We start from the raw sequence: 57,671 nt of genomic DNA on the forward strand, positions 1-57,671 counted from the left end.
ATGAGTAAAGCGACTATGTTCCGCACCGTGAAATGTAAAAAATGTCGTCCCAAGCTGCTTAATACGGCGCAGACGTTGAAATTCTTTCGTTCCGATTAAATCCCAAATCACGCGATCACGCACGTGCACATATTTATGTACTGGGTCTTTAAACACTTTTGTTTCGCTGAGTTTGTCGTTTAAATATACCATCGACTTCCCCCTTTCTTTACTTCATTCTTACTTTCATTATAAACGAAATAGGAAACAGAAAGAAACGAAAGACTATATAAAGTAAAACTTTTCTCAGCGAAGGGTCCTGCCCATTAGTGGTGGATAAATCAATAATTGTGCTGTATATAAAGAAAATCACCTTCGCCAAAGCGAAAGTGATTTTTCTTTATATTATTTTCCTAAAACGAAATCAGCAATTTCGTCTAAGATCATTTCTTTACCAAGTGGGAAGTACCCTTTGTTTAAATCTTCGTTTTTGATTGTAAACACTTTATTGTTCTTAACAGCGTTCATGTTTTTCCAAATTGTTTCTTCTTGGAATTCTTTTAAGCGTTGTGAACCATCACCTGTTGTAAATACGAATAAGTAATCTGGGTTGTAGTCAATTAATGCTTCTTTTTGTACTTGTACTAACGGCTTATCAGTTGGTGTACCTTTAACAGCTGGAAGTTTTAAGTCCTCAAACAATACGCTACCGTAACCGTAGTTACCGTATACACGGAATGCATTTGGATATGCTGCCATTTTCATGAACTTCGCATCACCAGTTTTTGCAACGATTTTATCATGTAACTTACTTGCTTTTTCGTCGTATTTCTTCAACCATGCCGTTGCTTCTTTTTCTTTACCAAAGATTTTACCTACTTCTTCAAACTTTGGACGCCATTGATCTAATGGAGTATTTAACATAACTGTTGGTGCAATCTTAGATAATTGATCGTAAATCTTTTCTTGACGGTTGTTCACAAGAATTACATCAGGTTTTGCAGCCGCTACGGCTTCAATATTGATTTTATCGCCCCAGGCAGAACCAACTGGCTTTACACCTTTTAATTTATCTGCAATATGTGCATCAATTTTCTCTTGAGATGTATTTGCAGTAATAATTGGCTTCATGCCAAAGATTAACAAGTCTTCTGTTGAACCACTAAGGTCAGCAATTTTCTTTGGGTTTGCAGGGATTTTAATTTCCCCTTTTGCGTGTTTTACAACGCGCTCTTCACTTTTCGCATCTGCCTTCTTTTCTTCTTTCTTATCGGAAGAACAAGCTGCAAATAATACAGACGTAATAACTAGTAAGCATGCTAGTAGCGTTACTTTAAATTTCTTCATATTTCCCTCTCCTTATGTATTGCATAATTTACTCTTGTAAGATAAAAACATCTATAAGAAACCACTATAAACAATAAATTTATATATACTTATTTATCGTTTAAAATGACCCATTCTAATGGGTGTTCAGTTTCCCACAGCTACTGAGAAACTCAACATCCATTAGAATCCCTCCCCCTATCAAGATGTTGAACCAATCGGGCTTTTACGGGTAGTTTATCCCCCACCTGACTTCTTCGCTTCCTGCCGAACTTTGGGGTGGGGGTATTACTGTCCGCGAATAGCGGGATACAGGGGAAAGACTTCATTTACGCTTGTTTACGTAGTTGTTTATTTATTATCGTTAAATCATACGTTAAGCAAATTGGTTTACAGTTTACAGGACATGGAACGATTTGTGCTTCAATTTCAAACACGTCACGAAGTGTTTCACACGTCATAACCTCATCCGGCGTCCCTTGCTTCATTAACTTTCCGCTCTTTAAAGCAATCATATGATCTGAAAAACGAGAAGCATGATTTAAATCATGAATAACCATAACAATTGTTCGGCCTTCTTCTTGATTTAATTTTTTCAATAAGTTTAATACTTCCAGTTGGTGAGCCATATCCAAGTATGTTGTCGGTTCGTCTAGCACAAGTAAATCTGTTCCTTGCGCAAGAGCCATCGCAATCCAAACGCGCTGACGCTGTCCACCTGATAGGGCTTCCGCTGGACGATTCGCAAACTCTGTCATCCCTGTCACTTCAAGTGCCCAGTGAATATAACGATAATCTTCTTCCCTTAACGTCCCAAAGCCCTTTTGATGTGGGAAACGGCCATATGATACAAGTTCAAATACAGTCAGACCGGTTGGCACTTCTGCAGTTTGTGGCAAAATCGCCATTTTCTTTGCGATTTCTTTTGTCGGCTGTTTCTCAATTGCTTTCCCATCAAGATAAACTGTACCTCGTTTTGCTTTTAAAATACGAGAAGCTGTTTTTAACAAAGTGGATTTTCCGCATCCGTTCGGTCCAATAATCGTTGTAATTTTCCCTTCCGGAATTTCAACTGACAATCCATCAATAATTAATCCTTCATTATAGCCAACAGATACTGAATCAACCGCTAAAGTTGCCATACAAAATGCCTCCCTTTATTTTGTTTTAATAAGTAAATAAATGAAATATGGTGCACCGATTACAGAAATAACAAGACCGACTGGTATTTCTGATGTCGTTAATACACTACGTGAAATCCAATCTGCAAACAATAGTAAAAACGTTCCAATTAGTGCGGCTGTCGGTAACATAATTTGATGCTTTCCTCCAACAAGGCGCCTTGCTAAATGCGGTGCCATTAAGCCGATAAAGCCAATCCCACCAGCAACAGCAACGGATGCTCCTGCTAAACAAACAGCAATAAATAATAGTTTACGTCTTTCCTTCTCTACATTTACACCAAGTCCGACCGCTGCTGCATCACCTAAATTCATAACATTTAATACGTGTGCTTTACGAATCGCAATTGGTAAAAAGATCAGCATCCATGGAAGTACACTCAGTACGAATTTCCAGTCTGTACCCCATAAGCTTCCCGCTAGCCAAATCGTTGCGAAGCGGAAATCATTCGATGTCATTTTCATTGAAAAAATTAAACTAACAGCGCTAAATCCCGCTGCTACTGCAATACCTACAAGAATTAAACGGGTAGGTGAAACACCATCTTTCCATGCTAATGCATAAATAATAACCGCTGCCAGTACTGCACCCACCAAAGCGAAAAATGGAAGGATAAATACGGATAGAAGGGAACCAGTTCCCACTTTTCCAAAAAAGAAATATACGAATACAACAACCGTTAATCCTGCTCCGGCGTTAATTCCGATGATTCCTGGATCAGCAAGTGGATTTCGTGATAACCCTTGCATAATCGCACCTGATACAGCTAACGCTGAACCGACTAGTATAGCAATGACCATACGCGGCATCCGAAATTCAAATAAAATGACTGACTGATCTTCTGCCCCAAGCCCAACTAACGATTTCAATACGTCCATTGGTGGGATTTTAAACGTTCCTGTATTTAAACTTATAAGAAAAACTGCAAAAATTAAACAGGTTAAAATCGTTACGATTGAAACATTCTTTTTTGTTAAGACGCTTGTCCTCACATTTTCCCTCTCCCTTCATTACGTGCTAAGTAGAGGAAGAATGGAACGCCAATTAGTGCTGTAATCGCCCCGATTGGTGTTTCAAACGGCGGATTAATAATACGAGATAACATATCCGCACATTCAATTAACAATCCACCTAATATAGCAGAACATGGAATAACCCATCTATAATCTGATCCGACAAGAAAACGCGTCATATGCGGAATCACAAGCCCAACAAATCCAACCGACCCTGCCATAGATACTGCAGAACCTGTTAAAACAAGAACAAGTACAGTTCCGATAAATTTAATCAGTGTTGTATTTTGTCCAAGTCCAATTGCAATTTCTTCACCAAAACTTAGAATTGTAATGTATCGCGACATCATAATTGCAAGAAGAAGACAAACAAGTCCGATTGGTAATAGCATATTAATGCTTTCCCACTTTACGCCAGCAACGCCACCCGCATTCCACATACTCACTTCTTGAGCAAGGTTGAAATACAAAGCAATACCAGATGAAATTGCTCCTAATAAGGCACTGATTGCTGCCCCAGCTAATGCTAGTTTAACAGGTGTTAATCCACTTGGTGAAGCTGCTCCAATTCCGTATACAATACTTGCGCCAAATGCTGCTCCGATAAAAGAAGCAATTACAAACATTAAATACGGGGAATTCGGGAAAAATGCATACATAATCGCAATCCCAAATACGGCCCCATCCGTAATCCCCATTAATGATGGAGATGCAAGTGGATTTCGCGTCATACCTTGCATAATCGCGCCTGATACAGCTAAAAAGGCTCCAGCAACAACACCACCAATTGCCCTAGGCATACGAAGCTCTTGAATTACATTATGATGCGTCACAGACCCATCAAACTGAAACACAGCTTGCCATACCGTTTTCAAACTAATATCTGCTGCTCCAAATGAGATTGACATAGCCATACTTAAGGCCAATAAGATTGTACCAGCTATTAATATAATAGTGGCAACAAGCGGCCGACTCTTAATATCTTTCGCATTTACTTCTTGTTGTTCTATCTTCCTCGCACTTGCTTCCATCCCTCAACCATCCTAATCCAAAGCATATATTTAATAAAATGAGATTTATTCTCAAGAAAAAACAAAAATAAAATTGGGTTTATCTACCCAATTTGATAATGATTCTCAGAATCACACTTTCTATTCTACATATTGGCATAAAAGACTGTCAACCATTATTTTGTAATATAAAACTTATGTGCTTTACACGAAATCGATGCCACAAAATAAAAAGAATTCGTTGTAAAAATCATCTTATGCAACCAACTTACCTTCTACTCTTCATTATATTAAGATAAGGATTTTTCATTAAAAATAAAAAAGAAGAGCAATATATTCGCTCTTCTTTTCCTTATTTATTTAATTTTGTTTCAATTTTTTTAAGTAGTTCATCTTCATTTGGTGCTGCAACCGGACGGTTATTGACAAAAGCGAATGATTTTTTACGACCTGGACCACAATAAGATTGGCATCCAACTTCAATGTCTGCACATGAATCTATCTTTTTCAAACGAGGTATCAACGTCTTAATATTCGTTGCCTGACAATCATCACACACACGAAATTCGTTTCCCATTATTATAACACTTCCTCTATTTTAAACTTTTCACAAGTACATTTAACAACAAACACTAAATGGTATTTTACCGCTCTTTGGGACGGGATGCAAGTTTTCCTATACCGCTATTTACCTGTAATATCTTCTTGTATCCCCATATAAAACACTCATTTTTTCCAATTAATCTTTCCCTTACTTCTCCGATTAATCCGTATACCGCATACAACCGAAGTTTCACTTTATCCATGTCAAGATTCAAAAGAGGCAAAAAGGTTAGATGGAGGATTACTGCCCGTAAAAGCCCGATTGGTGAGGACTAACCATAAGTGGAAGAAAAAAACCTCCACTTATGAAGGTTTCACTTTATCAAAATCTACCATATTTTTAAAAGCTTTGTATAAAAGCAATTTCTTTTGTCCATTATAAAAATAGGAAGTTCATAAAAAGAAAGGGAGCTGAATCTATGAAAGTAAGACAAGATGCTTGGACTGACGAAGACGATTTATTACTTGCTGAAACCGTACTACGTCATGTTCGAGAAGGAAGTACCCAATTAAATGCATTTGAGGAAGTTGGCGATCAGTTAAATCGCACATCAGCTGCTTGCGGTTTTCGCTGGAATGCTGTTGTTCGTTATAGCTATGAGCAAGCATTGCAGCTAGCGAAAAAACACCGAAAAGATAAAATGCGTGCTGCTGGTGGTGAACAAGCAAAAAAACGACTTCTCTATACCCCTCCAGCTTCAGCGGTAATTACAGTTGATAAAGAGCCAATTACGCATGAACTGCATGAGCCTATTCAGCGTACAGAACCAGTTGCATCTAAAAGTGCTATGACTATGCAAGATGTCATTTATTTCTTACAAACGGTAGGATCTTCAAATGTAAAAATATCCGCCCTTGAAAATGAGAATACGAGATTAAAACAAGAAATCACTTCATACATGCTTCGAAATGATGAATTAGAAAAGAAACTGGAAAAGATAGAACAACAATCCCACACGGTACAGGAAGATTACGAAACACTCATGAATATTATGAACCGTGCTCGTAAGTTAGCACTAATGGATGATGAAGAACGTACCCAAACATCATTTCGCATGGATCGAAATGGAAATTTAGAAAAGATTGCAGAATAAAAGGATGCGGTGAACGCATCCTTTTATTTTTATTTTGACTTTATCTCTACCATATGGGCTTCTTCCACTTTAGAATCTCTCTTTATATCTGGAAAAATCTCTTTTTTCGGATTTTCTTTAAACTCTACTACCCCAATTGTTTTTACAGGTGCACTAATTGCTGAATATACTGTATCACTTACAACCGCATACATATCTGTATATTTACGTGCATCGCCGATAATAACATTACCTTCATATTTCATTTTTTTCCCGTTAATTGTTACATCATTCTGCTCGGTTTTCGCAAATACAATCCCTGTATCATCAGAAACAGATGGTAATGTTTCAATTGGCTTCACATTGTCCCCATCTACTTTTCTCAGTATTTTTTCTTTCACAAGCTTGTCTGCTGTCGTTTTATTTATAATTAACACCTTTTGATCATTGAATTTATCAAATTTCGCCTCATATTTATTTTGAGACTCAATTTCTTTTTGATGCTTCTCTATTGTTTGTTGTAGGACTGCATCATCACCATACATAATTACACCGTTTGCTTGCGGAGCAATCATATCCATAATTGAACAACCACTAAATACTACAGCTGAAAGTGCCGCTACAAATCCTAATTTTACTTTTTTCATTTATATTCCTCCTAAACGATAATTGCTCCTTCCATTTTAACCACCAAAGTCGCCCTTACCAATTTAGTTTCCTTACAGGAACATTACAATTCCGTAAGGTTCTTTTCACAACCATCCTCCCTCAGCTCTCTTTTTTGTTATAATAAAGATTGTCATTTTATAGATAAGGGGTTAGTTACATGAGCGATTCCCGTTCGATTTTATCTCAACCAGAGTGGCGCATTGTTGATCAGTCTAGTTTAGGATCAACCTTTCATGCCCTGCAGTCATTCGCAATGGATGACACGCTATGCACGACAGTTGGAAATGGTACATCCGCTGCAACAATGCGCTCTTGGGTTCATCACAATACAATTGTTCTTGGCATTCAAGATTCACGCCTTCCTCATTTAAGTAAAGGGATTTCTTTCTTACAAAGCAACAACTTCAATGTCATCGTCCGAAATTCAGGTGGCCTTGCTGTCGTACTAGATGAAGGTGTTTTAAATGTATCACTTCTATTTCAAGAAACAGAAAAAGGAATTGATATTGATCTTGGATATGATACGATGTGGCATTTAATTAAAGAAACGCTAAAAGATTACGATGTCAATATAGAGGCGAAAGAAATTGTCGGCTCTTATTGTCCTGGAAGCTATGATTTAAGCATCGGTGATCAGAAATTTGCTGGTATTTCACAGCGCCGCATTCGCGGAGGGGTTGCTGTACAAATTTATTTATGTGCAACAGGAAGCGGCTCTGAACGCGCGGCACTTGTTCGTGATTTTTACAACTTAGCAATTCAAGGAGAAGAAACAAGGTTTACGTATCCTGAAATTGTTCCAAGTACAATGGCTTCTTTATCTGAATTACTTGGTGAAACAATTACAGTTCAAGATTTAATGATGCGTCTCTTACAAACATTGCAGCACTTTACGCCGCAATTAACACCATCACAGCTAACAATAGACGAGGTTCCGTTATATGAACTTCACTTGCAGCGTATTATTGATCGGAACAACAAAGCACTCATTCTTGAGAAATAACAAAAGCCCCGCATATGCGGGGCTTTTGACTTTTATAGTGCTTGAGCTGCTGTAATTAGAGCTAACTTGTACACTTCTTCTTCGTTACAACCACGAGATAAGTCGTTTACTGGCATGTTTAAGCCTTGTAAGATTGGTCCTACTGCTTCGAAGTTACCTAAACGTTGTGCAATTTTGTAGCCGATATTACCAGCTTCTAAGCTTGGGAATACGAATACGTTAGCATCACCATTAATAACAGAACCTGGTGCCTTTTTCTCAGCTACAGATGGCACAAATGCAGCGTCGAATTGGAATTCACCGTCTAATGTTAATTCAGGAGCCATTTCTTTTGCAATGCGTGTTGCTTCTACAACTTTTTCTGTTTCTGGAGATTTCGCAGAACCTTTTGTAGAGAAGCTTAACATTGCAACGCGTGGATCAATGCCGAATAGTTCAGCAGTTTTTGCACTTTCAATACCGATTTCAGCTAAATCTTGGCTGTTTGGTGCAATATTGATTGCGCAGTCAGCGAATACATACTTTTCATCTTCACGTACCATAATGAATACGCCAGAAGTTTTTGTAACGCCTGGTTTTGTTTTAATGATTTGAAGTGCTGGACGAACTGTGTCAGCTGTAGAATGAGCTGCACCACTTACTAAACCGTGTGCTTTTCCCATGTATACAAGCATCGTACCGAAGTAGTTTTCGTCTTTTAAGATTTTACGAGCAGCTTCTTCTGTTGCTTTACCTTTACGGCGTTCAACGAAAGATGCCACCATTGCATCCATTTCTTCATATGTAGCTGGGTCGTAAATATCAACGCCTGCTAATGTTAAATTCATACTAGCAGCTTTTGCGCTAATTTCTTCTTTATTACCAACCAAGATTGGTTTTACTAATTCTTCTTTTGCTAAACGCTCTGCAGCGCCTAAAATTCTTTCATCAGTTCCTTCAGGAAGTACGATAGAAATGCCTTTTCCTTGAACTTTTTCTTTTACAGTTGTAAATAAATTGCTCACGAATAAACCCTCCTACAAATGTTTAAAAAAACTCCATCTTTAAGCATACTGCTTTTCACCTCTATTTTAAACTTATAGATTCTAAAAAATAGGCAAAACAAAAATAATTATATTTTCATAAAATTCAGTCCCGAAAATCCCTCCTTATAAAAGGCGAAAACGGCGTATATCGTACACTTTCTAACCACTTAATAGGATTCGGAAAATGTGACAATTTTATGCGAATGAGCTTAGCATACATGATTTTAAAACTATATATGCTATAGTTAACGTGTAAACTATCATTAACTGAGGTGACCTAAATGAGTGAAGCAGCAAAAACGTTAGATGGTTGGTATTGTCTACATGACTTCCGTTCTATTGACTGGGCAGCATGGAAAACATTATCTAGTGATGAACGTGGACAAGCAATGTTTGAATTTTTAAACATCATTGAGAAATGGAATAACGCAGCGGCTGCAAAACAAGGTAGCCATGCAATGTATACAATTGTTGGTCAAAAAGCAGATATCATGTTTATGGTTTTACGTCCAACAATGGAAGAATTAAATGAAATTGAAGCAGAATTAAATAAGACAACATTAGCTGAATATATGGTTCCTGCCTACTCTTACGTATCCGTTGTTGAGTTAAGTAACTATCTTCCAGCTGACGAAGATCCATATCAAAACCCACAAGTTCTTGCACGTTTGTACCCTGAATTACCAAAGGCAAATCATATTTGCTTCTACCCAATGGACAAACGTCGCCAAGGCGATGACAACTGGTACATGCTACCGATGGAAGATCGCAGAAAATTAATGTACAGCCATGGCAAGATTGGTCGTCAATATGCAGGTAAAGTTCGTCAAATCATTACTGGTTCTGTTGGCTTTGATGATTATGAGTGGGGTGTAACGCTATTTGCTGATGACATCCTTCAATTCAAAAAACTTGTATATGAAATGCGTTTTGATGAAGTAAGTGCTCGTTACGGTGAATTTGGAACATTCTTCGTTGGGAACATCTTACCAAGCGAAAAAGTGGCAAAATTTTTATATGTATAATGTATAATGTCAAAAAGGAACGAATTTCGTTCCTTTTTCTTTTTATCCCGCACTAACGTGCAGTAATACCCTCATCCTAAAACTTCGTTTGGTTGTCATATCTAGCCTCTTTTTCTCATACGTATGAACTAGTAATTGTTCTACACTTCACCTTGAAACAAACCTCTTTCACTAGTGCAAACAAAAAAAGAGAGGTGAAACATAATGGGTGTCATCCCGCATACAGAAGAACATGTAAAATTACTAGCAAGACTCATGCGAGCAGAAGCTGAGGGAGAAGGAAAACAGGGCATGTTGATGGTTGGTAATGTCGGTGTAAACCGTGTCAGAGGAGATTGCTTAGATTTTAAAAAGATACGTAATCTACAACAAATGGTATTTCAAAGCCCTGGTGGTTTTGAAGCAACACAAAAAGGGTACTTTTATCAGCGAGCACGCGAGCAAGATATCGCTCTTGCAAGACGTACCATCCAAGGACAACGCTTTTGGCCAGCTAACTTTTCTTTATGGTTCTTTCGCCCAGAAGGTCCTTGTCCACCAACTTGGTACAATCAGCAAAACTCTGGTCGTTTTAAAAAACATTGCTTTTTCCAACCGTCTGGTCAGGACTGCCCAAGTGTATATTAAGGAATGAAAACGAGGAGGGATTTGAAATGGCACAGCAACAAAACCCGTACAATGGAACTGGTTTTTATCAACCATCAGGAGGGTATATACAACAAGGACAACAACCGATGACAGCGCAACAGCAACAAGCGATGCAACAACAAGCAATGCAACAACAAGCGATGCAACAACAAACTGCCCAAGCACAACTTGCAGTATCTCAAGGTATGCTCCCACTAGAGCAATCATATATTGAAAACATCCTTCGCTTAAACAAAGGAAAACCAGCAACTATTGTTATGACATATGAGCGCGGTAGTTCACTTGGCACACAATCCTATACAGGAATTATTGAAGCAGCTGGACGCGATCACATTGTCATCAGCGAACCAAAATCTGGAAAGCGCTACTTATTACTCATGATTTACTTAGATTATGTAGAATTCCCTGGAGAAATTACTTATTTACCTGCGCAACCAGCAACCTATGCCCCAAGATCATAACAAAAGCTGGCATTTGCCAGCTTTTGTTTTTTGTTCTTATAAGAGATGTTCAAAAAGTCCGGTAAAGATAGCCTCCTTTTGAAACAAGCACTTATAGTCCTTTTACAACTGCAGTTCCAAGTAAAATCCAGCCAACAATAAAGGCGACACCGCCAAGTGGGGTAATCGGACCAAAAAATTTAATCCCTGTCGTACTTAACGCATATAGACTTCCGGAGAACATAATAATTCCTGCTACCATAAACCAGCCTGCTGTACTAAGAAGAGATGATTGAATTTTATCCATTAACAATGCAATGACGAACAATCCCCCCGCATGAAACATTTGGTATGTAACACCTGTTTTCCACACATCTAACATTTTCGCAGAGATCTTATTTTCTAAACCATGTGCACCAAAAGCCCCTAATACTACAGCTAATCCTGCTGCAATGCAGCCTAATAAGAAGAAAATTTTCATTTGAATCCCCCTTTTTATCTTTATGATAAGAAATTTTCACGTATAATCCAACCATTTCACCTTTTAGAAATCAAATAAAGAGTTGCCGTTTGCATCCGCTTCTTTTATATATACTGGTTCCCCTGAAACCGGCGTAATCGGTTGAACTGGCATCATTGGATGCGACGTTACGACCTGTGCTTGCGATTGTACTTTCGGCTCCACATACACAGGAGATTCTGTCTGTTCTTCCAGTAATAAATCACATAAGGCTCGAACAACTAAAAGATGTTCTTTTGATTTATGTCCTTCACTACCTTTTGCTTTCGCAATTTCATTTGCCATTTTATTCAAAATTTTTTCGCTAGATATTTGCATTCTTTATCACCTCATGCTTTGTAGTTCGTTCTCAAATTGCCCCAGCTTCTCTATTGGACCAAATACTATTATCATATCACGTTCTTGTAGTTTTTCCTTCCCTGTTGGGTTATGAATAATATTTCCATCACGTAAAATGGCTAAAATCGTAACGTTAAAGCAATTTCTGATATTGCTATCCATCAATGTTTTTTCGATTAAAGAAGCCTCAGCACCACTTGAAATAAATTCCCCTCGACAATCATCGTCATCCAAAAAGCTTGAAACAAACTAATCTCTTCTATCATCATAAAGTGAAACTTTAATCAGTGGGTGGCTTTATTCCTCTACCTAACTTCTTTTGCTTTTAACGGAACTTTGAGGTGGGGGCTTTACTACGGATAAATCCAATGGGTTCCAAGAATTACAACGAAACACATACATATAACTGTAATCCATAATTGCTTACGTGTACTCATACTATTCTTTCAACGCTTTTCTCTACCTACAATCTTTGCCACAGGAAATAAAATACGTATATACTAGAAGCGGAATCTACGAAAGAGGTTGATATAATGAAAACATTTCTTTCTGCCCTGCAATGGGCATTGTTTATTTTGGCTGGTAGCCTAATTGTCCCCATTAGCGTTGCCGCCAGCTATGGACTAGAGGGTGCTGAAGCCATTGCATTTGTCCAAAGAACATTATTTGTCCTTGGTTTTGCCGGCCTATTGCAAGCTGTATTTGGCCACCGCCTTCCAATTCAAGAAGGACCAGCTGGTCTTTGGTGGGGAATTTTCTCACTGTATGCAAGCTTGGGTGTCGTATTATTTGGGTCAAATAGCGAAACACTTCGCGTCTTGCAATATGCATTCCTACTAAGTGGAATTATCTGTATTCTTCTTAGCGTTTTTGGACTGATTGACAAACTCGTTCGCTATTTTACACCAACAGTTATTGGAACGTATTTATTTCTTCTCGTTGCTCAGCTCAGCGGTTCCTTCCTAAAAGGAATGTTTGGACTGGATGGACAACATACAGAAGTGCAAGCAAACGTACTCATTCTTTCATTTATTGTTATTTTACTATCTTTTTTCATTATGAAGCTACCTATTATTGGACAATATTCAGTTCTTTTCAGCATTGTCTTCGGATGGATTTTATTTGCCTTCTTCGGATTATCCAATCCAATCACACCAGTAACAGATATCATTCGTCTTCCATCGTTATTCGTTTTTGGTACACCTCGAATCGAGTGGAATATGGTAATTACCGTTTTCTTCGTCACGTTATTGCTCCTGACAAATATGTTAGCAAGCATTCGTGTTGTACAGAAAGTTGTTTCTAAATATAAAGGAGATGCGGTGGAAAATCGTTTTAAACAAGCTGGGATTATAACAGGTATCAATCAGTTACTTGGTGGTCTTTTCTCTGCCATTGGGCCAGTTGCTATTTCAGGTTCAGCTGGATTTATTGCCACAACAAATATTTATAAACGACTCCCTTTTATGCTAGGATCAAGCTTTATTTTACTGATTAGTATATTTCCAAAAGTTACATCGTTCTTTGCAGCAATTCCTGTGGCTGTTGGGTATGCTGCCATTTATCCTGTATTTGCAAGCATGATTGGCCTTGCTTTCCGAGAATATGAAACGGTGCAAGATAAAGAGCGTTTATTCCGCGTTGCTGGTCTATCTCTCTTTACAGGAATCGGAGTTATGTTTGTACCATCACAAGCATTCTCTACACTTCCACCGTTTTTAGCATCCTTTTTAAGTAATGGCCTTGTACTCGGTTCTGTAATGGCCATTCTACTCGAAGTATTATTTTCTCGTTCAAAAGAAAAACAAGCATCGTAAATTAGAAAACCTCATTATATTGCACTCTACTTTAAGAGTTGTTACGATAGGATAGAATTATCATAGGCCGCACGATTTGTTCGCCCATGATAATTCTTTGTAACAATACGGAGATCACTCTATATAAATCCATTTTGATTTTTCGACATATAGCCGCGGCTATGGATAACAAAAGATGACCTGCACTCGGAATGGGGCAGGGGCAGGAAAAGGATCTGACCGCTTCTATGCATGAATGGATGCTCTCTCCCACCTTAAAAGAAGGGTTTTATGTCGGTTTTTTAATTTGTATTTATATATTATTTCAACATAGAAAGGGCGTTTCTATATGTCTTATAAAATGATTGTTCTAGATTTAGATGATACATTACTTCGCGATGACCATACAATTTCACCACGTACGAAACAAGCCTTAATGCAAGCACAAGAGCAAGGAGTAAAAGTTGTACTGGCTTCAGGCCGTCCAACATTTGCAATGCGTCACATTGCAAATGAACTTCGCCTAGAAGACTTCGGGAGCTTTATCTTATCGTTTAACGGTGCCAAAATTATAAACTGTAAAACAGATGAAGAGTTGTTCAGCAGTTCGTTATCCCCTGAAATCGTTCACAATCTGTATAAAATCAGCCTTGATGAGAATGTTGGGATTCATACGTATGTTGGCGATGACATCATAACAGAAGCAAATAACTCATATACAGAAATTGAAGCTACTATTACAGGCATGCCAATTATTGAGGTTGATAGTTTCACTAATGCAGTGCAAGAGCCTGTTGTAAAAGTATTAATGGTAGAAGATCCAGAACATCTCGTGAAAGTAGAAGAGAAACTACAAAAACAATTAGAAGGTGAGCTAAGCGTGATGCGTTCTAAACCATTTTTCTTAGAGTTCACAGAGGCTGGTGTCACGAAAGGAACAAGCTTGAATCAACTGATCCAAAAACTTGGTATCAAGCGTGAAGAAGTAATTGCAATGGGCGACAGCTACAACGACCAGGCAATGATTGAATTTGCAGGTCTTGGCGTTGCAATGGGCAATGCACCAGCTGATATTAAAGAGATTGCAAACTACGTGACTGATACAAATATGAACGATGGCGTTGCGAAAGTTGTAGAAAAGTTTGTTTTAAATAGCAAAGTACTTGTATAAAAAGTAGTTAAACCTATTCAACTCCAAATACATTCATAAAATCCCTTTTAAGTCAAATACTTCAAAGGGATTTTTATTTAAATTTAAATAACTTTGTGAAGATATTTCGAACTTTACAACATTCACATAGTGCAAAGTTTATTTTTGGATATAATGAAATAAAATAGACTATTTTATTTTGAAAAAGAATACAAATTTACTATATGTACGTGTTCAAAAAGGAGGGTACGGAGTGTAGCTCGAACTACATGAGTACCGGAGTGGCGACGTAACGAAGAAATAGGGCCGCTATCTTTACCGGACTTTTCGAACATTCTCTATATACAAGCTCATATTATAAGGAGGCCATTTCATGTTATCTACACCGATTGGGCGATTAAGAGCGATTGGATTAATCGAGGGAATTTCCTTTCTACTATTGTTATTTATTGCAATGCCGTTAAAATATTTTGCTGGGTTCTCGAAAGCTGTCTCTATTACAGGCATGGCTCACGGCGTACTATTCGTACTATTCGTCTTTGCTGTGATTCAAGTCATGATTGTACATCGCAAGTCTATTTTATGGGGTCTTGGTGCATTTATTGCGTCTGTTATCCCATTTGGTACGTTTGTACTAGATGCAAAACTAAAAAATGAACAAAATTAAAAAAGAAAAGGCTTATCAAAAAGGTATATTATACTACCTTTTGATAAGCCCTTTTGAATTATAATCTATAAGCTGATACGTTAATACCCTTCGACTCATAGTAATCTAAAATACCAGAGTAGATTGCTTCTGCAGCACGTTGTCTCCAATATTCAGAAACAAGTTTTTCATTGTCTGCTTCATTATCAATGAATGCAAGTTCTATAAGAGTCGCAGGCATTGTATTTTCACGAAGTACGTGTAAATCTCCTTCTTTCACGCCGCGATCTTTCGTTTCTAAGGCTTCCACTAAACGCTTTTGAATTTTTTCTGAAAGTAATTTACTTTCTTCTACATGCGGATTGCCAGATCTACTACTACGACCACTCCAATAGTACGATTCTGATCCATTAGCATCACCATTGAAGCCATTCGCATGAATACTTACAAAAATATCACCGTTATTTTGTTGAGCAAATTCCACACGTTTTTTTAATGATTCTGCAGCAGTGTTACCTGGTCTCCAATCTCCATCTCGAGTTAGTAATACTTTAAATGGTGATTTACGATTAAATAGTTCACGAACTCGTAAAGAAGCATCTAATACAACTGCATCTTCGTCCATTCCGTTACCTAAACCTTCATGGCCGTTATCTACACCACCATGACCAGGATCAATAATAATTGCTTTTCCATTTAACGGATCAACATTTTCATTAATTTTGATAAGTGATTCAGGTACCCATCCTTCTTGACCATTCACACGGATTTTAATCCATTTATTTGGATCTTTTTGTAACACATCAACTACCGTTCCTTGTGAAAGTGTCCGCAATACATTATTTGGTTTACCAAAACTTGTCGGATATGGCCAAGGTGCAGAACGAAACTCATTCGTTGTTTGTTTTAATTGACCTTTTGTATTTGATTCATAGTTTGTATACGGAATATCTTTTGGAAGTTTGTGAGAATCAACTACCTCTTCACCATTCTGATTGATAATATTTACTCCATTATATTCTTGTGGACTATATGGATGGATTTCTTCCATAAGGTTCGCAATTTTGGTTGCCCAACCTTTATCCGTTGAATAATTTGCATTTATATCTTGTAAAGTTACCCCTTTATATTGCCAATGCCCAGGCTCTACGTAATACTCCCTTACATAGGCAGCATTATAATTAATACTTGCCTTAAAGTTAGTAAAGTAGCGCGCTAAGCCGAATGGATCGGAGTCTTCCGCACGAAGTCCAAATAAGTTATGTTTACGATAAGCAATTTCCGATTTACCATAGCCAGATTCTAAAATTGCGTGCGATGCTAAGAATAGCGCATTTATACCATATTTATTTTGAGCATCAATGAAAGCTTGTCCATACCCTATAAGCGGACTGGAACCGTTTGTTTTATTACTCACATAGTTATTAATTTCTTGTGCTGTTACTTTCGAAGGCTTACGTAAATCTAGCGTTTCGTACGGTTTATCAATATAGTAATCAACCGCTAGATTCGCTTGACCTCCTCCTTCAAAATACTCAACTCGCAATTTATGCTGGCCTTTTGTTAATGATACCTTTGCTTTACGGATACCACTATCACTAGATTGCCAAGAATTAATAATAGCACGATCATCTACATAAACACGAATACCATCATCCGCTTTAACAGAGAATGTATAATCTCCACCATCAAAGTATTCTGTTTTTGTAAATCGAGCTGAGAAATCATCTGCTTTAATTCCTGAAATTGGCGCACCGTATTTCCAATCAAAATTCAAGTAATTGATCTTCTGTAGTGCATTATTGCCACCAATAATAACTGATTCGCCTTTTAAATCTTTATTATTATAGAATTCACCTAACCAACTAGACGGATAGGTACCTTGACGATATGGCTCTATACTAAATTCTACACGGCTTGAGCCTGTTTTCTCTAAATATTGAACCTCCACTAAGTGGGTATCTTTTTGATTTGTTGTTCCAAATGCCCAAGCTGCTGTTCCATCATTAATATGAATTTTGCGTGCATATTCAGTATATCCGTTTGGTCCCCAATGATCCATTACAAGCCTTCCATCAATAAAGACACGAATACCATCATCTGCACGTCCACGAATCACATAATCGCCAGCTGTAAGACGCTTGACAGTTGCATAACGAGCTGAGAAATTATTTGCTGGAACCTTTGAAGTTGGTGCGCCAGTTCCATTATTTTCAGCTAACTTTTTGTTACTTCCTTGCGGTGCGATTACTTTCGCATCTACTGGGTAACCCGCTAAATCCGTATTAGGATAGTAATAAGCTAACCAATGATCAAAAGGAACAAAGTCAGAGAAAATAGCCGCTTGACCCGAATTTTCATAATAATTTGTTAGAATTTTATGATTCCCTTGTGAAACATTTGTAACGAGAGCACGATTAATCTCCCCTGCTTTATCAGTCCAACGATCAATAACGTTTTTTCCATCAAAAGAAACTTTTACTCGATCATCCGCCAATGTATGTACAAAATAATCACCAGCGTTCAAATCTCTAGATTGATCAAATTTAGCATAGAAGTCATCATCTGGATACGCAGGAGTAGGGCCGCTATATCCCCAATTGTAATGAGCGTTCCCGCCTTTTTGATAAAATGGTCCAGGAACTTTATTATAGTCTACTTGGACATTAGCATTTCCGCTTGCTTCTAAGTACTCTACCTTAACCTTATGATCTCCGGCCTTCATAGGTACTTTCACTTTACGAGTCTCATTATCACTCGGTTTCCAAGAATCAATAACAATCTTGTCATCGACATATACCCGTATACCGTCATCTGCTTTTGCAGTAAACATGTAATCGCCTGTTTCAAAGCGAGCTACCTTTGTAAAACGTGCTGAAAAATTATCTGCTGGAACAGATTTATGTGGTACTCCATATCCCCAGTTAAAATTAAGTGAATTTATTTTTTCAGAGGATTTATCGCCTCCAACAACAACTGCATCACCTTTTAATGATTTATTATTGTAAAATTCACCAATCCAACTCTTTGATTTTATTTCTTCTTTATATGGCTCAATACTAAAATCAACTTGGCTTCCACCTGCTACTTCTAAATATTGAACTTCTACTAAATGTGTATCTTTTTCATTTGCGTTTCCAAATGCCCATCCTGCAGTCCCGTCATCGATACGAATTTTTCGAGCATCTTCTTCTGACCAACCTGGACCCCAACGATCGAGTACTAATTTCCCATCAATGAATACGCGAACTCCATCATCAACTCGTCCACGAATGACATACTCTCCAGCTGGAAGGCGTTTTACAGTCGTATAACGCGCTGAAAAATTATCTGCTGGAACCTTTGAGGCTGGTGAACCATAACCATTATCTTCAGATAACTTCTTTTCATTTCCTAGCGGTGCGATTACTTTTGCATCTACTGGATAGCCTTCTAAATTTTTATTTGGATAATAATAAGCTAACCAATGATCAAAAGGAACAATATCTGAAAATACAGCAGCTTTTCCCGTATTTTCATAGAATTTTGTTTGAATCTTATGATTCCCATCTGTTACACTTTTGACAATTGTACGATCAATTTTCCCTGCTTCATCCTGCCAACGATCAATGACATTTTTTCCATCAAACGATACTTTCACACGATCGTCTGCCAGTGTATGTATAAAATAATCACCAGCTTTTAACGATTGAGATTGATCAAAAATAGCAGTAAAATGGTCTGCTGACACTTCCGGTTTCGGTTTGTCATATCCCCAATTATAATGCACATTTCCACCACGTTGTGTAAACGTACCAGCATCTGCATCTACAACAACTGAAGTAAGGAATATACCCGCTATTGCTATAGGTACGTACCACATTTTCTTCACTCTTACATACTCCTTTTCTATGAATTTTTTTCCGATAGTTTAATATACAAATATCGTAATATCAAATCCCCCCTTCGCCTCTTTTCTTTAATCTTCTGGAACATCCAGTTGAAATATGGTACAAGTCCTCTAACAGCGAAAAGCTGCATAAGAGCTATACGAATATTATAATATCAAATCTCTCTTTTCCTATCTTCTTTAATTTTCTGAAAAATACAGTTGAAATATGGTACAAATCCTCTAACAGTGAAAAGCTGAACGATTATGTATTTTCTCTCTCCAAATAAAAAAAGACTACAAATTAAGTTCATTTCCAACTTGTAGTCTTCCATCTTCTTTTTCAATTAATCACCATTTTTATTTACATCATTCCGAAAAAAATTCTAATTTCCTACAATTAGGACATACACATACCTCTACTGACGAATATCGCCAATTTTCCCTAATAAGACGTTACTGAACGGAGAACTTCTTTGCAGTTACTCCGTTCCCCTCTATAGATTCGGAATTTGCCAATCAATCTCTTTCTCGCCCATGTTAGATAAGAAGTGATTCACTTTTGAGAACGGCTGACTTCCAAAGAAACCACGTCTTGCCGATAATGGACTTGGATGGACGGACTCAATAATATAATGATTTGCGTTTGTAATTAGTTTTTTCTTCGCTTGTGCATGTCGTCCCCACAAGATAAAAATCACTGGCTTCTCACGTTCGTTTAACAGTTCAATCACGCGATCTGTGAAGTGTTCCCATCCCTTGCCTTTATGAGAATTTGCCTCTCCTTGCCGTACAGTTAGTACTGCATTTAACAGTAACACACCTTGCTGCGCCCATTTTACTAAATAACCGTTATTCGGTACTTCACAACCAAGGTCTGCCTGCAGTTCTTTGTACATATTTTGCAAAGATGGTGGCGTTCTTACACCCGGTTGTACGGAAAAGCTTAAACCGTGCGCTTGATTTGGCCCATGATACGGATCTTGTCCTAAAATCACAACCTTTGTATTCTCATAGCCTGTATAATGCAGTGCATTAAAAATATCATGTGCATTCGGATATATGACATGCGTATGATATTCTTCTTTTAAAAACTGTCTTAGTTTTTCATAATACGGTTTCTCAAATTCTGGTGCGAGCAACGGCTCCCAATCATTCTTTAATACGTTTTCCATCTCTTCACTTCCTGTCCATTTAATTTACCATATCTTGCTTTGTAAACACCGCAAATGAAACGATAAGTGCGGCAATCGCCCAAACCGTCAAGTTCATTAATGAAAAACTCATGGATAGGCCTTGCAGTGCTGGTAACTTCCCTGACAAATAGTCTGTTAATGATAAGTTCACACTAAAAATGTATTTTGCCCCTTCCCAAGATGTTGCAAAAGAACTTAAAATACCACCGGCAATTAATGCCGCGAGCATGACTCCCATACCAGCTGGTGTATTTCGAATCAGAACGGAAACCATAAACGAAATTGTTCCAACAACAAGTGCAACAAACCATGCCAGTCCATAAGCCATTAAAATATATTGCCACTGCGGAATAAGATGAACAAAGTTTGTATTCAACGTTTCCTTATCTATTACAAACCCTGTTAATACAGGTAAATTCCAGCCTGCATAGCCAAAAACAATGCCTGATAATCCATATGCAAAAATTCCAACGAGAAGCAGGATGAGCGATATAAACAGTAGCATCGTAACATATTTACTGAGTAGGATTTTCCAGCGCCGAATTGGCCGGGTCAGAAGCATTTTCATTGTTCCATCGCTACGTTCTCCCGATACAATATCGATCGCAACAATCATAACAAGTAGTGGAATAAATAACGTAATTCCTTGTTCAATGAACGCCCGTACAAATGTCGGTGCCCCTGGTGCAGTTGGGTTAATATCATGATCTAAGTAATATTGTTGTTGCTCCACGCGTACTTTCAGCCAATCACGCCACTCTTCTGGTAGCCTAGAATTGTTTAAACGATTTTGCGAATCAACAATTTGCTGCTGAAGTGATACTTTCCAATCACTCGTACCAAGACGTTTTTGCGTCGTTTGTACTTCGCGATACTGTGCATAAACAAATAGCGGAATCAAAATTGCTAATATGAGCATGACTACCAAAATACGTTTCTTCCGGTAAACTTTTTCTGATTCATTTAAAACAAGATTCGCAAATTCACGCATGCTTCTCACTCCTTGTGAGTTCAATAAATAAATCTTCTAGTGTAAACACAATTTCTTTCACGCTATGCACATCTATGCCACTTTCTACAAAGCGTTTATTCCAAGCACTAATAGATGCTATATCCATCCGGCATAATAAGCGGGACTCTTCTATTGTTATTTCACTTACTCGATCTGAAGCCTCTAACATTACCTTTGCTTTTGAAATCGGTGTAACGATCCATTCAACACGGTCGCTTGCTGTTTTTACCAACTCTTCAACCTGAGCCACCGTAATCACTTTTCCTTTATGAATAATCGCGACACGATCACATATCATTTGCACTTCACTCAGCAAATGGCTCGAAATAAAAACGCTCATATTTTCTTCTTTTACAAGCGTATGTATGAACTCCCTCATTTCTCTTATACCAGCAGGATCAAGTCCATTTGTCGGTTCATCCAATATAAGAAGCTTCGGATTTCCAAGAAGGGCCTGAGCAATACCAAGACGCTGCTTCATGCCAAGAGAATACGTTTTCACTTTGTCATGAATGCGTTCATCCAAATGAACCATTCTTGCAATTTCAAAAATACGTTCATCTGATATGCCACCAAGCATACGTGCAAATTGCTTTAAATTTTCAAAGCCTGTTAAATATGTATATAGCTCAGGATTTTCAACAATACTACCAATTTGTCGCATCGCTTCTCGAAAATCTGCTTTAATATCGTAGCCACCGATGGAAATGTTTCCTTCGGTCGCTTTTATTAACCCAACTAACATCCGAATCGTCGTCGTTTTTCCTGCTCCATTTGGGCCTAAGAAACCAAATACTTCTCCTTGTTTCACATCAAATGAAATATTTTCTACAATCGTCCTTTTTCCAATTACCTTTTTCACATTTCTTACCGATAATACTGTTGTCATTTCGCCTCTCCTCCATCTAGCTGTAGCTTACTTACAATATTTTGTAATAAGCGATTTGCCATATATGAGTAGCCTGTTTCGTTCGGATGGAAATGATCTGAGTATAACAATTCCTTACCTTGATTTTGGAATAGATCAAAGGTTGGCGTAATGTATACATTTTTATCATCTAATGCTAACTTCTCTAAAGATGCGTTCCAATCTACAACAATTGATGAAGAACCTTTTAAATCTTCTACATCTTCAAAAGGATTATACAAACCAAGCCAATAAATAGGACTATTGGGATTTAACTTTCGAAGCTCCGCTAAAATTTGCTTCGCTTGATTTTGAAACGTTGCTGTATCAGGACGATACGCTTCTAAGTCCATTTTTCCGAGTGATTCCCAGCCTGGAAATAAATCATTTCCTCCAATTGTTAACACGATGAGATCAGCTTGTTTAATCGAATACTGAGCGCCGCCACTTTCCATTTGTTTTAACAAGTCCGGCATTTTTGCACCGCTGACTGCTAAATTCGTTAGCGCCACCTTTTGCTTATAATCCTTTTGCAAAGTATCCTTCATACGTCCAACATAACCAATTCCTTCTTTATCGCCAACGCCGCGCGTTAAAGAATCACCTAAACTAACGACTTGTAATGTTCCAGACTGCTGCTTCCCCTTTGCTTGTTTTTGCTCTGTAGGAGTAATTAGCTTGGAAGCCTTTGGATTTAACACATCACCCACGCCAGCAATAAAACCGTAAGCAAATAAACAAAAAGATGCAATTGTAATGAGTAGAATTCCCTTTACTAATTTTGATCTCATGTCAAAACCCCTTTTTAATCCTCATAGATTGTTCATAATTATATCAAACGCATTTTTGAAAAGCGATTTTCCCACTTCGTCTATTATGTTGTCTTCCTCTCTATCAATTGTGGCAATAACTCGATATTCTTTACATCCATCTTTTCCTCGTTAATCTTCTCATATAACATTTCAAATGCTTTTGTACCAACTGCTTTACTCGAATGTGCAATCGTTGTAATTCCTAATATGTCGGCCACCTCTTGATCATCACACCCAATAATGGCAACGTCTTCTGGAATACGAACTCCCTGCTTTTGCGCTTCCGTTACAATTCCAGCTGCAATCGGGTTACACGAAACGAGCAAGGCAGTCGGTTTCACCTGCAATTGAAGCCATTCCCTTATCACTTCGCGTCCATCTTCTACCGTAAAACGTTCTGTAAACTCCCACTCCTTCCGAGGCTTCATACATATAGACTGTAAACCTTCATAATAAGCTTGCTTTCTTCTTTGACTATTTACACTGTTATCTCTTCCGATACAATATCCAATGTGGGTATGTCCATTTTTTATTACATATTTCATCCCGAGTGAAAATACTTTGTAATGATCAATGTGTACGCTGGAAATAGTTTGTGACTCCATTTCTTCGCATGTTACGATTGGTCCAAACTTTGTATATTCTTCAATTATTTCACATTCATTCATTCTTGAGCATATAATTACGCCATCGAGTTTCTTCATTTTTAACATATTTAAAATTTCAATTTCTTTTTCTGCACTGTAGTTCGTCTGACAAAGCATCATATTGTAATTTTTCTTTGCCGTTTCTTTAGAAATTCCTTCGATAATTGCACTATAATATTGATCATTTACATGAGGTAATAGTACACCTATTACATTTGTTTTCCCTCTAACTAAATGAATTGCATTCACATTTTGGGTATAATTAAACTCTTTAATAATCGCTAATATTTCTTTCCTTTTTTTATCGCTAACATATGGATGATTGTTTAACACACGTGAAACAGTCGAAACTGATACACCGGCTATTTCAGCGATTTTCTTTATATTTGTCATGTTTCAATCTCCCCCTTAAACCTTTTCATATTCCTTCATACAAAATTCCCGCTTGACCTGGTAAGCTTTCCACATTGTATCCTTTCCTAGCAAACAAATGCAGAAAGGATTTGACACATATGATGAGACTCAAACTAGAATATATATTTTTTATTGGCGGATTACTCATTCTTTCCCTCGGCATCAACATGATGACAACGATTACTTCTTTTGGACTCAGTCCGTATGATTCATTCTTTATTGCGCTATATCAAAATTTTGGCGTAAGCATTGGCTTTTGGATTTTTATGATTAACTTTGCCTTTACACTTATCGTACTCTATTTGAATAAAAAGTATATTACGATAGGAACAATTGTTACAATGATCCTGATTTCTGTTTTTGTGGATGCTATTGGTTCTATCGACATCATTATGGATTTCATTCGTTCTCTTCCAAAATATATAACACTTGTATGCGGAAATCTATTTGTCGGGGCTGGAATTGGAGTGTATGTGTCTACACAACTATGTGCAGCTCCGCAAGAAGCATTCGTTCTCACTGTTTCTGAGAAGAGAAAGTGGACATTTCGGAGGACAGAAATTTCACTCGCCTTCTTATTCTTAACGATTAGTTTCTTATTAGATGGCCCTATTTATTTTGGAACCATTATTCTTTCCTTTACGACCGGATGGATTATTCAAGCATTTATTCATATTGGCACAAAAATACTCCACGTAAAAAAGCCTATTGAAAGCATGTAACTTTCAATAGGCTTTTCTGTTCTTTCATCACTGGAGCCTCTTTATCTCGCTATTCACGGGCCGTAATACCTCCACCTTAAAATTCGGCAGGAAACAAAGAAGTTAAGCGGGGGATGAAGAAAGACCCACTGATTAAAGTTTCACTTTATTGGACAACTGCTCCGCGAATATAGTTAAAGACAATCTTTTCATCGTTCGGCAACACAACTGGCTGAATTTGCTTCGTATCAATTGCGATATTTGGGTCTTTCAAGCCATTTCCTGTTAGTACCGCTACGATTTGACTTCCTCTCGCAATTTCTCCACTTTGCAATTGCTTATAAATACCGGCAAGAGATGCACAAGAAGCAGGTTCAGCAAAGACCCCTTCGTACTTCGCTAACCATTCATATGCTTGAAGAATTTCGCTATCTGTTACTTCATCTATTTTACCTTGAGAATGCTCTGCCGCAGCCACAGCCTTCTCCCAGCTTGCCGGATTCCCAATCCGAATTGCCGTTGCGAGTGTTTCAGGCTCTTCAATTTTATGCCCCCGCACAATAGCAGCTGCTCCCTCTGCTTCAAAACCATGCATTTCTGGCAAACCAGTGCCAAGCCTTTTATGATATTCCTTAAAACCTTTCCAGTACGCTGTAATATTACCGGCATTCCCAACTGGAATTGCTACAATATCCGGAGCTTTTCCGAGTACATCACAAATTTCAAATGCAGCCGTTTTTTGTCCTTCAATGCGGTACGGATTGACAGAATTCACAAGTGTAATGGGCGACGTATCACTTAATTTACGCACCATTTGCAAAGCATGATCAAAGTTTCCATCAATACTTACAATTTCCGCACCATACATGACCGCTTGCGCTAATTTCCCATATGCAATCTTCCCATTAGGAATGATAACAATACATGATAACCCTGCCCTAGCTGCATAAGCTGCTGCAGATGCAGACGTATTACCTGTAGACGCACAAATAACCGTCTTGCTTCCCACCTCTTTCGCCTTCGCTACAGCCATTACCATGCCGCGATCCTTAAAAGATCCGGTTGGATTCGCTCCTTCTATTTTTCCATAAATCGTAACACCCCACCGCGCTGAAAGGTTCTCTAATAAAACAAGTGGTGTATTTCCTTCGTGTAACGTCAGGGGTGGCGTCTTTTCTGTAATAGGTAGGAAGTCCTTATATTCAGCAAGCAGCCCTTTCCACATTATCTAGCATCCCCTTCGATTCGATAGTTTGCTTTTACACAATCTACTTCTTCGTATGATTGCAGTGTATGTAAAATATATTCATAATCTGCAAGGGATGCACGATGTGTTACGATGACAATCTCAGCTGCTCCTTTCTGCTGTAATGGCATTTGGATAATCTTTTCAAAGCTAACACCACGCTCTGAGAATAGTGATGTAATTTTTGCAAATACACCAATCTCATCTTGTACATGTAGACGTAAAAACTTTTTCACGAAAATTTCGTCTTTTTCTTTTAACAATTTCTCATATTGCGGAGAAACCGCACTATTTCCTGTTACACCAAGGCGCACATTTTGCATCACCGCAACTAGGTCAGAAACAACTGCTGTTGCTGTTGGCAAACTTCCGGCACCAGGACCGTAAAACATCGTTTCTCCTACCGCCTCACCATATACATATACAGCATTATATTCATTTTGAACAGCAGCAAGAGGATGTGTATTAGGAAGTAACGTTGGCTCGACTGTTACCTCTAATTTTTCTCCATCTCGCTTTGCGAGTCCAATTAATTTAATTGTGTATCCTAAGCTTTTACTATACTTAATATCTTCCTCTGTGATGGATGTAATCCCCTTCACCTTCACATCCCCAAGCTCCACATTTGTAGAAAAACCTAGAGTTGCCAAAATCGTCATTTTTCTTGCTGCATCTAATCCTTCTACGTCTGATGTTGGATCTGCTTCCGCAAATCCAAGCTCCTGCGCTTCTCTTAACACGTCGTCGTATGCTCTCCCTTCGTCAGACATTTTTGTCAAAATAAAGTTTGTTGTTCCATTCACAATTCCCATCACTTTTGTAATAAGATCCGAAGAAAGTCCTTCTACGATGCTACGTAAAATTGGGATACCTCCAGCTACACTCGCTTCGTAAAATAGATCAGCTTGATTTTCTTTTGCAGCGTTAAGTAATTCTGCTCCGTGCAATGCCATTAAATCTTTATTGGCAGTGACAACGTGCTTACCACTTTGCAAAGCTTTCAAAATATACGCTTTTGCCTCTGGAACACCGCCCATTACTTCAATGACAACATCAATGTCAGGATTATCTATAATTTCACTTGGATTCTTCGTTAATAGAGTAGAGGGTACTTGGACTTCTCTCTCTTTTTCAATATTTTGTACTAATACTTTTGCTATTTTCACTGGGCAACCTACTTGATGCATAAGACGATCTTGATGATCCGTAATAATACGAACCACACCGCTGCCAACTGTCCCAAGGCCTAATAAGCCCACTTGAATTTCATTCATGATACTGTCCACCCCTCTAGATAATTGTATTTAGATGCCATTATATAAGTTAAATTTTAGAAAAACAATATATTTTGAACATTCGGAAAAATAGAGGTTGTTCATTACAAAGAAAACGTTGCCACGTGTTATAGAATGATTATCTTATAAAACATAAGGGGTTTCTTGATACACATAATAATTTAACCAATTTGAAAATAATAAGTTTCCATGACTCCGCCACCTTACAAGTGGTTTTTCAGATGGATTATTATGTTTAAAATAGTTTTTAGGAATCGTAATATCTAACCCTCTTTGCCTATCTCGTTCATATTCTTGCTTTAACGTATCACAGCTATATTCACTATGACCGAGAGCAAAAATATGTTTACCATCTTGATTCATGACGAGATGGACACCCGCTTCTTCTGATGTTGCAAGTATTGTAAGCTCTGGTACTCTTTCAATATCAGATGCTCGCACTTCTGTATGACGAGAATGCGGGGCAAAAAAGAGTTCATCAAATCCCTGCAATAACTTCACATGCTGCTCATGCACCTCATGTTCAAATACACCAAACAGCTTTTCTGTCAGCGAGTATTTTGGAATTCCATAATGATAATACAGTCCAGCCTGTGCCCCCCAACAAATATGAAGGGTAGATGTTACATTTGTTTTGGAGTATTCCATAATGCGCCCGAGCTCTTCCCAATAATCTACATCTTCAAAAGGAATTGTTTCAATTGGAGCCCCCGTAATAATAAGTCCATCAAATCTTTCTCCTTCAATATCACGAAATGTTTTATAAAAACTTGTTAAATGTTCCTGCGCTACGTTACGTGATACATGAGACTCCATATGAAGCAAATGTACATCCAGTTGAAGCGGTGTATTACCGATTAACCGAAGCAACTGTGCCTCTGTTTCTTGTTTCGTTGGCATTAAGTTTAAAATTGCAATTTTTAAAGCACGTATATCTTGCGTTTCTGCTCGCTCTTTTGTCATCACAAAAATATTTTCCTTTTGCAACACTTTACGAGCCGGTAGATCTTTATCAACAATGATCGGCATGTGTTTTGCCTCCAACTAATGCTTCTTGTAAATCTGCAATAATATCAGATGCATCTTCTATACCGACCGATAAACGGACTAAATCAGATGTAACACCAGCTAAACGCCGCTCTTCTTCTGTTAATTGTCTGTGCGTTGTACTTGCTGGATGAATGACACATGTTCTTGCATCTGCTACGTGCGTCACTAAGGTTGCCAATTTAACGTTTGCAATGAAATCTTTGGCAGCCTGTAAACCACCTTTAACGCCAAACGTTAACACCCCACTTGCACCTTTTGGCAAATATTTTTGTGCTCGTGAATAATTCTCATTACTTTTCAGTCCTGGATAATTCACCCATTCAATTCGTTCATGATTAGCAAGCCACTGCGCCACTGCGAGCGCATTTTCACTATGACGCTCCATTCGTAAATGCAATGTTTCTAAACCGATATTGCTCATATACGCATTGAACGGGCTCATACAGTTTCCATAGTCTCTTAATAATTGCACACGAGCTTTTACAATATATGCCGCCTGCCCAAATTTTTGTACATAACTGACACCGTGATAGCTTGGGTCTGGTTCCACAAGCTCTGGGAACTTTCCATTTGTCCAATCAAAATTTCCACCATCAATAACAATTCCGCCTAATGAGCTTGCATGACCATCGATATATTTCGTTGTAGAATGAACAACAATATTCGCCCCATGTTCAAACGCTTGGCACAAATATGGCGTTGCCAATGTATTATCGACGATAAACGGTATTTCCAGCTCTTTTGCTGCCGCTGCAAACTCTTCAAAATTTATAACATTCATCGCTGGATTTCCAAGTGACTCAGCATAAATTAATTTTGTTTTATCATTTGCGAGCGCCACAATTTCATCAGCAGTCTGGTTCGAATTAAAGAATGTCACATCAATTCCAAGCTTACGTAGACTTACTCCAAATAAATTAACTGTTCCCCCATAAACTGTTGAAGAACAGAGCAGGTGGTCACCACTGCCACAAATATTTAAAACTGCAAGCATAATTGCAGCTTGACCAGATGCTGTTGCAACAGCTCCAACACCGCCCTCTAACTCTGTTAGCTTCTGTTCAAATGCTGCCAGTGTCGGATTACCAATACGCGTATAAATATAGCCCTCTGCCTCTAAATTAAAGAGCGCGGCTAAATCATCCGACGTATCATATTTGTACGTCGTGCTTTGATATAGCGGCAGGACGCGAGGTTCACCATTCTTTGGTGTATAGCCACCTTGCACACAAATTGTTCCTTTTCCCCATGATTCTCCCATTTTTTAATCTCCTTTCTTCTCTCTCACTCTAAGAGTCAAGAATTAACGCCTTCCATCAATAGATTGAGTATTCATCCTCAATCTATTGATAATAGTTTCACTTTATGAAAATAAAAAAACTGCTTCTTTCCCGAACAAGAAAGAAGCAGTTTGAAAACACGCTCTGATTTTATCTTTCTTATCTGTCAGGGTACTACCTGCAGGATTTGGCACAATTCCGCTAATCGGCTGTTGCCAAGGTTTCATAGGGCCTGTCCCTCCACCTTTTCTTGATAAGACTATTCAATTACCGTTGATTTTATAGCAATATTTTCCTACTGTCAATTATTTTTTTCTGAATTTTTCCAAAAGATTTTATTAACAGTTTAATTATTTATTCCTAAAATTTAAATTTAAAAAACCAAAGAAAATGGCTCTATCTAAAGAAAAAGAATACCTTTTAAAAACCTTACTTACTATGTAAAATTAAAGAGTTATATCTAATCATAGTAACTATCAACATAATATATTTAACAATGCTACACTTTATACAAATGTTGTCAAAATATATACAAAAACACGATTACAATTACGAATGTTTCAGGGCTTCATAAAATAATAATGCTGATTTTTATAATATATTTTGAATAAGTAATTCTCTTACAAAGATAATATGCATATTGAATTAGTTATCCAATTATTTTCGTATCATAATCTCTAACTTTTTCATAATAGAATATAACATAAAGGAGGCATAAAGAATGGCCATTAGGAGAGGTATGCACTACTTACTCATCATATATGGTATGTTTCTAGGTTCTATAGTTGGTGCTACAGTCTGGTTATTTTTAGTTGTCACCAATGCTGGAATTCACTTCATTTGGGAATATTTACCCAAAGAATTTACATTACCACCTTATTACACAATTTGTGTAACAATAATCGGTGGTGTTCTTATCGGATTATCACAGAAGTACTTCGGTACATACCCACGGTTAATGCCAGAGGTAATGGCTGAATATAAGAAAACAGGTAGGATTGAGTACCATTTTGTGCATCAAGCTACGTTAACAGCTATTATTGTTTTAGTATTTGGCGCAAGCTTAGGACCAGAAGCAGCACTTGTTGGGATTATAGGTGGACTTTGTACGTGGATTGGTGATCGCTTTAATTTTGCTTTAAAAGGAATGCAGGGACTAACAGAAATTGGGATTGGCGCTACTTTAAGTGTTATTTTTAATGCACCGCTATTCGGTTATTTAGCCCCAAGCGAAAATGAGAATGATCGACTTGCTGAAGTTTCTAAAGGGAAAAAGGCTATTGTATATCTCGCTACTACTTTTACTGGTTTTTCTGTTTATTTATTACTTAGTAAATTTGATAATCGAGGATCTTTTATTGTTAATTTTGGAGAAGGATCTTTTGCACTCCATGAATGGATTGCCTTTCTCCCTCTTGCTTGTATAGGTGCTGGTGTAGGCTATTTTTATTTCAAGATAGAATATATACTGGAAAAAGTAGTACATCCTTTTCAAGAATATAAACTAGCATTAGGGATTATAGGTGGCATTCTTTTAGGGATTGCAGGAACTTTCCTCCCGTATACAATGTTTTCAGGAGAACACCAATTAAAAGAATTAGTGAATGAGTGGACAGAATTATCATTTGGGTTGCTGTTTCTTTCAGGGGTTTTAAAATTATGTGTAACGGCAGTTTGTTTAAATACAGGTTGGCGTGGTGGACACATTTTTCCGATTATATTTGCTGGTGCAAGTATTGGATATGCTATGGCCACTGTCATACCAGTAGATCCAATTGCTTCTGTAGCCATCGTGACGACAGCCATTTCAAGCTATGCATTACGAAAACCAATCGCTATTACAGTATTATTGCTTATGTTCTTCCCAATCAATTTATTATTACCAATGCTTGGAGCCGCAATGATTGGTAATTTATTTCCACTTCCTAACCATAGTGAGAATAAACAGGCGGCTAGTGCAAATATCAAATAGTAAAATAAACAAATAAAAAGCAGTACCATCGCTATAAAAGTGTTGGTACTGCATATAATACTGCTTTCTTTGAGTGACAATTATGCTTTTAATTAAAATTTGCTTGCTACTTTAACAGCTTCTTCAAGACCTGCTGCAATAATTTCTTCTGTTTTATCTGGGAATTGATTGTGACCTTCAATAACTACTGTCTCCATATCTTTTACACCAAAGAAGCCCATCATGCTTGCTACGTATTTAACAGCCATTTCCATTCCAGCTGCTGGTCCTTCAGAGTATACACCACCGCGTGCGTTTAATAATGCAATTTTCTTATCTCCAATAAGACCTACTGGACCTTCTGGTGTATATTTAAATGTTTTACCAGCACGGTTTAAGTAATCGATGTATGTGTGAAGTACAGCCGGAATTGTTAAGTTCCATAATGGGAAACCAAATACTACTTTATCCGCTGCAAGGAATTGATCTAAATATTTATCAGCAATAGCTACTACTTTTGCCTCTTCTGCTGTTAAGTCAAACCCTTTACCTGCTTTAAATGTACCATTAATCATGTCTACACCTACATATGGCAAATCTTCTTTGAATAGATCAAGTTCTACAACTGTATCATTTGGATGTGATTCTTTGTAACTTGCTAAAAATGCTTCATATAATTTCACACTAACTGCTTGGTCTGCTGGACGGTTGTTTGCTTTTACAAATAAAACTGTTGTCATTTTCTTTTCCTCCTAATTACTCACTCTTACGTTGCTTGTATATTTACTCACTAAAAAGGGGCAATCCCTTGTAATGTTGTTACTCACAAATATATTCTACCTTTTCAATTCATCAATTTCTTCCTCACATAGACGTATCTTTTCATAAAAAAAGTCCACCTCCTAAAGGTGAACTAAGTCCTACGACTTTTGTCTTATACAACTCCATTTTTCACTGCATATAAAGCTGCTTGTGTCCGATCTGATAAATTTAATTTACTTAAAATACTACTTACATGAGCTTTTACCGTTTTTTCAGTAATGACTAAAACAGAGGCAATTTCCTTATTACTCATCCCTTTAGCCAGTAACTGTAATACTTCGTTTTCTCTTGCAGTTAGTACATCCACATGAATATTTGATGTCGGCTCTCGTTCTTCTTGCGGCAGGGTTTGAGAAAGAAGCGCGTTTGCTATATCAGGATGAAGCTGAATATTTCCTTTGTATGCACTACGAATCGCTTCTACAAGCTGATCAGGCTCAACGTCTTTTAAAATATATCCGCTCGCTCCAGCTTTTAATGCTGGCAACACATGAGCTTGATCCGAAAAGCTAGTTAATACAAGTACTTTCACATGTGGATACTCCTTTTTAATACACGCTGTCGCTTCAATGCCATCCATCTCTGGCATATACAAGTCCATCAATACAACATCCGGCTGTGCCTCTCCTACTTTTTCTAACGCTTCTTTTCCGTTATTTGCTTCTCCAACTAATTCCAAGTCTTCTTGTGTGCTTAAGAAAAATGCTAATCCTTTTAAAACAACTGTATGATCATCAACTAATAATACTTTTATTTTCACAAGTTCCCCTCATTTTCACATCGCATTATAATGGTACGATAACTTTTATACTTGTCCGCTTTTTTTCACTTACAATCTTAATACATCCGCCAATTAACTCTGCTCGTTCGCGCATTGTTGTCATACCAAGCGATTTCTTCTCTTTTATATCCTTTTCTATAAAACCAAGGCCGTAATCAACCACCTCTAAGGACACATCTTTCTCTGTTACTTTAAAATAAATCGTCGCTTCTATTACGCCTGCATGCTTAGTAATATTATTTAAGGCCTCTTGTCCGATGCGCCATAATGTTTCTTCTACCACACGCGGTAAATCGCGCACACCTGTGACCTGTTCGCGAATCTTTAACCCTAAGTTTTCACCATACTGCTTTAAAGCTGGAAGCAAACCTTTTTCTAATCCTGCTGGACGTAGCTGCCAAATGAGTGTCCTCATTTCTTTTAAGGCACCTTGCGCTAGCTCCCTCATCTCATGAAGAGATTGATCGACCCTTTCATTTTGTCCCTTCAAAACAGCTTCTGCCCCCTTCGTCATGAAGGTTAATGAAAATAGCTTTTGTGAAACGGAATCATGAAGGTCCCTTGCTAAGCGGTTTCGTTCTTCCATTCGAGCAAGCTCGCGGCGCTGTTCATTTAAGCGTAAATTCTCGATCACTAATGATATATGATTAGTCAGCGCTTGCATCATATCTACAGTATGCGAATCAAATTCCTCCTGCTTTGAACTGCTCACACATAACACACCAAACACATGATTTCGAATATAGATAGGAACAGCGATGATGGAATCATTGTTTTGAACTGTTTTCCCAACTGGTCCTTTCCTCACAACGGTGTGATTCTGCTGAAATGCTTCCCATGCTATATCTTCTAATCCCGCATCTTCCTTTTCTTCCTGCAAAACACCATTTTTATAGAAGGCGCGTAGCGATAGCTTCTCTTCTTCCTGTATAAAAAATGCTAGCTGTGGCCACTTAAACACTTTACCAACCTGTTTTATAACTTCTGACGGTAATGTATTGAGCTTGTGAATTGTTCCAATTTGTTGAATTACACGCTCTAATTTCACATAATAATGAGCACGCCTCTTTTCGCCTTCATATAATTTCGTCCGTTTTAAAGCCGTTCCAATTTGTAAAGCAACTGATTGTAATAGCATCAGTTCTTCCTCAGAAAAATGTGTTTTTCCTGGACTTGCTACATTTAGTACGCCGAATTCTTCCCCACCAGCTTTTAATGGAACAGTTGCATGATGAAGAATTCCTTCTGTGTCGCCCCAATTATTTTCAATTGCATTGTTAATTCGTTTACATTCAATAATATTAACAGCCCGTTCTAATTTCCCTTCAACAAAACGGCGCAAACACCAACATTCCCCTTCACACATTGGTTTTTTATTTTGAAAGGTAAGCGCTGCTGGCAAACGATAATCAATCAATTTCGTATACCTGCCGTCTCCATCAGCAAGGAAAATCCACCCTGTTGTTAAGCCTGTTACGTGCAATAACTTTTCTAATACAGCCTGTAACACGTGATAAGTATCATTTGATGTATTTAATGTTTCTGCAATCTCTTTTAATATCACTAATTCGTTTGTACGATTTTCTTGAAACATACTTTGTCTCCTACATACAATATTTTCATTTCTCATTGTACCAAATTCAATATCATTTAAAACAAACAAGTTATTTTTTCACTTTGTACTTATTCATAACATTGATATAATAGTTAAAAATGTAGTTTTCATTATATTACCTGAGGGGGCTTTCACAATGACATTAAATAAAGCACTTACAATCGCTGGATCTGATACAAGTGGCGGTGCTGGTATACAAGCAGATTTAAAAACATTCCAAGAGCTTGGCGTATACGGAATGACGTCTCTTACAACAATCGTAACGATGGACCCACATAATGGCTGGGCACATAACGTATTCCCAATTCCAGCTTCTACACTAAAACCACAATTAGAAACAACAATTGAAGGTGTTGGTGTTGATGCTTTAAAAACAGGTATGCTTGGATCTGTTGAAATCATTGAGCTTGTTGCTGAAACGATCGAAAAGCATAATCTACAAAATGTAGTAGTAGACCCAGTTATGGTATGTAAAGGAGCAGACGAAGCACTGCATCCTGAAACAAACGATTGCTTACGCGACGTACTTGTTCCAAAAGCATTAGTTGTAACACCAAACTTATTTGAAGCATATCAACTGAGCGGTGTGAAAATTAACTCTCTTGAGGATATGAAACAAGCGGCTGAAAAAATCCACGCTTTAGGTGCAAAATATGTATTAATTAAAGGTGGTAGCAAACTAGGTACAGAAACAGCAATCGATGTATTATACGATGGAAAAACATTTGATATTTTAGAATCAGAAAAAATCGATACAACAAATACACACGGTGCAGGCTGTACATACTCTGCAGCAATTGCAGCAGAGCTTGCAAAAGGAAAACCTGTAAAAGAAGCTGTAAAAATTGCAAAAGATTTTATCACAGCAGCAATTCGTCATTCTTTCAAATTAAACGAATATATTGGACCAACACATCACGGTGCCTATCGTAAATTTGCTGCCAGAAAAGAGCTTGTATAAGAAATAAAAAATAAAGCTATCGCCATTGATAGCTTTATTTTTATTCCATTCTAGCAAGTAGTAAGGCTTCCCTTGAAACCATAATTACTAATTTCACACCAGCTAACCAATCAAAACGAATGTTGTTCCACGTGAAACAACAAAAAATAAAAAAAGAGCGACGAATCGCTCTTTTTCTTCAACAACACCTTGATATTTTGCCACCTTTCGCATTAAAACGTGCCTCTTGTGCTTCCGAAAAAAACTGTTTTTGACATAAAATTGATTCATCCGGATGATGTTTTTTCATATGAGTAACATACGTTTCATAGCTTGGAACACCAACAAGTAAACTAATAAACTGCTTTCGTGTCCTCCACATATTCCCCAATGTTTTAAGCATAATTTCTCGACTCACCTTCATCTTTCGGAATGTATGGTGCTTCTTTTAATGGTACTGCTTTATTTTGCAATACTTGAATCCATATACGGATAGCAGAAATAAGAACCGCTATTACAACTAACATGAACACACCACAAAGTGCGGCATCGATATAATCATTAAAAATAATTCGTTTCATTTGTGCTACGTTTTTCGCTGGAGCGAGCACTTTCCCCTCGTCTAAAGCATTCTTAAATACTTTTGCATGCGATAAAAAGCCAATCTTCGGGTTTTCATGGAATAGTTTTTGATAGCCAGCTGTCATCGTCACAATGAGTAACCCTACAGTTGGAATAAGTGTCACCCAAACATACGCCTTTTTCCCCATTTTGAACAAAATAGTTGTTCCAAGTAGTAATGCAATACCAGCTAACATTTGGTTGGCAATTCCAAAGAGTGGCCATAACGTATTAATCCCCCCGAGCGGATCAACTACCCCTTGGTATAAGAAATACCCCCAACCTAACACACACAGTGTTGTTGCAATAATATTTGCCGGTGTAGAGTTTGTTTTCGCAAACGGTTTATAAATATGTCCTAAAATATCTTGGATCATAAATCGCCCTACACGTGTACCCGCGTCAATCGTCGTTAAGATGAACAGCGCTTCAAATAAAATTGCGAAGTGGTACCAGAAGGCCATCATTGCTGTTCCACCAAGTACTTGTGAAAAAATGTAGGCCATTCCAATTGCTAATGTTGGTGCTCCTCCTGTACGAGACAATATCGTTTGTTCTCCCACATTTACAGCAAGCTCTTTCAATTCATTCGGTGTAATTGCAAATCCCCAAGAAGAAATAACTTGGGCCGCTTGTGCTACATCTGTGCCAATAAGAGCCGGCGGACTGTTAATTGCAAAATATGTTCCTGGTGTTAATACACATGCTGCAATCATCGCCATCGCCGCAACAAAGGACTCCATTAACATTGCACCGTAACCGATGGGTTGTGCGTGTCCTTCACTTTCAATCATCTTCGGTGTCGTGCCAGAAGAGACTAGGGCATGGAATCCAGATACAGCACCACATGCGATTGTAATAAATAAGAATGGAAATAGGTTCCCGGAAAATACCGGTCCTGTTCCATCGATAAACTTAGACACAGCTGGCATTTGTAAATCTGGTGCTACAATAAGAATACCAACTGCTAATCCAACAATTGTCCCAACTTTTAAAAATGTACTTAAATAATCACGAGGAGCAAGCAACATCCACACTGGAAGTGCAGAAGCGATGAAGCCATATACAATCAGCATAATTGCAATTGTTTCTCCCTTAAAAGTAAACATACTTGCCAGTGCTGGGTTTTCCGCTACATACTGCCCTCCGACAAGAGATAAAAGAAGTAAAATAATGCCGATGACCGACCCTTCTCCAACACGGCCCGGACGAATATAACGCATGTAAACACCCATTAAAATTGCAATTGGAATGGTCGCCGCAATGGTAAACATCCCCCACGGACTACCAACAAGAGCCTTCACGACTACTAACGCTAATACTGCTAATAAAATAATCATAATACCTAGAATACCAATCATTGCAATAAATCCTGTCACAGGACCAATCTCTTCTTTAATCATTTCTCCTAACGATTTTCCATTACGTCTCATCGAAGCAAATAAAATCACGAAATCTTGGACAGCCCCGGCTACTACAACGCCAACAATGATCCAAAGTGTTCCTGGTAAATAGCCCATCTGCGCGGCTAAAATTGGTCCGACTAACGGACCTGCTCCCGCGATGGCCGCAAAGTGATGACCGAATAACACCCATTTATTTGTTGGAACATAATCTTTTCCATCATTTAAGGTCTCTGCGGGTGTTTTCCGATTATTATCAAGCTCAAATACTTTTCTCACAATAAATCTACTATAAAATCGATACGCAATAGCATATACAGAAACAGCGGCTACTAATAACCATACAGCATTAATAGTTTCACCTTGAGATAGGGCGATCACACCAAATCCAACCGCTCCTAATGCTGCAATTAATCCCCAAAGTAAAATCGACTTGAAAGCCTTCACATATAATTCCCCCTATACTATTTCTTAGAAGGAATTGTACTAAATTTTCTGAATATTTAATTTGAATCCTCCTTATCATGAAGGATTCTTATGTTAACATGTTGAAATTCATTCATAACTTGTCACAGTTCGACTTTATTTCGAAGTCTTTTTACATAATTTCGACTAACAGGAATTGGTTGGCTATCAGACTTTTCCAAATAAAGATTATATGTTCCGTTATAATAAGGCTTTAATTCTTGCACATACATAACGTTAATTAAATAACTTTTATGCACACGTAAAAAATCATATGCTGTTAATTTATTTTCCAGTTCTTGGAGTGTATATGTTGAAATATATTGATTATTCGTTGTGTAGATCGAAACTGTTTTATTTTCTTTATTTTTACTTACATATACAATATCTTCCGGAAAAATATATGTAATACCTTCATGACTTTCAATGGGAAGTTTACGCAACCGATTTTTCTCTTCACTTCTTTTTACTTGTTCCATCCTATCCAATAAAAACTGTAAATCTTCTTCCTGAAACGGTCGTAACAAGTAATAGAACGCTTGAAATCGAAAAGCTGTAATTGCCCCTTCTATGTCTGTGCCCATAAAGATAAATTTTGTATATAAACTTAACTGTTGTAATAAGCTGGAGAATTCAAATCCTGTACCATCCGTTAACTGCGTATCTAAAAAAATAAAATCGGGAGTATGCTTTTTTGTTATTTGTAAGGATTCCATTCCTGTTTGTGCTTCAAAACATTCTACATTCCGCATATTTTCTGTAAATGTTTCCATTAACTGATGTCTATTTTCTGATGATCCCGTTATAAGTAATATTTTCATCTGCCCAACCACCTAATTCTTTTGTCCATATGCCTTGTTGTATACATTCGCCTCTTTAAGAAACAATCCTTTTTTATATCCATATTTTCTATCCAATATACCATCCTTTTCCCAAAAGCAAAAAAAAGGGGATGCCTATAAGGCTCCCCCCTTTCGTTATACCAACTCCTGTTGCTTCGTTTCTTGTCCAAGTACCAGTACCGCAAGCGCTCCAATTAAAATAGAGACGCAAAAGATTGTAAAGATCAATGAAAGCGAAGCCTGCGAGGCAACAAGATAACCAACTAACAACGGACCGAGAATACCACCAATACGGCCAAACGCGGCAGCCATACCTGCCCCAGTACCACGAATTGCTGTCGGATATTGCTCAGGTGTATACGCATATAATGCACCCCACGCCCCTAAATTAAAGAAGGACAACAGCATCCCTGCTACCATCAGTGCCATAAATGACTCTGCTACTCCGAATAAATAAGCACTACATGCTGTACCAAGTAAATACGTAACTAGCACAAATTTACGGCCAAGACGCTCGATAAACCATGCAGCCGTAAAATAGCCTGGAAGCTGTGCCAACGTCATAATTAATACATACTGGAAGCTTTTTATTAAACTAAATCCTTTTAACACCATCACACTTGGCAACCAAAGGAACATGCCATAGTAGGAAAAGACAACGCAAAACCATAAAATCCATAACATAATCGTTGCTCTTCTATATTCTCCAGACCAAACCGACTTTATATTTGTAAAAACAGATTGTCTTTTCTCTACTTTTTCAAATTGCGGGGAATCCGGTAGGTTCCATCTTAAATACAGTGCATAAATGGCTGGAACGGCACTTAACACCATCGCTGCTTGCCAACCATACGTTGGAATTACAAAATAGGAAATAAGAGCCGCTATTAACCAGCCCCCAGCCCAAAAACTTTCTAATAGTACAACAATTTTCCCACGTTCATGTGCCTCAACACTTTCAGATACAAGTGTAGAAGCAACCGGTAATTCTCCGCCAAGCCCCATACCAATTAGAAAGCGCAGTATGATAAATACGGTCAATGTTGTTGATAAAGCAGTTAAACCACTACCGATAGAAAATAATAATAATGTCATAATAAAAACGGATTTCCGGCCTATCTTATCTGCTAATATTCCAAATAAAAGTGCTCCAACTGCCATACCAATGGAGTTTATACTTCCGATCCATCCCATCTCCTGGCTACTCAGTCCCCATTCTTTTTGCAATGCGACAATGACAAATGACAGCATACCAACATCCATTGCATCAAATAGCCAACCAAGTCCCGCTATACCAAGAAGCTTACGCTTTGAAATTTCTTTTACGTTCCCCACTAGAAGTCCTCCTCATACAGGTGTCTTTACACATCATTTTACACATGTGTATTGCATAAGTAAAATATTTTTCATTCCTTACATTTATCCCGCTATTCGCGGGCAGTAATACCTCTACCTCAAAGTTCGACAGGAAGCAAAGAAGTTAGGCGGGGGATAAACTGACCGTAAAATCCCGATTAGTCAGGGCTAATAGTCAGTGGGGATTAAGCATAAAAATTCCCTTTCAGCATTCCCATAAAGTGAAACTTCTATCAGTTCTCATCAGAACAAAAAAAAACGCCTCATACATAGGCGTTTCACACATTACTTTCATTCTCTTCTTCTATATAAATCCATTTTCATTTTTCGACATATAGCCGCAGCTATGGATAACAAAAGGTGACCTGCACTCGTTTTCTCTCTTTGTTTTCACTTAGCATGGGGCAGGAAAAGGATCTGACCGCTTCTATGCATGGCCGGATGCTCTCTCCCACCTAAAAAGAAGGCTTTTATGTCGTTTTTTTAATTTGTATTTATATATAGGACAGCTTATTCTAGTTATCATTCGACTTTTTCGAACGCATGACTTCTTTTAAAAACTCAACTAGCACAAGCTGACGACGCCAACGCGTTGGATTGCTACATAAACGGTAAAACCACTCTAAATGAATCGCTTGAATCCATTTCGGTGCACGCTTTACTTCTCCTGCCCAAACGTCAAGACTACCACCTACACCAACTGCTACTTTTGTTTGTAAGCGATGCTTATTATTTTGGATGAAAGTTTCTTGTCGTGGAAATCCAAGCGCAACAAGTAATAGATCAGGCTTTGCTTCTTGAATGCGAGCAATAATGTCCTCTTCTTGTTCTTGCTTAAAATATCCATCTTGCATACCGACAATTGATACGGCTGAATATGTGTTCGTTAAATGCTCAGCAGCCCCCTTCACAACGTGCGGTTTTGCTCCAAGTAAAAAGATAGACACGTGTTTATTCTCTTTTGATAACGTTGCAAATAGATCACTCATTAAATCAAAACCTGCTACACGTTCTTTTAATGGTGTTCCTAACATACCACTTGCCTTTACAACGCCAATTCCGTCCGGCGTAATAATATCCGCTTCTAGAAGTGTTTGATGGAAACTTGGATCCTTTTTCGCACACATTACAATTTCAGGGTTCGCTGTTACGACTTGAAATGTGTGGGCTTGTTCTGTTTCGAGCCGCTGCATGATATATTGAATCGTCTCTTCCATTGTCATCGTAGAGAAAGGGACACCTAAAATATCAATTGTTTGCACTGCCATAATTACAATCCTCTCTATTTCAAATATCTTTTCTATTTCGATAAAAGTTTTTTATACGCTTTATGAGTATCTTCATATAAATTTTGTAATGAGAATTGAGAAGATGCATGTCCATATAGACGCTCACCCATTGTTGCTAATTCACCATTTTCCCATTTTTCATACGCTTCCTCTAATGCACGTGCTAATGCATTTGCATCACCAGTTGGTATAATCCATCCATATGTGTTATCAACAATCAACTGTTCCATATCACCAACGTTTGTTGCAATCGATGTTAAGCGTTGATTTGCAGCTTCTAATAACACAAGCGGGAAACTTTCACTATACGATGTCAATAAACTAATATTTGCCGATGCATATAATTCTTTTACATCTGAACGATAACCTAAAAACAGCACTTTATCCTCTAAACCTTTCTGCCTTACCGCTTCTTTTAGTTCCACTTCACTTGGTCCGTCACCGACCAATAACACTTTCATGTTAGAAATTGTTATTTTTTGCAATGCTTCAAAGAGGATTTCATGCCCTTTCACCGGATGAAGACGCGCTACTTGAATCGTAGTAAATACACCTTCTTGTATGCCAAATTCAGTTAATTTGTTATAAGGTTTTGCTGGCATACTGTCATACTCAATTCCGTTATAAATTGTACAAATTTTATCTTCTGGTACACCGAGTGCTACCGTATTTTTCTTAAAACGTTCCGTGATTGCAAAAAATAAATCAACTTTCTTAAAAGAACGTAAATTTAACTTTGTAAAAATCCAACCTTTTAAACCACGCTTCATAAAGTCGAGGGTTGGATCACTATGAACCGTTGTTACCCATTTTGCACCTATCTTCCTTTTTAAAAGAGAAAGATAAAAATTCGCTCGTGCTCCATGTGTATGTACAATATCAAAACTTCTTTCATTAATAAATGTACGTATTTTTGAAAGAATAGATATATCATAACGCGATGATTGCGAAAAAACATGCACCTTGATTCCAAGCTCTCTTGCTTCTTTAGCAATAGAACCTTCTTCAAATACAGCTAGTTCAACTTCGTCTTTCGGAAACTGCGACAAAAGTGAAATAATATGCGTTTTTCCGCCGCCCTCTTCAGCTCCAGCATTCATATGCAACACTTTCATCTCTTTTTCCCTCCATCTTCATGTTCTCTTATACTTTACTATAACAAAAAATAAAAGCTAACGTGACGCTAGCTTTTATCCCACTATTCGTGAGGACAAATGATCAGTGGAGATGAAAAATCCCTCCACTGATCAAAGTTTCACTTTATTTCTCTATCATTCAATTTCTAAATCAACGATTAAATATGCCAAAATTACAGCAAAATAAATACTTACCCCAGGCGCTGTTAATACGTGACCTGCCATATAAGAAATTCCTAGCGCCAACCCTAACGCCGCTGCTAGCAATGCGTATTTTACTGTAAATACCTTTTTAAATCTTGTTACTAACACGAACAGAATTTTAACACCAAAATATAAAAACGGGATTAAAAGTAGACTGAAACCGATAATTCCAAATGCATAGAACCAATCATGGAAATCTCTTTCAATCAGTTTAGGACCCTCTGTAGGGTTATCTTCTGTAAGCTTATCGGTTTTAAAATTCCCAGCATACCCCATACCCAATAACTTTTGAGACATTGGTGCTTTTTCATAGTATTCTTTATGCACTTGTTGGAACAGTTCACGTCCGCTGAAAAGGATTGCTTGCGTCTCCTCTTTTTTCTCTTTTTCTACTTCCTTTTCTGTAGTAGAATTTTTACTGTGCTTCTTTTCTTCCGCCTTTTTTTCTGCTTGCTGTTTCTCAAGAACTTGGAAATGCAATCCCATATTTTTTATAAATGGAGAAGACGGTGTATACACAAGTGCTCCAGCAAAAACAGCCGCTGCAAGAATGCCGTTCAGCAAGTATGGTTTCTTTTGCTGACTTTTACGCTGTAAAAACGCTTGCGTAAAGCACATAAAAATTGCGATAACAAATGTAGCAAAAATAGCTCCAATCCCTACTTTTGTACCAATTGCAAAAAGTGAAAAGATGGTTAAAATAGATGGAATCCAAAAATAACTTTTAGCCACGCTAGTCGTTTTTTCAATTGAATATAAAACGACTAGCGGGCATATGATCGCTAAAATGGACCCCAATTCATTTCCCGCATAAAACCAACCGCGTGAACCAAGTTTCAACCAACCATAACTATTAGAATCTGTTCCAGTTGCAATCGAAACAACCATCACGATATTTATGATTAATGTTGAATACACAATATAATTTCGCATTTTTGGATACGTAGTTTCTTTTGCTTTTAATGACTTAAATACAAAGATGTAACAAGTAAGCATAATGAATGGGTATAAAGATTTTGCTATAAACTTAACTTCTTCCCCTATTATAATAGGTTCTTTTACAAGTTTATTATTTACAAAACCTATAGCCAAAACAATCCCGACTACAATTAAATAGATAATATATTTACGGTTTTCTTTTTCTCTTGCTTGAAGCAAAATATAGATCCCACCAAGAGCCATTACAAATAAACGCGTTATAATTCCAATTGTTGTATCGATTTTTAAAACTAAAATACAAAATGATGTAAGTAAATCTAAAATTGGCTGTAGCATAATAAAAACCAGCAGAAAATGCTCAAATTTATTACCTAAACTATTATTCCTTAACATCTCGAACCTCCGTAACTATCATTACCTTCTCTTATCTCAATTTATCCCGCTATTTGCGGGCAGTAATACTCCCGCCTCAAAGTTCAGAAGAAAGCAAAGAAGTTAGGCGGGGGATAAACTGCCTGTAAAAGCCCGATTGGTGAGGGCTAATAATCAGTAGGGGATGAAAAAAAAACCACTGATTGAAGTTTTACCTTATACGAATTATTATACTTATCTCAAATATTGATTATAACATAACTTCTTAATTAACTATTTGATATTTACGCCTTTTATAAGACATATCAATCGTATTTTCAAACGCTTTCTTTTCGTATTTTTTCGTTTTTTTTACATGTAACGGAAAGTAATTGTTATTTTCATAACTTTAGTGTATATTTTTCTCCGGAGCATCTTTAGGAGGAAGGGATTAGAGCCATGTTGTTAATCGAAATATTTACGTTTCTCGGCATTGTCGCCGCTGCCATTTCTGGTACATTAGTTGGTTTAAAGAAAGATTTGGATTTATTTGGTGTCCTTTGTTTAGCTGTAGCTACTGCACTGGGTGGCGGAATTATTCGTGATATTATGATTGGTAACTTACCTCCCGTAGCGTTTGTACAACCAATTTACTTTTTTGTCAGTGTATTAGCAGCCCTGTTTACTTGTATGTTTTTTGAACGTATTAATAAACTTCAAGTTGTGATTATGCTTTCAGATGCGGTTGGTTTAGGCGTTTTTACCGCTATTGGTGCAAATGCAGCTATGACACATCATGTCAATGCCTCGTTTTTAGTTGTTTCGATGGGTGTTATTACAGGTATTGGTGGAGGGATTATGCGTGACATTTGTGCACAAGATATCCCATATGTATTTCGCAAAGAAATTTATGCAATTGCTTCTATTTCAGGCGCAATTAGCTTCCTAATTACGTATGAAATGGGTGCGCACGTATTAGCCTTTTATATTTGTTTACTAGTAACCTTCACTATACGTGTTGTTACCGTTATATATAATGTGCATTTTCCAGTCTTCTTTAAAACTCATGCAAAAGCACATAAAAGCCATTAAGAGAATTCCATTTGAATTCTCTTAATTTATTATTGTGTGATTTGTAGCAATAATATATATAAATACAAATTAAAAAACTGACATAAAACCCTTCTTTCTAGGTGGGAGAGAGCATCCGACCATGCATAGAAGCGGCCAGATCCTTTTTCTGCCCAGACATAGTGAAAACAAAGAGAGAAAACGAGTGCAGGTCACCTTTTGTTATCCATAGCTGCGGCTTATATGTCGAAAAATTAAAATGGATTTATATATATGAAAAGAAGTAATCTCAGTGAATGAGCTACATAGCCAAAGAAAGAACACAAAATAAAACTCACCACTCCTTAGGAATGGTGAGTTTTATTTTACTTTTTAAAGAACAGCTTTTGACAATAGAAAGATATCGTATATACACCAAAACTTTGTAAAATAAAAAGGCTTGGTATAGTTAAATTACCATATACAATATCCTTATTAAAAAATTCCATTCCAATGTATCCTGCTAGAAGTAATAATAACAACATGTAGTTTCCGCTCTTTTGCTTCTGAATAAGAAAATGTAAAAGTGCGATTGCCATAAATAAGGTTACGGCTATATATATAAGTTTTTCGCCTTTTAATATTGTCTTTTGTGACGCCTGTCCTATATCCAATTGAACAGAAGCCAATCGTTCTGTTTCTAACTCTTTTAACTTTTGATTTAAACGATCTTTCATACTTTGCGTCTGAACGGTTTCTTGTTCACTACGTTGCTCTCCGATTAAAACGGACTGAACATATGCCTCATTAGAAAATGCATACTGTGGCATGTCCATTGCTTGAAGGCCATAACTTACACCAAAATGTACAGCGTAAAACAAGATAACAGTTCCCGTCATTTTTAACAATATTTTTTGTTTTTCTGCACTTTGTAATAGCTCTACTAACAGAACATATACAATCAATAAAATAAGTACAAATACTCCCACTGGGTGAATCATATTGCTAAAAGCAAACAATATTGCTGCACATACCCACATATAAGAATGACTTAGCCCTTTATGTAGCAATATATAACATGCAAAATAAAATAAAAATACAGCCAATGGCTCCCCGGTTAAATGCGAGCAAAAAAGGATATTCGGCAAATACAGTGCATAAAATATCGCCGCAATTCGGCCACATTCTTCTTGGAACAAAATCGTTGCAATTCGATAAATGAAAAACGCTGTTCCTGCACAATATAAAATATTAAATAGCTGTAAAACAAATGTTGCATCTCCAAATATACGAATCAATAATGATTCGTATACAATGAAAGGCAATTCGCCGACAAACTCTATACCGCTATTTCCTAATGCAAGTTGTTTTGCCGATTCATACATACCCTTCACATCACCTATAAGTGGGGTTTCAATAAAAAGAACCGTTCCCATCCTCACGAGCACCGTTATGCTTATAAGAAAAATAAGAAATTGTTTATCTGTAAACCGATACTGCAAAATGGATGCAACTAGTAACAGAAGAATAACGAAAATGGATAATATAATCGCTAAACTCGCGGAGCTTCCTCCGAAAAATTGCTTGCTTCCTTCAAAGGCGTTCCAACAAGAATAAGCAAAAAAAGCAAGCATAATTCCAATAATTGTTTTACTAAAAAAAGATGAAAAACCTGTTTGTATGTGATTCATATGTATGCTGCACCTCTATTTCCATTCATAACAAAACGATTCTATCACGAATATGGACATGGCAGGTAGGGAATTTACATGACAAAATCATAGTAAGCACTTTTCACTTGCAATGTAAGCGAAACCTCTTTTACACTACAATCTATACAAAACAAATTAAAAAACCGACATAAAATCCTTCTTTTTAGGTGGGAGAGAGCATCCGGCCATGCATAGAAGCGGTCAGATCCTTTTCCTGCCCCATGCCAAGTGAAAACAAAGAGAGAAAACAAGTGCAGGTCACCTTTTGTTATCCATAGCCACGGCTATATGTCGAAAAATCAAAATGGATTTATATGCATAGACGTACAAAAACATTCTATTTTACTAAAAGAAACCTTTTCTGCCTTTCATTCATTTAACTTACGAATGAGCTTCAAGAAGGACTAGCAGCCCTTTTATCCCCTTCTAACGGGCAATAAAACTCCCACTAACAGAAGACTAAGAGATATGCCACCATGATGTAAACAAGATAAAGAGGAGTAGATTATATGGAAAAGAAATTTATGAGGGAATCAAAAGCAATAAAAACAACACGAGTTTTTCCCAATGACTTAAACAACCATCAAACATTATTTGGAGGAAAATTATTAGCGGAAATTGATAGTATTGCCTCTATTGCAGCCGCACGTCATAGCCGTAAGCATTGCGTAACTGCATCCATTGATTCTGTTGATTTTTTAACTCCAATTCACCAAACTGATTCCGTTTGCTACGAAGCGTCCGTTTGCTATACTGGTAGATCTTCTATGGAAGTATTTGTGAAGGTTATTGCAGAAAATCTACTAGCAGGAGAACGACGAATTGCTGCAACTTGCTTCATCACGTTTGTTGCGATAAAAGATAATAAACCATCCTCCGTCCCACAAGTGATTCCAGAAACAGAAGAAGAGCATTGGTTATATAACACGGGTGCTGAACGAGCGGAAAAACGTAAAATAAACCGCCTAAAAAGTAAGGAAATGGCGGAAGTATTAACATTGAATAAACCTTGGAGCGTATAAAGTGAAACTTTGATCAGTGGGGGATTACGGCCCGCGAATAGCGGGATAAACGTTTTATAATGCTATTGAGTCGCCTTAGCATATATATTTAATTTTACAATATATCCCTTTATTTATTGACTGTTATGGATATTTTGTAATGTCGATTATACGTCTCATTGCTTCCTACGGGATTATACGCACTATACAAATATAGATAGGAAACATACAAATGCTTCAGTCCCATGTAGACTGGGGCATTTGTTTTATCCCGCTATTTGCGGGCAGTAAGACCCCCACCTCAAGATTCAGAGAGAAACAAAGAAGATAGGTGGGGGATAACTGCCCGTAAAAGCCCGATTGGTGAGGGCTGATTATCAGTGGAGGATGAAGAAAACCCCTACTGATAAAAGTTCCACTTTATCGCATTCATGTATCTCCTTAAACAAGCAATAGTTGATTTACAAAGTTTATCTGCAGTAAACTTATATCCATAGTGATCGACTATGAAAATCACTTTATCACCTACGGAGGAATATCCAAATATTTTTAATCGAATATACAAAAAAATTTTATTTTAGTAATTAATATGATCATCACGAAAGGTGAAATTATGCAAAAATCACTTGTCTCAAATATTTTCTATAAAATATTACTCAACACCTTTAATATCATTCTGCCAATTTTAGTAGGTCCTTACGCATATCGAACGCTTGGGGCCAATTCAATGGGAACAGTTAACTTTGCTGAAACAGTTTTTAATTACTTTTTCATTTTTGCTGTATTTGGTGTATATCAATATGGCTTACGTGAAATCAGCTTAGTAAAAAATGACAAGAAAAAAGTCTCACAATTGTTTACAAGTTTATATGTTATTAACTTCACAACCAGTATTCTGGCTTTAATAGCATTTATACTCTGTAGTTATATTGGATATGGCGATAAGGACTTATTTCCTGTACTGCTCATTTTTGGATTCAATTTTATTTCAAATATGTTTTATGTAGAATGGTTCAATGAAGCACATGAAAATTATGATTTTATTACGAAGAAAACCGTTGCTGTCCGTCTTATTTATGTTGTGCTTCTTTTCACTTTTATTCATGGAGCGGATGACTATAAGCAATTTGCTGGTTTATTAGTTCTATCGACATTTTTAAATCATTTTATCAGTTTTATATATGTGAAACGCCGGGTTCCGTTTGATTTTTCAAATTTGACGATTATCCCACATTTAAAACCTTTATTTTTAGTTGTTATCTTTTCAAATGCCAATCTCTTATACACGCAATTAGATCGTCTATTCTTAGGAGAATATGCTGGAAAGGCTGCAGTTGCTTTCTATGTCATGGCTTTTCAAATTATGACCATTATTAATACACTTATGTTAAGCGTTATTCAGGTTACGATTCCAAGACTCTCTTATTTATCAGGAAACGCTACGGAAAAGGAATATGAAACGTTACTAAATAAAATCTCTCAAGTATATTTCATTACCCTCTTCCCCGCTGCTATTGGTCTCATGATTATTGCTCATGAAGCTGTTATTATTTACGGCGGAAACGAGTTTGCTAATGCTGGTAGCACACTCATGGTTTTTGCATTGTATATGATTTCAGTAGGAATCGAATCTATTTTGGCGAATCAAATTATTTATGTAAAAAAGAAAGAAAATATTTTAATACGCTTTTTATTCATTTGTGGTTTCATAAACCTTGTATTAAATATTGCACTTATATTCTTTCATGTACTTACACCAACCACAGCAATTATCACAACAACAATTGCCAACTGTTTGTTAATTACATTTGAGTATATATACGTAAAAAAGAAATTAACAGTCAATTATACATTGTTCGATATGCAGAAGCTAAAGTATCTCTTTTATTCACTTACATTTTTACCATTAGCACTGGCTGTTCGCGTCGTAATCCCTGGGCAGATCCTACAAGTTATCGTTACAATTTTAACATGTGGATTCGCCTATGCCCTTATTCTATGGATAACGAAAGATGCAATTCTCCTCATGCTTTTAGAAAAAATGAAAGCAAAATTTAAGAGATCTTGATATAAGTGAAGGAGCTGTTACAATTGAAATTTTCTTTAATCATGGCCACTTGTGGCAGACGTGATGATATTATAGATTTACTAAAATCGTTAGAAAAACAAACATACCAAAATTTCGAGCTCATTGTAGTTGATCAAAATGACAATCCAATTTCTGATCTCTTCGAAGGCTATAAGGAGAAATTTTCTATCAACTACATTTATACACCTATTAAAGGGTTATCTCGTGCACGAAATAAAGGATTAAAAGTAGCTGATGGTGACATTATAACTTTCCCAGATGACGATTGCATTTATGAAACAGACGTATTAGAAAGGATCCTAGAAACGTTTGAAAAAAATGTAGATATTCATTTTATATCAACAAATACTACCAATGTTGAAAAAACAGGGTCATTAATAAATGCACCGAAAACGGATATTATTTTAAATAATAAATACGGATTCATGGGGCCGTCTTTTGCACTATTCTTTACGAAGCAATTTGTACAAGATGTTGGTACGTTTGATGAAGATTTAGGGGTCGGATCAGGCACAATTTACGGAGCTGGTGAAGAAACTGACTTCGTACTTCGTGGTATGAAAAACGGATATACAGGTGTATTTAAGAAAGATCTTTTCGTATATCATCCAGTTAAAGAAGAAATTATTAATGAACAATCATTAAAAAGGGCCATTTCCTATGCTAGTGGTTTCGGAAGAGTCATTCGCTTACATTATGGATTCCCTTACTTTTTACGTGCGACTGCCGCCGCTTCATTCCGTACGATGCAAAACATTTCTAACGATAAACGAAAATTTCACGCAAATCGCTTAAAAGGAATCATTCGAGGATACTTCAAATAAGGTGCAACCGTTCAATGGCGGAACGGTTGCCATTTTTTATTAAACATATAACCACTATTCGAAATTCATGTTTTTTACTTACTTTTTTGTATGTACGTTTTAAAACAATTAATTCTTCCCTTCCATAAATAAAATGGTCTCCTTTAATCCATTACGATAAGGTGTCCTTGGCACTTTACCAATATAGCGCTCATATTTTTCTCCGCTTAATACAACCGGTTCTTCTGTCAAATATAACATTTCTACAAACTCCCTCATCTGTTTATCAAATAAGCCAAGCAATCTTATCATACCTTTTTTTACAGTCATTACCGATTTTGTATATCCAGTTAATTCTCTTATATGTTGAATCATCTCTTCTCCTGTAATCACACCACAACCTGGTATGTTCCAATTCTGTCCATATGCTTCATCACGTAATGCTAATTCAACAATAGCTTTAGCGCCATCTGGTGTAAAAATATATTCTCTTGCAAGCCGCTTATCTCCAACAAAGTTAGCCATCTTATTTGCAAGAACACTTTGTAACGTATGATGAATAAGCGTACTTTCCGCATTTGGACCATAAAAATCTGGGAAATGAGCAATAAGTACTGGTACCTCGTATTGTTTTGCCATCATCTCAAGTTGTAATCGAATTTTCCCCTTTTTTGTATGAGGATGCTTTTCTACTTTTTCTGTTACTTGCTCTTGTCCTTGCCTTCCATACGCATAAATATTATCCACCATCGCTAATTTAATTCCGTAATACTTTGTTGTTTCTAATATATTTTTTAATAGCTTTTGCTGCTGCATTTCCCAATTTGTATACGGAATATTTACAGCATGAAAAATGACATCGACACCTTTGGCCGCTTCCATTACATTCGATTGCTGAAATACATCGCCGGTCATTATTTGTACTTTTTCTTCTCCATAAAATAACTTTTCCAATTTCTTCTTATTCCTTGCAAAAGCAACCACATCAATCCCCCGATTACATAACTCCTTTGTAATTGCATACCCCATTGCTCCAGATGCTCCCATTACTAAAGCCTTTTTCATTATAATTCCCCCTTTAATTAACCGCTGTTCAATTAAGTGTAAAAAGAAAATCACTTACATAAGAAGCGATTTCACAATAAAATCCACATGCGAAGCGGCTAGCGTTTGCACATCTTCAAACGTTTGATCACATCTACAATAATGCGATACAAATCCATGTAATGATAAAAAGACAGACCATATTGTCATGATATTTATATTTCCATGACAAAGAGATGATATGACAGTGGCAAATTTTTCATAACTTACATTTGGTCCATCTGCTAGCCACTCTTTTAATTCATCATCTTTAATAAGAAACATCATTTCATAATGACTTTGATTTCGCAGACCAAATTCAATAAAGCCAAGTAAAACTGCTTTTAGTTGCTCTTCCTGCTGTAGGTCTTGAGCTGTAACTTCATCTAATTTTTGATCTAATAATTGAAAGTCTTGCTCAATCATTGCATAAAAGAGCTCTGCTTTATTTTTAAAATGATAATAGAGCGAACCGTGACTATATCCTAATTCTGTTGCAATCTTACGCATTGAAGTATGCTGATATCCTTGTTTTATAAACAATTCTCTCGCTGCATTCATAATCATTTCTCTTGTTAACTCTTGTTTAACTGCTCTTCTTGGTGACATTTCTCATACCTCACAATTTAATTAACCACCGTTCAATTACATTATATTCCTTTTCCGAAAATAAGCAACCCCATTCTTGAAAAAATATACAATTTGAAAGGATAGCATTATATCCAAGAATTTAGTATCATGATTCAAGATACTATTTCAGCATGGACGGAGGACACTATGAGTTTATTAACAGTAGAAAACCTAGGTCATACATTTGGTGACCGCACATTATTTAAAGATGTATCACTACGTTTATTAGCAGGAGAACATGTTGGATTAGTCGGCGCAAACGGCGTTGGTAAATCAACATTTATGAATATTATTACAGGACAGCTTATTCATGATGACGGACGTGTAGAGTGGACGCCTGGTACACATTACGGATATTTAGATCAACACACCATTTTAACGGCTGGAAGAACCATTCGCGACGTACTAACAGATGCATTCTTACCTTTATTTGAAAAAGAAAAAGAGTTAAATACGATTGCCGAAAAAATGGGAACTGCCACACCAGAAGAATTAGAAGAACTACTTGAGCAAATGGCGAACGTGCAAGATGCACTTGAAGCAGGTGGCTTCTACTTATTAGATATTAAAATTGAAGAAGCGGCACGCGGTCTTGGGATTGATGCAATTGGTTTAGATCGTGATGTTTCTGCATTAAGCGGTGGACAACGTACGAAAGTATTGCTTGCAAAGCTATTACTGGAACAACCAGAAGTACTATTACTAGATGAGCCAACCAACTATTTGGACGTTGAACATATTCAATGGCTAACAAACTATTTAAAAGAATATCCACATGCGTTTCTTTTAATTTCCCATGATACAGAATTCATGAACAAATGTGTCGATGTTATTTTCCATCTAGAATTTTCAAAAATGACGCGTTACACAGCAACATATGAGAAATTTTTAGAGCTAGCAGAAATGAATAAAAATCAACATTTAAACGCCTACCAAAAACAACAAGAATTTATTAAAAAACAAGAAGATTTCATTTCAAAAAACAAAGCGCGTTATTCAACAACAGGACGTGCGAAAAGCCGCCAGAAGCAGCTTGATCGTATGGAACGTATTGATCGCCCAGAAACAGCGATCAAACCAGAATTCTCGTTCAAAGAATCCCGTGCAAGCAGCCGTTTTGTCTTTGAGGGTGAAGATGTAGAAATTGGTTACACACATCCACTACTACCAAAATTAACAATGGCAATTGAGCGCGGTGAAAAAATCGCAATTGTTGGATGTAATGGTGTTGGTAAATCAACATTACTAAAAACAATTCTTGGAAAAATCAAACCATTAGGCGGGAAAACTAGTCTTGGCGATTTCCTGGAGCCAGCATACTTTGAGCAAGAAGTAAAAGCAGATAATTTAACACCAATCGATGATGTGTGGAATACATTCCCACATTTAGATCAGCATCAAGTTCGTGCGATGTTAGCAAGATGTGGTTTAAAAAATGAACATATCTCTCGCCCATTGAGTCAATTAAGTGGTGGAGAACAAGCGAAAGTCCGCTTATGTAAATTGATGGGTGAAGAAAGCAACTGGTTGCTATTTGATGAGCCGACGAATCACCTTGATGTGACAGCGAAAGAAGAGCTAAAGAAGGCTCTTAAAACATATAAAGGAACGATTCTTCTCGTATGTCACGAACCAGACTTTTATGAAGATTGGATAACAAAAGTTTGGAATGTAGAAGAATGGGCACAAGCTAATAACTAATAAAAAAGGTGGATTCACTATGATCCACCTTTTTCTTATTATGAAATTATACGTTTCACGTAATTTTTATATTATAGTATCCAGCTAACCTCAATTGAAAATCTTTCAAATCAGCATATGCCCTTAAGTTTGCTAACATTCCTTGAATCACTGGTATTCTTGGATTTGGCAACCTCATTTCAGCTTCCAAAACATCTAAAGTAACTAACAACTCATCATTTTCTAATTGATCTGCTAGTGTGCGTTTGAACGTAACAATTTCCTGTAAAAAATGCTCTTTGGCTTGCTCTTTAATAATCTCTGAACTACCAAATAATTGGTTCATTTTCTCTTCCTGCAAAACGGGCATGTCCTCAGAATGTACAAGCCCCTCTACAAGATCATCCATTCTCTTTAAAATAAATGTAGAGACGTGAGCCAAGTCTATTTCTATCGCGTGTAAAATAATTAGTTCTAAATATCCTCGGCATATCAACTCTACCATAACCACAAGGTCTAATATATATGGAATAACTTTTTGACCATAAATAGATAATAAGTTATTTCGATAAAAGGCATGCGACTCTAACTTCATTTTCACCATTAAAGCCTCTACTTCTTTATTAAACGGGATTGCATTTTCCCTCGCATATATAATAAGAAATTCCTTATGTTTTTGGACATCATTAAACTGACAATACAATTGTTTTTTAAACTTTTCACGTGGTAGCAAAGATTCTTCATCAATAGCCATCATCTTTTTATGGATTTTTTCATAATAATATCGGAGTGTCGCTAATAACAATTCATCTTTTGATTTGAAATATAAATAAAACGCTCCCTTTGATATTCCACATGCTGTTACGATTTCTTGTACTGAAGTTGCACTCATACCCTTAGTCGCAAATAACTTCATTGCCATTTCGATAATTAAACGTTCTTTTTCTTTCATTTTTTTCTCTCTCTCCTATTTTTTCAAAAACGCTTATACCCGCATTATAAAATTCTATCATAACATTACAAATTTTCTCGTTTTACCATACCATGCTTTTTCATTGACGATTGACCACTCAGTCAGTTATATTATGTATTAGACTGACCAGTTGGTCAATATTTATTATAAAAAGGAGTGCAAACATGAACAAACTCATTAACTTTTCGTTAAAAAATAAGTTCGCAGTTTGGCTATTAACCATTCTTGTTACCATTGCAGGAATTTATTCTGGCCTTAATATGAAGTTAGAAACAATTCCTGATATTACAACACCTGTTGTAACAGTAACAACGGTTTATCCTGGTGCTACACCAGCGGAAGTAGCAGATAAAGTATCTAAACCGATGGAACAACAACTGCAAAATTTGAGTGGAGTCAACGTTGTAAGTTCTTCCTCTTATCAAAATGCTTCTTCTATTCAAGTAGAATATGATTTTGATAAGAATATGGAAAAAGCGGAAACTGAGATTAAAGAAGCACTCGCAAATATGAAATTACCAGAAGGTGTGCAAGATCCAAAAGTTTCTCAAGTAAACTTTAATGCCTTCCCTGTTATTTCATTGAGCATAGCAAGTAAAGATGAATCTTTAGCTACCTTAACTGAAAAAGTGGAAAAAACGATTGTCCCAGGATTAAAAGGACTTGATGGTGTCGCATCTGTTCAAATTTCAGGACAACAAGTAGACGAAGTACAACTTGTCTTTAAACAAGATAAGATGAAAGAATTAGGTTTAAGCGAAGATACAGTTAAAAATATCATTAAAGGTTCTGATGTTTCTGTACCGCTTGGATTGTATACATTTAAAGATACGGAAAAATCAGTTGTCGTAGATGGCAATATTACAACACTCTCAGCATTAAAAGAAATGAAGATTCCTGCTGTTCCTTCAACAGGTGGCCAAGGTAACCCAGGAGCAGGGGCTCAATCACCACAGATGAATCCAGCTGCAGCTGGCGGTATCCCTACTGTTACGTTAGAAGAAATTGCCGATATTAAAGAAGTAGGAAAAGCAGAGTCCATTTCTCGTACAAATGGAAAAGAAGCTATTGGCATTCAAATCGTTAAAGCATCTGATGCTAATACAGTTGATGTTGTAAATGCTGTAAAAGATAAAGTAAAAGACTTTGAAAAGAAATATAAAAACCTAGAAATCATCTCAACATTTGACCAAGGTGCACCAATCGAAAAATCAGTTGAAACAATGCTCAGCAAAGCAATCTTTGGTGCAATCTTCGCCATTGTAATTATTATGTTGTTCTTACGAAACATCCGAACAACATTGATTTCTGTCGTTTCTATACCACTTTCTTTATTAATTGCTGTTTTATTACTAAAGCAGATGGATATTACACTTAATATGATGACACTTGGAGCGATGACCGTTGCCATTGGGCGCGTTGTCGATGATTCAATCGTTGTTATTGAAAATATTTACCGACGCATGTCCTTATCAGGCGAAAAATTAAAAGGTAGAGACTTAATTCGCGAAGCAACAAAAGAGATGTTTGTTCCAATTATGTCTTCAACAATTGTAACAATTGCAGTCTTTTTACCTCTTGGACTTGTAAAAGGTATGATTGGTGAAATGTTCTTACCGTTTGCTTTAACAATTGTCTTTGCCTTATTAGCTTCGTTACTTGTAGCAGTTACAATTGTACCAATGCTAGCACATTCTTTATTCAAAAAGGAAAGTACAAGAGAAAAACATGTACATCATGAAGAAAAACCAAGTAAATTAGCAAATGGATATAAACGCCTGCTTGCATGGGCGCTAAATCATAAAATTATTACATCTAGCATCGCTGTTCTTTTATTAGTAGGTAGCCTTACACTTGTACCAATTATTGGGGTAAGTTTCTTACCATCTGAAGAAGAGAAAATGATTATTGCAACGTACAACCCTGAACCAGGGCAAACATTAGAAGACGTTGAAAAAATAACAACAGAGGCAGAAAAACACTTCCAAGACAAAAAAGATGTAAAAACAATTCAGTTCTCATTAGGTGGAGAAAACCCAATGAGCCCAGGACAAACAAAT

51 protein-coding genes, 1 pseudogene and 1 riboswitch (2 of these 53 cut by a window edge) are annotated in these 57,671 nt (G+C 37.0%); of the genes and pseudogenes, 17 read left to right on the top strand and 35 right to left on the bottom strand.

Features of this window, described 5'->3' with window-relative positions; translation table 11 throughout:
- From QRE67_RS25385 to QRE67_RS25410, 6 genes are all read right to left on the bottom strand, one after another.
- Window positions 1-192, bottom strand: the start of a protein-coding gene (locus QRE67_RS25385) for an HD domain-containing protein (protein WP_286122914.1). The gene continues 1,113 nt to the left of window position 1, outside the view; the window shows 192 of its 1,305 coding nt (coding positions 1-192); its start codon is at window positions 190-192; its stop codon lies off the left edge, out of view.
- A gap of 192 nt (window positions 193-384) precedes the next feature.
- Window positions 385-1,326, bottom strand: a complete 942-nt coding sequence (locus tag QRE67_RS25390) for an ABC transporter substrate-binding protein (RefSeq protein WP_286122915.1) — start codon at window positions 1,324-1,326, stop codon at window positions 385-387.
- 308 nt (window positions 1,327-1,634) lie between these two features.
- Window positions 1,635-2,447, bottom strand: coding sequence for an ABC transporter ATP-binding protein (locus QRE67_RS25395; protein ID WP_286122916.1), 813 nt, complete (start codon window positions 2,445-2,447; stop codon window positions 1,635-1,637).
- Window positions 2,448-2,462: 15 nt separating this feature from the next.
- Window positions 2,463-3,479: a FecCD family ABC transporter permease gene (locus QRE67_RS25400; protein WP_286122917.1), complete on the bottom strand. Its 1,017-nt coding sequence runs from the start codon at window positions 3,477-3,479 to the stop codon at window positions 2,463-2,465.
- Entirely contained in the window at window positions 3,476-4,531 is a 1,056-nt protein-coding gene (locus QRE67_RS25405) for a FecCD family ABC transporter permease (RefSeq protein WP_286122918.1), read from the bottom strand. Before QRE67_RS25405 ends, QRE67_RS25400 begins: the two co-directional genes overlap by 4 nt.
- Before the next feature lie 331 nt (window positions 4,532-4,862).
- Window positions 4,863-5,087 carry a YuzB family protein gene (locus tag QRE67_RS25410; protein ID WP_286122919.1) on the bottom strand — a complete coding sequence of 75 codons (225 nt, stop codon included), beginning with the start codon at window positions 5,085-5,087 and terminating at the stop codon, window positions 4,863-4,865.
- 445 nt (window positions 5,088-5,532) lie between these two features.
- Here QRE67_RS25410 and QRE67_RS25415 point away from each other — a divergent pair, with 445 nt between their 5' ends.
- Complete coding sequence (locus QRE67_RS25415; RefSeq protein ID WP_286122920.1) at window positions 5,533-6,207, top strand: RsfA family transcriptional regulator; 675 nt, start codon at window positions 5,533-5,535, stop codon at window positions 6,205-6,207.
- A gap of 29 nt (window positions 6,208-6,236) precedes the next feature.
- Here the strand turns inward: QRE67_RS25415 and QRE67_RS25420 are convergent, their stop codons facing one another.
- Window positions 6,237-6,833 carry a lipoprotein BA_5634 family protein gene (locus QRE67_RS25420; RefSeq protein ID WP_286122921.1) on the bottom strand — a complete coding sequence of 199 codons (597 nt, stop codon included), beginning with the start codon at window positions 6,831-6,833 and terminating at the stop codon, window positions 6,237-6,239.
- 179 nt (window positions 6,834-7,012) lie between these two features.
- Here QRE67_RS25420 and lipL point away from each other — a divergent pair, with 179 nt between their 5' ends.
- On the top strand, window positions 7,013-7,858 hold the full coding sequence (gene lipL / locus QRE67_RS25425) for an octanoyl-[GcvH]:protein N-octanoyltransferase (RefSeq protein ID WP_286122922.1): 846 nt from the start codon (window positions 7,013-7,015) through the stop codon (window positions 7,856-7,858).
- A gap of 32 nt (window positions 7,859-7,890) precedes the next feature.
- Here lipL and pta read toward each other — a convergent pair whose 3' ends face one another.
- Window positions 7,891-8,862, bottom strand: a complete 972-nt coding sequence (gene pta / locus QRE67_RS25430; protein ID WP_286122923.1) for a phosphate acetyltransferase — start codon at window positions 8,860-8,862, stop codon at window positions 7,891-7,893.
- A 302-nt stretch (window positions 8,863-9,164) separates the two neighbouring features.
- Here pta and hemQ point away from each other — a divergent pair, with 302 nt between their 5' ends.
- The 3 genes from hemQ to gerQ all read left to right on the top strand — a co-directional run bounded on the left by hemQ (window position 9,165) and on the right by gerQ (window position 11,017).
- On the top strand, window positions 9,165-9,908 hold the full coding sequence (hemQ, locus tag QRE67_RS25435; RefSeq protein WP_286122924.1) for a hydrogen peroxide-dependent heme synthase: 744 nt from the start codon (window positions 9,165-9,167) through the stop codon (window positions 9,906-9,908).
- 204 nt (window positions 9,909-10,112) lie between these two features.
- Window positions 10,113-10,535, top strand: a complete 423-nt coding sequence (locus QRE67_RS25440) for a cell wall hydrolase (RefSeq protein ID WP_286122925.1) — start codon at window positions 10,113-10,115, stop codon at window positions 10,533-10,535.
- 26 nt (window positions 10,536-10,561) lie between these two features.
- On the top strand, window positions 10,562-11,017 hold the full coding sequence (gerQ, locus tag QRE67_RS25445) for a spore coat protein GerQ (RefSeq protein WP_286122926.1): 456 nt from the start codon (window positions 10,562-10,564) through the stop codon (window positions 11,015-11,017).
- Between the two features lie 91 nt (window positions 11,018-11,108).
- Here the strand turns inward: gerQ and QRE67_RS25450 are convergent, their stop codons facing one another.
- The 3 genes and pseudogenes from QRE67_RS25450 to QRE67_RS25460 all read right to left on the bottom strand — a co-directional run.
- A complete protein-coding gene (locus QRE67_RS25450; protein ID WP_286122927.1) occupies window positions 11,109-11,477 on the bottom strand; it encodes a DUF423 domain-containing protein in 369 nt (122 codons plus the stop codon).
- A 63-nt stretch (window positions 11,478-11,540) separates the two neighbouring features.
- Window positions 11,541-11,834, bottom strand: a complete 294-nt coding sequence (locus QRE67_RS25455; protein WP_286122928.1) for a YwdI family protein — start codon at window positions 11,832-11,834, stop codon at window positions 11,541-11,543.
- A gap of 6 nt (window positions 11,835-11,840) precedes the next feature.
- Window positions 11,841-12,035, bottom strand: a pseudogene (locus tag QRE67_RS25460) (cation:proton antiporter regulatory subunit); the annotation flags it as partial.
- A gap of 353 nt (window positions 12,036-12,388) precedes the next feature.
- Between QRE67_RS25460 and QRE67_RS25465 the strand changes: the two are divergent.
- The 3 genes from QRE67_RS25465 to QRE67_RS25475 all read left to right on the top strand — a co-directional run bounded on the left by QRE67_RS25465 (window position 12,389) and on the right by QRE67_RS25475 (window position 15,468).
- A complete protein-coding gene (locus QRE67_RS25465) occupies window positions 12,389-13,672 on the top strand; it encodes a purine/pyrimidine permease (protein ID WP_286122929.1) in 1,284 nt (427 codons plus the stop codon).
- 328 nt (window positions 13,673-14,000) lie between these two features.
- Window positions 14,001-14,822 (top strand): Cof-type HAD-IIB family hydrolase, encoded by an 822-nt coding sequence (locus QRE67_RS25470; RefSeq protein ID WP_286122930.1) that lies wholly within the window; start codon window positions 14,001-14,003, stop codon window positions 14,820-14,822.
- 352 nt (window positions 14,823-15,174) lie between these two features.
- A complete protein-coding gene (locus QRE67_RS25475; protein WP_286122931.1) occupies window positions 15,175-15,468 on the top strand; it encodes a DUF3817 domain-containing protein in 294 nt (97 codons plus the stop codon).
- A gap of 58 nt (window positions 15,469-15,526) precedes the next feature.
- Here QRE67_RS25475 and QRE67_RS25480 read toward each other — a convergent pair whose 3' ends face one another.
- From QRE67_RS25480 to QRE67_RS25505, 6 genes are all read right to left on the bottom strand, one after another.
- Window positions 15,527-19,309, bottom strand: coding sequence for a PA14 domain-containing protein (locus tag QRE67_RS25480; RefSeq protein ID WP_286125378.1), 3,783 nt, complete (start codon window positions 19,307-19,309; stop codon window positions 15,527-15,529).
- 503 nt (window positions 19,310-19,812) lie between these two features.
- Window positions 19,813-20,490 (bottom strand): uracil-DNA glycosylase, encoded by a 678-nt coding sequence (locus QRE67_RS25485; protein WP_286122932.1) that lies wholly within the window; start codon window positions 20,488-20,490, stop codon window positions 19,813-19,815.
- Between the two features lie 19 nt (window positions 20,491-20,509).
- A complete protein-coding gene (locus tag QRE67_RS25490) occupies window positions 20,510-21,502 on the bottom strand; it encodes an ABC transporter permease (RefSeq protein ID WP_286122933.1) in 993 nt (330 codons plus the stop codon).
- A complete protein-coding gene (locus QRE67_RS25495) occupies window positions 21,495-22,412 on the bottom strand; it encodes an ABC transporter ATP-binding protein (protein ID WP_286122934.1) in 918 nt (305 codons plus the stop codon). The genes QRE67_RS25490 and QRE67_RS25495 overlap by 8 nt, the downstream gene beginning before the upstream one ends.
- Window positions 22,409-23,221 carry an SGNH/GDSL hydrolase family protein gene (locus QRE67_RS25500; protein ID WP_286122935.1) on the bottom strand — a complete coding sequence of 271 codons (813 nt, stop codon included), beginning with the start codon at window positions 23,219-23,221 and terminating at the stop codon, window positions 22,409-22,411. Before QRE67_RS25500 ends, QRE67_RS25495 begins: the two co-directional genes overlap by 4 nt.
- A gap of 83 nt (window positions 23,222-23,304) precedes the next feature.
- Window positions 23,305-24,282: a LacI family DNA-binding transcriptional regulator gene (locus tag QRE67_RS25505; RefSeq protein ID WP_286122936.1), complete on the bottom strand. Its 978-nt coding sequence runs from the start codon at window positions 24,280-24,282 to the stop codon at window positions 23,305-23,307.
- 119 nt (window positions 24,283-24,401) lie between these two features.
- On the opposite strand from QRE67_RS25505, the gene QRE67_RS25510 reads away from it, so the two are divergent.
- A complete protein-coding gene (locus QRE67_RS25510; RefSeq protein ID WP_286122937.1) occupies window positions 24,402-25,025 on the top strand; it encodes a YczE/YyaS/YitT family protein in 624 nt (207 codons plus the stop codon).
- A gap of 145 nt (window positions 25,026-25,170) precedes the next feature.
- Here QRE67_RS25510 and thrC read toward each other — a convergent pair whose 3' ends face one another.
- The 4 genes from thrC to QRE67_RS25530 all read right to left on the bottom strand — a co-directional run bounded on the left by thrC (window position 25,171) and on the right by QRE67_RS25530 (window position 29,856).
- A complete protein-coding gene (thrC, locus tag QRE67_RS25515) occupies window positions 25,171-26,229 on the bottom strand; it encodes a threonine synthase (protein WP_286122938.1) in 1,059 nt (352 codons plus the stop codon).
- A complete protein-coding gene (locus tag QRE67_RS25520) occupies window positions 26,229-27,524 on the bottom strand; it encodes a homoserine dehydrogenase (RefSeq protein ID WP_286122939.1) in 1,296 nt (431 codons plus the stop codon). Before QRE67_RS25520 ends, thrC begins: the two co-directional genes overlap by 1 nt.
- Before the next feature lie 144 nt (window positions 27,525-27,668).
- Complete coding sequence (gene metA, locus QRE67_RS25525) at window positions 27,669-28,574, bottom strand: homoserine O-acetyltransferase MetA (RefSeq protein ID WP_286122940.1); 906 nt, start codon at window positions 28,572-28,574, stop codon at window positions 27,669-27,671.
- Window positions 28,558-29,856: a bifunctional O-acetylhomoserine aminocarboxypropyltransferase/cysteine synthase gene (locus QRE67_RS25530; RefSeq protein ID WP_286122941.1), complete on the bottom strand. Its 1,299-nt coding sequence runs from the start codon at window positions 29,854-29,856 to the stop codon at window positions 28,558-28,560. The genes metA and QRE67_RS25530 overlap by 17 nt, the downstream gene beginning before the upstream one ends.
- A gap of 175 nt (window positions 29,857-30,031) precedes the next feature.
- Window positions 30,032-30,135: riboswitch (SAM riboswitch) on the bottom strand.
- Window positions 30,136-30,596: 461 nt separating this feature from the next.
- Between QRE67_RS25530 and QRE67_RS25535 the strand changes: the two genes are divergently transcribed.
- The gene (locus tag QRE67_RS25535; RefSeq protein WP_286122942.1) at window positions 30,597-31,847 is read left to right on the top strand and encodes a chloride channel protein; all 1,251 of its coding nucleotides are present in this window, start codon (window positions 30,597-30,599) and stop codon (window positions 31,845-31,847) included.
- Window positions 31,848-31,939: 92 nt separating this feature from the next.
- On the opposite strand, the gene QRE67_RS25540 is transcribed toward QRE67_RS25535, so the two are convergent.
- From QRE67_RS25540 to QRE67_RS25550, 3 genes are all read right to left on the bottom strand, one after another.
- Complete coding sequence (locus QRE67_RS25540) at window positions 31,940-32,566, bottom strand: FMN-dependent NADH-azoreductase (protein ID WP_286122943.1); 627 nt, start codon at window positions 32,564-32,566, stop codon at window positions 31,940-31,942.
- Window positions 32,567-32,760: 194 nt separating this feature from the next.
- On the bottom strand, window positions 32,761-33,408 hold the full coding sequence (locus QRE67_RS25545; protein ID WP_286122944.1) for a response regulator: 648 nt from the start codon (window positions 33,406-33,408) through the stop codon (window positions 32,761-32,763).
- Between the two features lie 25 nt (window positions 33,409-33,433).
- Complete coding sequence (locus QRE67_RS25550; protein ID WP_286122945.1) at window positions 33,434-35,023, bottom strand: sensor histidine kinase; 1,590 nt, start codon at window positions 35,021-35,023, stop codon at window positions 33,434-33,436.
- A 157-nt stretch (window positions 35,024-35,180) separates the two neighbouring features.
- Between QRE67_RS25550 and pdxK the strand changes: the two genes are divergently transcribed.
- Window positions 35,181-36,005, top strand: coding sequence for a pyridoxine/pyridoxal/pyridoxamine kinase (gene pdxK / locus QRE67_RS25555; RefSeq protein ID WP_286122946.1), 825 nt, complete (start codon window positions 35,181-35,183; stop codon window positions 36,003-36,005).
- Between the two features lie 178 nt (window positions 36,006-36,183).
- Here pdxK and QRE67_RS25560 read toward each other — a convergent pair whose 3' ends face one another.
- The 7 genes from QRE67_RS25560 to QRE67_RS25590 form a co-directional block, all read right to left on the bottom strand.
- The gene (locus QRE67_RS25560; protein WP_286122947.1) at window positions 36,184-36,387 is read right to left on the bottom strand and encodes a YbdD/YjiX family protein; all 204 of its coding nucleotides are present in this window, start codon (window positions 36,385-36,387) and stop codon (window positions 36,184-36,186) included.
- The gene (locus QRE67_RS25565) at window positions 36,380-38,455 is read right to left on the bottom strand and encodes a carbon starvation CstA family protein (RefSeq protein ID WP_286122948.1); all 2,076 of its coding nucleotides are present in this window, start codon (window positions 38,453-38,455) and stop codon (window positions 36,380-36,382) included. The genes QRE67_RS25560 and QRE67_RS25565 overlap by 8 nt, the downstream gene beginning before the upstream one ends.
- Before the next feature lie 122 nt (window positions 38,456-38,577).
- Entirely contained in the window at window positions 38,578-39,294 is a 717-nt protein-coding gene (locus QRE67_RS25570; RefSeq protein WP_286122949.1) for a LytR/AlgR family response regulator transcription factor, read from the bottom strand.
- Between the two features lie 156 nt (window positions 39,295-39,450).
- The gene (locus QRE67_RS25575; protein ID WP_286122950.1) at window positions 39,451-40,650 is read right to left on the bottom strand and encodes an MFS transporter; all 1,200 of its coding nucleotides are present in this window, start codon (window positions 40,648-40,650) and stop codon (window positions 39,451-39,453) included.
- A 536-nt stretch (window positions 40,651-41,186) separates the two neighbouring features.
- Window positions 41,187-41,939 carry a WecB/TagA/CpsF family glycosyltransferase gene (locus tag QRE67_RS25580; protein ID WP_286122951.1) on the bottom strand — a complete coding sequence of 251 codons (753 nt, stop codon included), beginning with the start codon at window positions 41,937-41,939 and terminating at the stop codon, window positions 41,187-41,189.
- A 32-nt stretch (window positions 41,940-41,971) separates the two neighbouring features.
- Entirely contained in the window at window positions 41,972-43,075 is a 1,104-nt protein-coding gene (locus QRE67_RS25585; RefSeq protein WP_286122952.1) for a glycosyltransferase, read from the bottom strand.
- A 156-nt stretch (window positions 43,076-43,231) separates the two neighbouring features.
- Window positions 43,232-44,632 carry an O-antigen ligase family protein gene (locus QRE67_RS25590; protein WP_286122953.1) on the bottom strand — a complete coding sequence of 467 codons (1,401 nt, stop codon included), beginning with the start codon at window positions 44,630-44,632 and terminating at the stop codon, window positions 43,232-43,234.
- 417 nt (window positions 44,633-45,049) lie between these two features.
- Between QRE67_RS25590 and QRE67_RS25595 the strand changes: the two genes are divergently transcribed.
- Complete coding sequence (locus tag QRE67_RS25595; RefSeq protein WP_286122954.1) at window positions 45,050-45,682, top strand: trimeric intracellular cation channel family protein; 633 nt, start codon at window positions 45,050-45,052, stop codon at window positions 45,680-45,682.
- Between the two features lie 344 nt (window positions 45,683-46,026).
- Here QRE67_RS25595 and QRE67_RS25600 read toward each other — a convergent pair whose 3' ends face one another.
- Entirely contained in the window at window positions 46,027-47,331 is a 1,305-nt protein-coding gene (locus QRE67_RS25600) for a glycosyltransferase family 39 protein (protein ID WP_286122955.1), read from the bottom strand.
- 530 nt (window positions 47,332-47,861) lie between these two features.
- Between QRE67_RS25600 and QRE67_RS25605 the strand changes: the two genes are divergently transcribed.
- The 3 genes from QRE67_RS25605 to QRE67_RS25615 all read left to right on the top strand — a co-directional run bounded on the left by QRE67_RS25605 (window position 47,862) and on the right by QRE67_RS25615 (window position 51,266).
- Window positions 47,862-48,374: an acyl-CoA thioesterase gene (locus tag QRE67_RS25605; protein WP_286122956.1), complete on the top strand. Its 513-nt coding sequence runs from the start codon at window positions 47,862-47,864 to the stop codon at window positions 48,372-48,374.
- 592 nt (window positions 48,375-48,966) lie between these two features.
- Window positions 48,967-50,421 (top strand): oligosaccharide flippase family protein, encoded by a 1,455-nt coding sequence (locus QRE67_RS25610; RefSeq protein ID WP_286122957.1) that lies wholly within the window; start codon window positions 48,967-48,969, stop codon window positions 50,419-50,421.
- A 23-nt stretch (window positions 50,422-50,444) separates the two neighbouring features.
- A complete protein-coding gene (locus QRE67_RS25615) occupies window positions 50,445-51,266 on the top strand; it encodes a glycosyltransferase family 2 protein (RefSeq protein ID WP_286122958.1) in 822 nt (273 codons plus the stop codon).
- Between the two features lie 108 nt (window positions 51,267-51,374).
- On the opposite strand, the gene QRE67_RS25620 is transcribed toward QRE67_RS25615, so the two are convergent.
- Both QRE67_RS25620 and QRE67_RS25625 read right to left on the bottom strand, forming a co-directional pair.
- Window positions 51,375-52,310 (bottom strand): SDR family NAD(P)-dependent oxidoreductase, encoded by a 936-nt coding sequence (locus QRE67_RS25620; protein WP_286122959.1) that lies wholly within the window; start codon window positions 52,308-52,310, stop codon window positions 51,375-51,377.
- 54 nt (window positions 52,311-52,364) lie between these two features.
- Entirely contained in the window at window positions 52,365-52,937 is a 573-nt protein-coding gene (locus QRE67_RS25625) for a TetR/AcrR family transcriptional regulator (protein ID WP_286122960.1), read from the bottom strand.
- 111 nt (window positions 52,938-53,048) lie between these two features.
- Between QRE67_RS25625 and QRE67_RS25630 the strand changes: the two genes are divergently transcribed.
- Complete coding sequence (locus tag QRE67_RS25630; RefSeq protein WP_286125379.1) at window positions 53,049-54,659, top strand: ABC-F family ATP-binding cassette domain-containing protein; 1,611 nt, start codon at window positions 53,049-53,051, stop codon at window positions 54,657-54,659.
- A gap of 55 nt (window positions 54,660-54,714) precedes the next feature.
- Here the strand turns inward: QRE67_RS25630 and QRE67_RS25635 are convergent, their stop codons facing one another.
- A complete protein-coding gene (locus QRE67_RS25635; RefSeq protein ID WP_286122961.1) occupies window positions 54,715-55,590 on the bottom strand; it encodes a TetR/AcrR family transcriptional regulator in 876 nt (291 codons plus the stop codon).
- 185 nt (window positions 55,591-55,775) lie between these two features.
- Here QRE67_RS25635 and QRE67_RS25640 point away from each other — a divergent pair, with 185 nt between their 5' ends.
- On the top strand, window positions 55,776-57,671 hold the 5' portion of the coding sequence (locus QRE67_RS25640; RefSeq protein ID WP_286122962.1) for an efflux RND transporter permease subunit. 1,218 nt of this gene lie beyond the right edge of the window; only the first 1,896 of its 3,114 coding nucleotides appear in the window; its start codon is at window positions 55,776-55,778; the stop codon falls past the right edge of the window.

The sequence above is a fragment of the Bacillus sp. DX3.1 genome, assembly GCF_030292155.1.
In the GTDB taxonomy this organism is placed as follows: domain Bacteria; phylum Bacillota; class Bacilli; order Bacillales; family Bacillaceae_G; genus Bacillus_A.

What these genes read in the sequence shown, in the direction of transcription:
- QRE67_RS25390 (WP_286122915.1), bottom strand. Translation starts at nt 1,326, where the DNA reads ATGAAGAAATTTAAAGTAACGCTACTAGCATGCTTACTAGTTATTACG.
- QRE67_RS25395 (WP_286122916.1), bottom strand. Translation starts at nt 2,447, where the DNA reads ATGGCAACTTTAGCGGTTGATTCAGTATCTGTTGGCTATAATGAAGGA.
- QRE67_RS25405 (WP_286122918.1), bottom strand. Translation starts at nt 4,531, where the DNA reads ATGGAAGCAAGTGCGAGGAAGATAGAACAACAAGAAGTAAATGCGAAA.
- QRE67_RS25410 (WP_286122919.1), bottom strand. Translation starts at nt 5,087, where the DNA reads ATGGGAAACGAATTTCGTGTGTGTGATGATTGTCAGGCAACGAATATT.
- QRE67_RS25415 (WP_286122920.1), top strand. Translation starts at nt 5,533, where the DNA reads ATGAAAGTAAGACAAGATGCTTGGACTGACGAAGACGATTTATTACTT.
- QRE67_RS25420 (WP_286122921.1), bottom strand. Translation starts at nt 6,833, where the DNA reads ATGAAAAAAGTAAAATTAGGATTTGTAGCGGCACTTTCAGCTGTAGTA.
- lipL (WP_286122922.1), top strand. Translation starts at nt 7,013, where the DNA reads ATGAGCGATTCCCGTTCGATTTTATCTCAACCAGAGTGGCGCATTGTT.
- hemQ (WP_286122924.1), top strand. Translation starts at nt 9,165, where the DNA reads ATGAGTGAAGCAGCAAAAACGTTAGATGGTTGGTATTGTCTACATGAC.
- QRE67_RS25440 (WP_286122925.1), top strand. Translation starts at nt 10,113, where the DNA reads ATGGGTGTCATCCCGCATACAGAAGAACATGTAAAATTACTAGCAAGA.
- gerQ (WP_286122926.1), top strand. Translation starts at nt 10,562, where the DNA reads ATGGCACAGCAACAAAACCCGTACAATGGAACTGGTTTTTATCAACCA.
- QRE67_RS25450 (WP_286122927.1), bottom strand. Translation starts at nt 11,477, where the DNA reads ATGAAAATTTTCTTCTTATTAGGCTGCATTGCAGCAGGATTAGCTGTA.
- QRE67_RS25455 (WP_286122928.1), bottom strand. Translation starts at nt 11,834, where the DNA reads ATGCAAATATCTAGCGAAAAAATTTTGAATAAAATGGCAAATGAAATT.
- QRE67_RS25465 (WP_286122929.1), top strand. Translation starts at nt 12,389, where the DNA reads ATGAAAACATTTCTTTCTGCCCTGCAATGGGCATTGTTTATTTTGGCT.
- QRE67_RS25470 (WP_286122930.1), top strand. Translation starts at nt 14,001, where the DNA reads ATGTCTTATAAAATGATTGTTCTAGATTTAGATGATACATTACTTCGC.
- QRE67_RS25475 (WP_286122931.1), top strand. Translation starts at nt 15,175, where the DNA reads ATGTTATCTACACCGATTGGGCGATTAAGAGCGATTGGATTAATCGAG.
- QRE67_RS25480 (WP_286125378.1), bottom strand. Translation starts at nt 19,309, where the DNA reads ATGTGGTACGTACCTATAGCAATAGCGGGTATATTCCTTACTTCAGTT.
- QRE67_RS25485 (WP_286122932.1), bottom strand. Translation starts at nt 20,490, where the DNA reads ATGGAAAACGTATTAAAGAATGATTGGGAGCCGTTGCTCGCACCAGAA.
- QRE67_RS25490 (WP_286122933.1), bottom strand. Translation starts at nt 21,502, where the DNA reads ATGCGTGAATTTGCGAATCTTGTTTTAAATGAATCAGAAAAAGTTTAC.
- QRE67_RS25495 (WP_286122934.1), bottom strand. Translation starts at nt 22,412, where the DNA reads ATGACAACAGTATTATCGGTAAGAAATGTGAAAAAGGTAATTGGAAAA.
- QRE67_RS25500 (WP_286122935.1), bottom strand. Translation starts at nt 23,221, where the DNA reads ATGAGATCAAAATTAGTAAAGGGAATTCTACTCATTACAATTGCATCT.
- QRE67_RS25505 (WP_286122936.1), bottom strand. Translation starts at nt 24,282, where the DNA reads ATGACAAATATAAAGAAAATCGCTGAAATAGCCGGTGTATCAGTTTCG.
- QRE67_RS25510 (WP_286122937.1), top strand. Translation starts at nt 24,402, where the DNA reads ATGATGAGACTCAAACTAGAATATATATTTTTTATTGGCGGATTACTC.
- thrC (WP_286122938.1), bottom strand. Translation starts at nt 26,229, where the DNA reads ATGTGGAAAGGGCTGCTTGCTGAATATAAGGACTTCCTACCTATTACA.
- QRE67_RS25520 (WP_286122939.1), bottom strand. Translation starts at nt 27,524, where the DNA reads ATGAATGAAATTCAAGTGGGCTTATTAGGCCTTGGGACAGTTGGCAGC.
- metA (WP_286122940.1), bottom strand. Translation starts at nt 28,574, where the DNA reads ATGCCGATCATTGTTGATAAAGATCTACCGGCTCGTAAAGTGTTGCAA.
- QRE67_RS25530 (WP_286122941.1), bottom strand. Translation starts at nt 29,856, where the DNA reads ATGGGAGAATCATGGGGAAAAGGAACAATTTGTGTGCAAGGTGGCTAT.
- QRE67_RS25535 (WP_286122942.1), top strand. Translation starts at nt 30,597, where the DNA reads ATGGCCATTAGGAGAGGTATGCACTACTTACTCATCATATATGGTATG.
- QRE67_RS25540 (WP_286122943.1), bottom strand. Translation starts at nt 32,566, where the DNA reads ATGACAACAGTTTTATTTGTAAAAGCAAACAACCGTCCAGCAGACCAA.
- QRE67_RS25550 (WP_286122945.1), bottom strand. Translation starts at nt 35,023, where the DNA reads ATGTTTCAAGAAAATCGTACAAACGAATTAGTGATATTAAAAGAGATT.
- pdxK (WP_286122946.1), top strand. Translation starts at nt 35,181, where the DNA reads ATGACATTAAATAAAGCACTTACAATCGCTGGATCTGATACAAGTGGC.
- QRE67_RS25560 (WP_286122947.1), bottom strand. Translation starts at nt 36,387, where the DNA reads ATGCTTAAAACATTGGGGAATATGTGGAGGACACGAAAGCAGTTTATT.
- QRE67_RS25570 (WP_286122949.1), bottom strand. Translation starts at nt 39,294, where the DNA reads ATGAAAATATTACTTATAACGGGATCATCAGAAAATAGACATCAGTTA.
- QRE67_RS25580 (WP_286122951.1), bottom strand. Translation starts at nt 41,939, where the DNA reads ATGGCAGTGCAAACAATTGATATTTTAGGTGTCCCTTTCTCTACGATG.
- QRE67_RS25585 (WP_286122952.1), bottom strand. Translation starts at nt 43,075, where the DNA reads ATGAAAGTGTTGCATATGAATGCTGGAGCTGAAGAGGGCGGCGGAAAA.
- QRE67_RS25590 (WP_286122953.1), bottom strand. Translation starts at nt 44,632, where the DNA reads ATGTTAAGGAATAATAGTTTAGGTAATAAATTTGAGCATTTTCTGCTG.
- QRE67_RS25595 (WP_286122954.1), top strand. Translation starts at nt 45,050, where the DNA reads ATGTTGTTAATCGAAATATTTACGTTTCTCGGCATTGTCGCCGCTGCC.
- QRE67_RS25600 (WP_286122955.1), bottom strand. Translation starts at nt 47,331, where the DNA reads ATGAATCACATACAAACAGGTTTTTCATCTTTTTTTAGTAAAACAATT.
- QRE67_RS25605 (WP_286122956.1), top strand. Translation starts at nt 47,862, where the DNA reads ATGGAAAAGAAATTTATGAGGGAATCAAAAGCAATAAAAACAACACGA.
- QRE67_RS25610 (WP_286122957.1), top strand. Translation starts at nt 48,967, where the DNA reads ATGCAAAAATCACTTGTCTCAAATATTTTCTATAAAATATTACTCAAC.
- QRE67_RS25620 (WP_286122959.1), bottom strand. Translation starts at nt 52,310, where the DNA reads ATGAAAAAGGCTTTAGTAATGGGAGCATCTGGAGCAATGGGGTATGCA.
- QRE67_RS25625 (WP_286122960.1), bottom strand. Translation starts at nt 52,937, where the DNA reads ATGTCACCAAGAAGAGCAGTTAAACAAGAGTTAACAAGAGAAATGATT.
- QRE67_RS25635 (WP_286122961.1), bottom strand. Translation starts at nt 55,590, where the DNA reads ATGAAAGAAAAAGAACGTTTAATTATCGAAATGGCAATGAAGTTATTT.